This is a genomic window from Pseudochrobactrum sp. B5, from assembly GCF_001939785.1.
GTDB classification, from domain to species: Bacteria; Pseudomonadota; Alphaproteobacteria; order Rhizobiales; family Rhizobiaceae; genus Pseudochrobactrum; species Pseudochrobactrum saccharolyticum.
In genome coordinates this window covers 230,685-288,355 of record NZ_MOYL01000004.1, presented here as the reverse complement: position 1 = coordinate 288,355, position 57,671 = coordinate 230,685, and the positions used below count along the sequence as shown (strand labels likewise).

Below are 57,671 nucleotides of genomic sequence, written 5' to 3'. Positions count from 1 at the left end.
CTTTTATAAATATTTATCACGGCTCTTGCCAAAACATCCTTGTTCTCATCGGATGTAGGACACCGGCCAAGAATATTGCAAACCTCATCATAGGCTTGTTGCAGCATATGTAATTGCTCTGGTGTATAGGCACCAACGATATCAGCTTTTTTAAAAGGCATTTTCTTATCCCGCTTCTAGTCATCAAGATAGACTGATGGCAGCGGATGAAATTGTCATATCAAGATTTGTGAAGAGATATGACCAGCTGAAAAAAACCATAAAAAGCCAATAATTATAAAACCAAGCAAATTTACGTTTTGCATACGCTTATAAATTACTTAGCCTCTTTATTCTTTTTACGTGTTTGAGCTGCTTTTTTTGCCGTAGCGGATCGTTCGCTCGCACTCCTTGGTACGGCTACCTCACCACCCTTTTTGCCACCTTCTTTCGAGGCGGGGTGATCGGTTTTCTTGCCTCTTCCAGAGCCGCCGGGCATTTTACCGCCTCCATCATCTTTGTTTACGGTTGCCCATGCGCGGCTTTCGGCTTCATCTTCAGGGATACCTTTTTTCTCATAACTTTCAGCTATGTGTTGTGCTTTTCTTTTCTGTTTGTCTGTATACTTAGATTTGTCGCCACGGGGCATGATTTGCTCCTTTCTACAATTTGAGTGAATACCAGGTTCACACTGGTATGTTAGTCAACGGTATAGAATTGGAGATGTTCCATATTTAGGAATTTTGCCTCAACGAAATTTGAATAAATTCTCGAAGGGATCTGATTGTCCCTTTAATTTGGCGGAGATTATATCTGCTGCTATCTTGCTGAATGTTATGCCGTTGCCTCCATATCCCATAACTGCAAATACGTTTTTATGATCAGGCACTTCACCGATCATCGGTATACCAAGTTTGGTATCTCCAAAGGCAGCGGCCCAACGAAATGCCGGCGTCCCAATATTTATATTCAAAAGAGTGCTGATTTTTTCCGCAATAGTGTTTGTTTTCTCAGCTAATAATTGAGGATCTTTGTATGCTTCCGGGCTTTCCGTGTCCTCACCGCCAGCAATTAGGCGGCCGTCATAACCGGTGCGGAAATATAAGTATGGATCTGAACCTTCCCAGACTAAAAAATCATTCAGCCAATGCGGTAATCTGATATTTTTCCGGCTTGCTAAAGCCCAGGTCGAAATAATTTGATGATTTTTATTTTTTAGTGATTGTAAAAACTCGTACCCAGTACAAAAGATTACGAACTTTGCTGAATAAATTTCGCCTGCAGAAGTTGCCAGTATCACTTGGTCATTTAAAGATACAAAGTCAGTTATCTCAATATCTTGTATGATTTCTGCTCCGTGTTTTTGAACGAGCTTTAGTAAGCCAGCTGTCATTTGAGCCGGATTTGCGGATGCAGAGTATGTGCTTACAATTCCTGCAGTGCGGTTGATATTGAATTCGGTTTTTAGAGATTTTTGATCCAGATATCTGGCATCAATCTGGGCAGAGTTACGAGCTTTGGTCTCTGTCAGTAGGGCACGTTTTCCGTATTTATCACCCGCCAAATACAGCGCAGATTTGTGCTGCATCTGACAGTGAATTCCATGTTTTTTGATAAGTTTATGTAAATCGCTGACGGCATTTACAGAGCGTTGCCATATTGTTTCTGCCTGGAGTGTTCCGGTGTGCTGGACCATTTTGTGGAGAGGCAGATCAATTTCATGCTGCAACATAGCAGTACTGGCCATAGTACTCCCATGCACAGGTGTTCTTTTATCCATGATGGCAATTTTACGCTTATGACCGGTTAGTGCTTCGGCAACCAATGCACCGCTAATTCCCGCACCAACAATAATGATATCAAAGTTACGTGTTGAAGCTGTTTTTCTCGTTCTTACAGATATATGGGGTGTAGTCTGCCAGTAAGGCAGCGATACTCGGAGTTTTTTCTCAACTGTTACACCCGTCTTTTTCATATCCAGATCCTTTGTGAGTCAATCACAAGGCTAACTTTTCAAAAGTGAAATGGTTCAACATCACCTTAGGAGATTTGAACAAATGGAATACGCAGAACTGCCAATGCTCGGCATTCTGTGAGTGTTAAGGATATGCTGGCGATTTCACTCATCCTGATTATCGTTGAAGTTTTTGATCGACGATAAAGAAAAATATGGGTCAATAAAAAAGGCCAGACAAAATGTCTGACCTCTCGCGGTAATGTTTTCAACTGTGCCAGTACATCCGTGGTCAAAGTCGAGTTATACCAAATTATACAGCCTGAAGATTGGTGGCTGACATTTTGCCGGAACGGTTATCACGCTCTAAGTCGTAACCGATTTTCTGGCCTTCTGCGAGTTCACGCATGCCAGCACGCTCAACAGCTGAAATGTGAACGAACACATCTGCGCTGCCTTCATCAGGCTGAATGAAGCCGAAGCCTTTTGTAGAATTAAACCATTTAACTGTGCCAGTGGCCATAACGAACCCTTTCATAGCAATAATAGAAAACCACAGCGTATGAACGCCGTGAAAGTGATAGCGATTTTTTGAAGGAAGGTTCGTCAGAGGCGCATAGTGTGCGCTAAAAGCAAAGCTAAACAAGCAAATATCGATATCAAAAATATAGGTACTTAGCTGTCCTGTGTCAACCTTTGGTTTTTATTTTATAAAAATCTACTTTTGGTTGTTTGTTGATTTGGTAGTTGCTGGAACGATCATGTGCTAACGCCGCCGGTAAATCCCTCTTTATCAACTACTCCTAATCTTGTTTATTTTTATCGGTGAACTACTCTTATTTATTCCATTGGAGATAATGATATGAGTGGTTTGCTGGCGCTTTTAGATGATGTGGCTGCCATCGCGAAGGTAGCTGCAGCTTCTGTCGATGATATTGCTGCCAATGCAACGCGTGCCGGCACAAAAACCCTTGGTGTTATTATTGATGATGCTGCAGTAACGCCAAATTATGTTGTCGGAATAACTGCGGCTCGCGAACTTCCTATGATCGCCCGAATAGCTATGGGGAGTTTGCGAAATAAGGCCTTTCTCATACCAGGTTTATTAGCATTGGATTATTATTTTCCGGTTGCGGTGACTGGGCTTCTAATGATTGGCGGTGCGTATCTTTGCTACGAAGGCGCAGAAAAAATCTGGCATAAGCTAATTTCCTCAAATTCTCACGAAAGCGGTGAGACTGATGAAGCTCAGGATCCTACAGCGCTTGAAGAAAGTCGTGTCTCAGGCGCAGTGAAGACGGATTTCATATTATCTGCCGAGATTATGACGTTAGCTCTCTCAATGATTGAATCCCGATCTTTATGGATTGAGTTAGTAACATTATGCTTGGTTGGTCTTATGGTAACACTGCTTGTGTATGGAGTCGTCGCTGTAATCGTTAAACTTGATGACTTTGGTGTGCTTCTAGCCAAAAAAGGCAGATTGTCTTGGACGCGTGCTTTTGGTCATTGGACGGTTCGTTCTGTTCCCAAATTATTGTGGCTACTGACCGTAATCGGCACCGCAGCGATGCTTTGGGTCGGTGGGAATATCTTCATTCACGGAATGCATGAATTGGGGATGCATCAGCCGAATGGATTCATAGAGTATCTGGCGACATTAGCATCAAGCAAGGTTTCAGAAGCCTTTGCTGCTGTGGCTAACTGGTTAGTGACTGCATTTTCCGATGGTATATTCGGCTTTATACTTGGTTCACTTTTAATCCCTGTTGTCGGAAAAATATTCTTTCCGACTTGGAACTTAGTGATGAACAAAACAAATCAATGAGCATTTCCATAAATTTGTTTAAGATACAGGATTGAACCGTTGGTTCATTTCGGCATGTTTAATCCATCGTCCTTATGCTCGAAACAAAACCACTCTGTGCCGAAGCGACCTTTGAAGCCGTAGGCTCCCCAGTTCTTGCACCCTTTATGTAAGCAATAATGGATATAAATACCTTTGGATGTGCGGAATTTGATATCGTCGCTCATGCCAGCCCTCCGGTGAAGCCGGACATCTCATCCAGCCGAACCATGGCCATACGCATCTGACCTTTGCAGCCCCGTGCCTTGCATCGTGCGCGTTTCTCAATCTCATCCAGGTAGAGCTGTTCACGGCCTTTGGCTGTGCAGATTGTGGCCTTATTAATGTAAACAAGCCTGCTGCATTTCTTGCAGATCATTTCCAGCTTTTGAGTGTCAGATAAATCACTGACCCTGTAGTTTGTTTTCCAGTTGCCCATTAGTAGAAGTCCTCCGCAGAGGGGATGCGCACATAACTGATCTTACCGCCGACATGGCCACCCGCTGGCGGCTTCCATTCACCCATGTGAACAATCGTGCTGGAATATTTGGAATTGAGCGCATCCATAGCGCCATTGGCTCTTTCCCATTTCTGCCGGATTGCATCATCATTGTTGAAGATATCCAGCTGACGGGCATTGGCCTCGCTCAAATCCATCAGGGTGACGCCGACACGGAAAATGGTTGTGCGCCTTGGCAGCTCTCGCCGTGCGCATTCCCAAAGCGCTGTATGCGCCGTCATAATGGCTTGCTCATCATTCACGGTCGGCATTTTGATCGTGCGGAACCATGAACCGCCATCGATTGCCATCCAGAGCCATAAGCCGCTGGCATAGTATTCCTCACGCCGAAGCCGCCTGCCAGCCTTCACCAACAGCAGGCGCGCAATCTCATAGGCGCCATTAATGCTGCGGCTCTCCGGCGGCAATACGCGGGCATGACCATACATGCCGCGCTTCTGTGGCATGGCCTGAATGTCGTAGCCGTGCAGCGCCATCCACAGCCGCTCTCCGTTCACACTTCGCCAGATTTTACGCATATGCTTTGGCTGTAGGTTGTAGAGCTGCTCGGTTGTGATCACTTGACTATGAGCAAGCCGCATTTTCATGCTGTGGCCAACGCCCGGAACATCTTCCAACTTCACCTTAAACAGCGGCTCCGGCATCATATGCGGGTGCCAGATTGCTAAACCATTGCCATACTGACCAACATTCTTGCTGGCGTCCTTACCAGCTTTACAGGCCATCTTTGCCAGCTGCCGGTTGGCTGCGAAGCCGATTGAACTTGTGATGTATGGCCCGATATTCTGTCCAATTCTCTGCTTGATCTGAAGTGCCAAGCCTTCCGGATCTCGCCGTCCGCGCTCATCCAGAATGCATGTCAACTCATCAATGCTCTTAGCCGTATCAATCGGGATAACCGTTTCAATTTCACAGAGTAGGGCGTTGTGAGCGCGGCGATACAGGTCAGGTTTCTGCCCCACCAAAATCAGATCAGGGCAGAGTGCTTTCGCATCCTTAATCCGCATGACGTTTTTCACGCCATAGGCTTTCGCTTCTTTTGAACAGGCGATTACGGCCGTACGATCTGTGCCTTCGAATGGCACAACGCCAACAGGCCGACCACGCAGGCGCTTATCGCATTGCTGTTCTACACTTGCAAAAAAGCCGTCAAAGTCGAGGTAGAGACGTTCAATTGTTTCTGGCTTACGCATGGCACAACAAATCCGTGGCGCAAACGAGTGCGCAAAAGGTCGGTAAGTTTTTAAAAATTCAATTCTGTTCTACAAATGTTCTCAATCTTAAGAAGAGTCAAGACAGATTCTAAACAGCTAATAGACGTTGTGAATTACGGGAGTAACGTCTGTTTAAGCGTCCCATATTCGAATTGATAGGCGCCTTCTGTTGCATACATTCTGCGTGTCAAATAGCGTGTAACCATGGCTTTACGAAAACGAACATTACCATCCGGGAAGAACGCTTGGCTTGTCGAATACCGCGACGGTGAAGGCAAGCGGAGGTTTAAGCAATTCACTCGGAAAAAGGATGCCGATGACTTCCTTTTGACCGTTCGTGGTGAAGTTCGTCATGGTACGCACGTTGCTGAATCTGAAAGTGTTACTGTTCAGAAGGCTGGCGAATTATGGCTGTCTGCAGTTGATGCGCGCGGGCTTGAGCGCTCTACGGCTAATCAGTATGCGCAGCATGTAAATCTGCATATTTCTCCATTTATCGGCGCTACCAAACTTTCGAAATTAAATATTGCTGCGGTACGCGCATTCGAAGATAGATTGCGTGATGAGGGTCGTTCTCCTGCAATGGTTCGAAAGATATTGGTGAGCCTCGGCTCATTGTTGTCAGACGCACAGGATCGGGGTTTAGTTGCTCGCAATGTTGTGCGTGAAAAATCAAAAACTCGTAGTTCCGGTACGGATCGCCGTATTGAAAAACGAAAGAAAGGCAAGCTAAAGGTCGGGGTGGATATTCCAACCACAGAGGAGATCCGGTCAATCGTCATGGCACTTGAAGGCAGGTGGCGACCATTATTTTTAGTGGCAATTTTTGCAGGACTGCGTGCCTCTGAATTACGCGGCTTGCGGTGGAGTGATGTCAATCTGAAGAAGGGAGAGGTGCATGTCACTCAACGTGCAGATCGGTTCAATGAAATCGGAGCTCCAAAATCGGAGGCAGGCGAGCGTACCATTCCCGTGCCGCCAATTGTGGTTGATGCATTGAAGGCATGGAAAAAGGAATGTCCGCAAGGTGCACTGAATTTATGCTTTCCAACAGGAGCTGGAACCGTTGAAGGCTTAGCGAACATTCGTCGACGTGGTTGGGCGCCAACACAAATTAAAGCCGGCGTGACTATAAATACCGGCCAAACAGACGATGAAGGGCAGCCTGTAGTCGAAGCAAAATACTCAGGCCTGCATAGCACACGGCATTTTTTTGCTTCTTGGCTCATAAACCGCAAAGAAGATGGCGGCCTTGGGATGCCACTAAAAGTAGTCCAATCACGTATGGGACATGCTACAATTAATGTCACTGCTGACGTATATGGACACCTGTTCCCATCTGACAGTGCTTCAGATGAGTTGGCCATAGCGCAAAATGCATTGCTTGGAAGTGCAACATAGTGCAACAGAATTTATAAATTATCTATATATAACAATGGAATTAGGAAGATTGAAAATCCGCGTGTCGGCGGTTCAAATCCGTCTCCGGGCACCACTTTAATTCTTCACTACTTAGCTTTGAAATTTTTCAATTGCAGCTTTGCCGTTTGTTTTGGCTTTCTGTGAAAATCAGTGCGGTATTTTTCCGCTGAGTGCTGTGTAGCACGCAGTCAGCTCATGCATGGCCGCTTCCGGCTGTGCAGATGCAAAATAATAAGGGCCGATTTGCAGCTTTTTTGCTGTTGAGATCAGTTTGATCCAGTTCGCTTCCCCGCTCAGCTCAACCGTTAATGTACCGGCGAGGGGCATGGCTTCGGCTTCGATTTCGCGATCATTGATAAAAACCGGATAGCGGCCGATATTTTCCAGAAACTCCTGAGCAACTGACAGCATGGCGGATAACAGCGGCACCGTCTGGTCCGGTGTTGCTTTGACAACCACTATTGAAAACTCGCTCTGCTCTGTGCCTTTCAGAGAGATAAAGCAGGAGCATTGTGCGGTCTGCAACGTCCAAGCTTCTATCTGCTTTTCAGACAAAGCATGATCCCCGTCTTCTGCGCTGCACATTTCCGGTTCTGGCGGTTTGGGAACCGAGAAATATAATGTCCACAGAATGATGACGGAGAATGTTGAGAGCATCACTTATCCGAAAATATCCCGCTGATGTGTTTGAAGCGGCAGGAACACTTCAAGCCGTCAGCAGCAGCGTAATCATCGCAATTGCGGCCAGAGGAATAACCGCCCAATAATATTCTCTGCGCAATTTTCCTGTACTGACCGACAGGGCAATAAGCATCGCGGCAACAATCGGAATAACGATAAACACAATATCAGTCAGTGACATGAGATACTCTTCAAAGGATTTGCAATTGCCGGAGCAAGCCAATCCGTAACATAAAAAAATGACAAAGCCTTATGAAAATGAAGAGGGGGAGCAAATCTGCTCCCCCTCTTGTTGTTCTGCGGCTGCGTAATCAGGCGACTTCGGCAGCGAGGCGTTTTTTCTGGCGTGCCCTGCGGGCAAGTACCGCCGGAATAATTGCCACGGCTGCGGCCAGTATCCAGAGGATCAGCGAGATTTTACTCTGGAACAGGATGGAGATATCTCCGCCGCTGATGGCCAGTGCATTGCGCAGGTTCACCTCCATCATATTGCCGAGCACAAAGCCCAGAATAATCGGCGCCATATCGAAGCCCGCTTTACGCAACAGCCAGCCGACCATGCCGATGGCAAGCATCAGCAGCACTGCAAAGACAGATGCATGGCTGGAATAGACACCGATAATTGAGAGGATGAGGATACCCGGTACCAGAATCCAGTTCGGCAGAGTCAGAAGACGCGCAAATATATTGACGAGCGGCAGGTTGAGTAACAGCAGCAGAATATTACCGATGAACAGGGAGGCAATCAGACCGCCCACAATTTCAGGGCGTTCGGCAATCAGCATCGGGCCCGGCTGAATATTATAGAGCATCAACGCACCGAGCATAACGGCAGTGGTGCCTGATCCCGGTACACCCAGCGTCAGCATTGGCACAAAGGCACCGCAGGCTGTTGCATTATTCGCCGCTTCCGGTGCCGCAAGGCCGCGGACATCGCCTTTGCCGAAAGTACCCTCCGTGTCGGAGATACGTTTTTCAGTTGTATAGGAAACAGCACTGGAAACGGATGCGCCGGTGCCGGGCAAAACGCCGACGATGAAGCCGATGAAAGAACCGCGCAATGTTGCGCCGGTTGAGCGCACAACATCACTCCAGCGGGCAAACATACGTCCCATATTGCGGATAACAGTATGGCCTTTGGCCTGATTTTCCAGAATGAGTAATGCTTCCGAGATTGAGAAGAGGCCGATCACCAGCACAACAAATTCAATACCATCGCCGAGTTCCGGTTCATTGAAGGTGAAGCGATAGGCACCGGAGGTGGCGTCAAGGCCGACGGTTGCCAGCATCAGGCCGAGCACACAGCCGATCAGTGTTTTGGCAGGTTGTGAACCGACCATGGAGCCGAGTGTGGCAAAGGCAAACACCATCAGTACAAAATATTCGGCCGGACCAAAGCCGATCGCAATACCGGATAGCAGTGGTGCAAAAAGTGCTAGACCTGTTGCGCCGATCATACCGCCGACAAAGGAAGCCAGACCGGACAGCATCAGCGCTTCACCGGCACGTCCCTGACGCGCCATCGGATTTCCGTCCAGCGCTGTCATCACCGCACCGGCATCACCCGGTACATTGAGCAGGATTGAGGAAATACGACCACCATATTCGGCACCGCAATAAATGGCTGCCAGCAGGATCATCGTGCTTTCCGGCGGCAGACCCATTGTATAGGCAATCGGCAGCAGCAAAGCGATGCCGTTAATGGGGCCGATGGCGGGCAGGGCGCCGACCATGGTGCCGATAAAAGCGCCGATCAGGCCGATGAGAAGATTTTGAGTTGTCAGGGCAACGGCAAAACCGTTCCAGAGATAATCAAGATTCATGTGAGAAATTCCTTTCGGCGGAAAAATGGCCGGCTGAGATACGGCCAATCAGCCAAAAACAATGCCCTTGGGCAGATAGACTTCGAGCAAATAGGAAAACACAAACCACCAGAGCAGGGCTTGTACTGCGCCACCTGCCAGTGCGAATTTCAGTGGTGCGCCAAACAGGGCTGCAATTATGGTAACGATGAAGAAAACAGTCAGCAGAAATCCCGCGGTTTCAAGCATGAGCACGGCCACAACCAGTGTCAGAGGCACGGCCAGCACCCGCAACAATGTGGCTCCGCGCGGAAAATCTTCAGCCTCACCCGGATTTCTGAGATAAAAGAAACATAGCAACCCGAGAATGATTGCCAGCATCACCGGCACGACCCTCGGTCCGAGCGGATCTGAAGCAAAAGCATAGTCAATGCGACTGCCGCCGATGCCGTAAACCACGGCCAGCACCAGAAAACAGGCCGCATAAATCAGTCCTGTACGTTTTGAATTGACTGAGTTTTCGGACATAAATTGCCTCCTGCATCGCCGCCGGTAAGGCGGTTGCCGCATAATTTGTTCATGGCTTTGCGAAGATGCTGCTGCATATCCGGACACAGCCAGAGAAGTTTAGAAGTGAAACAGATTGGTCCTGCAATACCGGCAAAAGCTCAGGATGCGGGATCAGTCAGGGTGCGGAGCCGCTATGCAGGCGGCACGGAATGGAGGCCGCGCCACCCGCAAGGTTGCGTTTACATACCTGCTTCTTTGGCCAGTGTTTTAAAGCGTGCTACGTCAGCTTTAACCTGATCGTCAAAAGCCTGCCCGATCTGGGTATAGGCATAAAGGCCGCGGGCTTCACGCTCCTGAGCAAATTCCGGTGTTTCTGCCATTTTGGCAAAAGCATCGACCCACCATTTATAATCAGCATCGGAAACATCTTTGCCGACATAGTAACCGCGCCAGACCGGCCAGTCGATTTCAACGCCTTGTTCGCGGGCAGTTGCCACATCTTTGAGATCGCCCGGCAGACGCTCCGGTGCCATCACCGCAAGAATACGCACTTTGCCTGCGGCATGATGCTTTGACATTTCCGCAGCATCGCCGGCGCCGACTTTGACATGGCCGCCTTCCAGAGCAGTCAGAACTGCGCCGCCGCCCTCAAGCGCGACATAGCGCATTTGTTTCGGATCCTGACCGGCGTTTTTGGCCAGCAGCGAACCCTTCATCCAGTCCTGCGAGCCGACTGCGCCACCGCCGGCAATGGCGAAGTCAGAAGGGTTTTCCTTATAGGCTGCAATCAGCTCCTGAAGGTTTTTGTAAGGGGAATCTGCGGCCACAACCAGCACGCCGTAATCTGTGCCGAGAGCACCAAGCCAGCGGACGGCATTTTCATCATATTTACCGAATTTGCCCTGTGCGATCAGCAGCGCCGAGCCGGTGGAGGCTGCTGCGATCATATTATTATCGGCTGCGCGTTTGCCGATGACATGATTATAAGCAACTGCGCCGACGCCGCCTTCCATATAGGTGACAGCCATTGGTTTATTGATTGTTTTTGTCGCCAGCAGTGCATTTGCTGCCAGACGGCATGTCAGATCAAAACCGCCGCCTGGCTTCGCCCCCGCGAGACATTCCGGTTTTGACGGTTCGGCCTGAGCACTTGCTCCCGCAGTGAAAGCCACTCCGGCAACGGCCAATGCACCGATAAATAGATGTTTCATATGCGCTCCCTCTCATCCGCTCTGCTGGCGGTTCCTCGCAATATCTGAACGACAACCGGTAGTTTTACATCGCGGTGTGAAGACCGCAGTAACCGGCATCACAGACATTCCTCCCAGTCTGTGATCGGGCGAAACTTCCATATGAACCTGTCATGAGACTGTCACCGAAAATAGATTTTCATGTTCTTGTGCGCTGCGCTTTTCTCATGTTAACTCGGTATTATGCGCATTTTTTTGGTGGAAGACACAACTGATGTCGGGGAGGCAATCAGCCAGCGCCTGCAAAAAACCGGTCACCTGATTGACTGGCAAACAGACGGCGCTGTGGCTGCGGAAATTCTCGGCTTTACCGAATATGATCTGGTTATTCTCGACGTTATGCTACCCGGCATGAACGGTTTCGAGATACTGAAACATATCCGTAAGACCGGTAATATGACGCCGGTGCTGATTTTGACGGCGCGTTCCGAGGTTGAAGACCGTGTTGGTGCGCTGGATATCGGCGCGGATGATTATCTGGTGAAGCCTTTTGATTTTCGTGAGCTTGAAGCGCGTATCAGGGTGCTGTTACGCCGCAAAAACGGCGGCGCTACCAATCTTATCACCTGTGGTGACCTTATTCTTGACCGGCAAAGCCGCTCGGTCTCGGTCGGTACAAAAGAAATTCAGCTGAAAAGGCGTGAAATCGCAATATTGGAACTGCTGCTCTCAAGGCCGGGGCGGTTGTTCAGCAAGGGTGAGCTGATGGATCATCTCTACGGTTTTGATGAAGAGGTAAACAGCAATGCTGTTGAGCTTTATATCAGCCGTCTGAGAAAAAAGATCGAGGGCGCACGCGTCAGGATCATTACACAGCGCGGTATCGGCTACCAGATGGTTGCAGATAATGGCACGTGAGCATTCGCTTTTTGGCAGGCTGGTTCTGCGGGTCACGATCATTCTGACTATCGGCGCGGCCTTGCTCATCACCGCTGCATGGTATTACGGGCGCAGTGCTGCCAGCCAGACCTATGACCGGTTGTTGCTCGGTGCTGCTTTGCAAATGGCCGGAAGCCTGTCCATCGAGGATGGCAAGCTGAATGCCAGTCTGCCGGTTTCGGCCTTTGAATTGCTGGGATTCTCACAGGAAGACCGTATCTTTTACCGCCTGATTGATACGGAAGGGCAAACCCTGACAGGTTATCGCGATCTGGCCGGTTATATTGATTATACTGCGGCGCGGACGGGGCCGGTTTTTCTCAATGATGTTTATCGCGACACGCCTGTGCGTCTCGTGGTTGTTTCCCGTGTTTTGTCGGATCCGCCTTTATCCGGATGGGCATATGTGCTGGTGGCGCAAACAACCGAAGCCAGAAATGCGCTGACACAGGAGATTACCAGTCGTGCGATTTTGCTCGTTATTCTGATGAGTTTTCTGGCACTGATCGCCGGAATTCTGGCAATACGCTATTCGCTGCAACCCGTGGCGGCGCTTGGCAGCGCGCTGCATAAACGCGATCCGCAGGATCTGACCCCGCTTGATCTTGATATACCGACCGAGATGAAGCCGTTTATCGGTTCGATCAATCATTTTATGAACCGGCTCGACCAGAGGGTGATGCTGCTGCAGCGCTTTATTGCCGATGCGGCACATCAGATACGCACGCCGCTGACAGCTTTGGCCGCGCAGGCGGATATGCTGGAAACAGAAACGCTGCCTGCAAATGCACAACATTCCCTGCAACGTATGCGCGTTCGTATCACGGAATTATCAAGACTGACGGGGCAGTTGCTCAATCATGCCATGGTCATTCACAGGGCAGGGACAGTGCATCTGGAAAAAACAGATCTGGTTATTGTCGCCAGACAGGCTTTCCGCATGGCTGTGCCGGTGACAGTTAACCCTGATATTGTTGTGTCATTTGAGGCTGCGCAAAAGCAAGTGCCGGTAGCGGGGGATATTGTCAGTCTGCGCGAGGCAATTGCCAATATTATCGATAATGCCCTGCGCCATGGCAGTAAGACTGAACTTGCGGTCAGGGTTTCCGCAGAAAACAACCGTGCTCTGGTGGAGGTTTCTGATGACGGGGAGGGTATCCCGCCTGAAAAATGGCCACATGTTGTTGAGCGCTTCATGACATCGAAGCCGCATGAGGGTAATTCCGGTTTGGGTTTTGCCATCGCTTCGGAAGTTGCAACCGCCCATAGCGGTCTGATCCGCTTCAGGGAGAAAACTGCGCATAGCAATTTCTGTGTCATTCTGGATATTCCGCTGGGGCAGGACACATGATGAACAAAGATCAGGCTGTGAGATTATCTGTGCTGGCAGTTTGGTTTGTGACTGGTTTTGCATCTCCTGTCAGCGCTTCCGAGGGGACATTCAGTCTGTTTCCTGCCCTGAAACCAGAAACAGAGCGTCTGCAAATCAGCGGGGCGATGGATACAGCGGCGATTGCGCCTTTAATCAGGGACTTTCAAAAGCAAAGACCGGATATAGCTGTTGCCTATAATGATCGTGTAACCAATGATCTTTACGAGGATGCGGATGCGGCCTGTATGGCTAAAACATCTTTTGCTGATGTTATTTTATCATCCTCTGTCGATCATCTGGTCAAACTCGCCAATGACGGATGCGCCCGATCCTATCAGTCGCAATATACGGTCAATGTTCCTGAGTGGACGCAGTGGCGCAATGAAGTTTACGGCTTCACTTTTGAACCGGCCGTTCTGGTCTATAACAGCGATTATGTGGCACCGGATGAAATGGCCGCAACACATGGCGAACTGGCTGATCTGCTGCGCAGAAAAAATGCTTATTATTTCCGCCGTGTCGGAACCTATGATTTGCGGACATCCGGCATAGGCTATTTGCTTGCTTTTCTTGATGCGCAGCAGGCATCTGCGACTTACGGGCGGTTGCTGGAAAGCATGAGCCGAACAGAGAGCGCATTATATTGTTGCAATAATGATGTGCTTCGCAGGCTGGAAAGCGGCGAACTCTATATCGGTTATAATATTCTGGGCTCTTATGCTTATGCCGCGCAAAAGCGGAATCCCAAATTACGCATAACGATGATGCGGGATTATACGCATATTCTCAGCAGGGGTGTCTTGCTGCCGCGTTACGCAAAAAACTACCGCCTCGGGGAAAGTTTTCTGGATTACCTGCTTTCACCGCAAGGGAAGGCGGTTGCTTTGCAGGAAGGGATTTCATTTCCGTGGGATGGTGTGCCGCCGTCAGACATTAATGCGCCGGGATCTTTGCTGACATCGGGCATTGGCAGGCCGATACGGATCGGACCTTCCTTGCTGGCGGCGCAGGATCAGATGCGCAGACAGCGCTTTATCAGTGACTGGCAGGACGCAATGCTGCCAGCCTCGCTGGAGCCGTGAGGGTAGCAGAATAATAAATCTCCGGAATATTGATTGAGTATTCCGGAGATACTGTTTTAAGAACTGGGGGCTTAGAATTTATAGGCTATACCCAGCCGTATATTGTTGGTGGTGAGTTTTGCCTCCACCAGATCATTATCGTCGATGCCTTTTTTACCATAGTCGCTGTAGCGATATTCAGCACGCAGCAACAGATTATTGGTCAGGGCGTAATCAACACCCGCGCCGAGTGTGAAGCCGACATTGGTATTGGATGTTGTACCGAGATCGGTGTTTCCGGTTGTCAGATTATGTTTAATACCTGCAAAAGCCACACCACCGGCGACATAAGGCAGCCAGCGTTCATAATTGATACCAAAACGGACACGGAGCGCGCCTTCCCATTCAACGCGGCTGTTCCAGACATAATTACGTGTACCGATGAGAATATCGCTATCTTTGCTCAGATCAGAATAATTAATGTCGCCTTCAAGACCGAATAAATAAGCGTTTGAAAACTCCCAGTTATAACCGGCATAAAGACCGCCCATAAAGCCGTTTGAGTTTGCAGACAGATCGCTATTATAGCCGTATAGCTTTGTCTTCGCCCAATTATATCCGACCTGACCGCCGATATAGGCACCACCCCAGATTGAGGATTCATCATAGGCAGGTGCTTCAGGGCTATTGTAAACGACATCAGCCGCATGAGAAATATTTATACTTGAAATAAAAAACGCAGCAGTTAATAGTAAAAATTTATTTTTCACACAATGACTCCTTATTAAAGCATGAGTAATCAGTATATTTAAATTCAATCAAAATGATGTAGTAAAAATACAACTAGAATTAATGTTATTTCTTCTTATGTAAAACGAAAATTATTAAAGTATAAGTGTTTTTATAAGGCAATATAATTTTAAAATTATTTATAATTTATATAGTTTGTTTAAATTGTATTTTAATTAAAATTGTTAGTGTAATGATTTACGCTTGCACGTGTGGGGCAGGGGCGATACGCAAAGTCTTGCCCTTGTTATTTATACAAACGCAGTTTCATTTCCCAGCGGTCTAGACCGTCTGCAAAGCCGTTCGGGATTACTTTTACAGCTGTGAAACCAAAACCCTCATAAAATCTGCGGGTATGTTGACTAGTCTCTAATACTACCTCATCAATATTCGGTGTAACCCGCGCCAGAGCCAGTCTTGCCTCTGTTAGGCTGGTTCCTAATCCCTGCCCATGAAAATTTCTGTCTACCATACCCCAGGATAATCCGGTCTGACGTTTTGTTGTCTCAATCACTAGACCGCCGCAGGCAATGATGGAATCTTTGTGCGTCAGCACCAGATAGGGCTTGTCTGCATGATTGACGCACTCCAAATGTTGACAAAAATCTGCATATTCTTCTGGTGCAAATTAGAGTGGCACATTGCTGGTGAATACTGCCAGACATGCGGCAAAGTCACTGGATTGGTAAGGTCTGATAATGAGATCAATCATATTATGATTATAGCGGGATCAGCATTCGGTTACTATATGTGGTATCAAAGCAGCGTTAAGAATATATCCAAACACTGATTGCAACATCTAACATAATCAGTCGCGGGCAAGAGCTGCCACAGGGTCAAGCTTGGAGGCATTGCGCGCGGGCAGGAAGCCGAAACAAATCCCGATCAGGCTTGAGCAGATAAATGCGGCGATGATTGAGAATGGCGAATAGATCAGTTCAAATGGTGTATTGAATTGTCTGAACAGCCAGCCGAAGCCCATTGCCACCATAATACCGAGAAAGCCGCCGATCAGACAGACAAGCACGGCTTCGATCAAGAATTGCTGCAATATATCGCTGCGTCTTGCGCCGACAGCCATCCGCACACCGATTTCATTGATCCGCTCGGAAACGGAAACCAGCATAATATTCATCACGCCGATACCGCCGACCAGCAATGAAATCAGCGCAATGGCTGAGACCAGCAGGGTGAGTGCCTGCGTTGTGCTGGTGATGGTTTTGCGGATATCATCAGTGTTCAGGATGGTGAAATCCTGCTCACCATGCCGCTGGATCAGAAAAGCGGTGACAGCTTTTTCTGCCAGTTCAGGAGACGTATCATCACTGATGCGCAATGTGAGGCTGCGCAAAACGCGTGAACCGGTCATACGGGTCTGCACTGTGGTATAGGGCAGATAGATGGACAGGTTTTCACTGGAGCCGAACCCGCCCTGTTCCGGCTGCATGATGCCGACAATTCTGACCGGCACATTTTTGAGAATGATAATCTGGCCGACCGGACTGCCGTGGAAATTCGCGAACAGGGTTTTGCGCGTATTCTCGTCAATCACCGCATCCAGCGCGATATCCTGAACACTTTGCTCGTCAAAAAAGCGCCCTTCAGCAATCTTACTGCCACGGGTGACAAAATACTGGTCGCTGACACCATTAATCAGGGCATTTGCTTCCACGCCGCCAAAACGTGCTGTGGCCGGTGTGGAAACCGTCGGCGTTGCGGCCATAATATAGGGCTGTTTGGCGAGCTGATTGGCATCATCAATCGTCAAAGTGGTGATGCGGGCAGACATACGGTCGCCAAATCCGCGTCCGGGGAAAATCTCCAGCGTATTGGTGCCGAGACTGCTGATCTGGTCGAGCACCTGCTTTTGTGAGCCTTTGCCGAGTGCCACAACACAGACAACCGAAGCAATGCCGATAATAATACCGAGCATTGTCAGAAAAGTACGCAGCCGGTGCGCATTCATCGAGCGCAGCGCCATCAGAAAAGCTTCGCCGAAACGATCAGCCAATGTGCCCAGCGATGAGTGCCCGCCTTTGCCTGTTCCCGTTGTGGCGGCAATGTCGCTCTCAGGTGCCTGCGCTGTTGCAGCCTTCTCGTCGCGGGTGGTGTCGGAGATGATTTCCCCGTCGCTGATCTCAATGATCCGTTGCGCCCGCTCGGCAACATTGCGGTCATGGGTCACGATGATGATCGTTTTGCCTTCACGATGCAGTTCTTCAAGGATTTTCAGAACTTCCTCACCGCTATGGCTGTCCAGAGCACCGGTTGGCTCATCGGCCAGAATAACATCGGCATTATTGATCAGCGCACGGGCAATAGAAACACGTTGCTGCTGACCGCCGGAAAGCTGGCCGGGTCGGTGGTGAGTCCGGTCTCCCATGCCGAGACGGTCAAGTATGTGAATGGCCTGCTCCTGCCGGTCTTCACGGTTTTGACCGGCATAAATTGCGGGGATTTCAACATTGCCGACAGCACTCAGCTCATTGAGCAGATGATAGCGCTGAAAAATGAAACCGAAATGCTCGCGCCGCAACTGGGCGAGTTCATCGGCATCAAGATCGGAGGTTTCCCGTCCCGAGATGAAATATTTGCCCTCGGAAGGTCTGTCGAGACAGCCCAGAATATTCATCAGAGTGGATTTTCCGGAGCCGGAAGCACCGACAATCGCCACCATTTCACCGTGGCCGATCGTCAGATTGACGTCTTTCAGCACAGTGGTGAAACCGTCGCCCGAAGGGTAATGACGATAAAGATGCTCGAGGGTAATCAGCGGCTTATCCATCATCAGAACCTTATGGAACGGCCGCGGCGGCTACGCGGAACTGCCGGCCCGCCGGCACTGTCGCCGGTGACGATTTTTTCGCCTTCTTTCAGGCCGGAGACAATCTCAACCAGAACCTTGTCATTCAGGCCGGTTTCGACCGGTTTTTCGCTGATAGTCCCGTTCTGCTCCATCACCCGCACCGTGACTTTACCTTTTTCGTCAGGCTCAGACAGCGCGGTGGAAGGGATCAGCAAAACATTATCAGCCTGCCCCAAAATGATATGAATTTCAGCAGTCATATAGGTTTTCAGCACACCGTCAGGATTGGCAATGTCAAAAATACCCTTGTAGTAAATGGCTGAGGCTGTGCTGGTGCTGCTGCTCGCCGCACTGGTGCCGCCAAAACTCTTATCGCTGACGATGGATTGCGGCGCGGGTTCCAGAATCTGCAATTTGGCTGTGTAACGCTTGTTACTCTGGCCAGGGATTGTGAAATAAAGATCCTGCCCTTCTTTGACATTCACCACATCGGCTTCAGAAATATCGGCTTCAACAGTCATGGTGTCGAGCTGGCCGATAATGGCAATGGTCGGTGCCGATTGCACAGCGTTCACCGTCTGGCCTTCCTGTACAACAGTGGCCAGAATTGTGCCGTCAATCGGCGCACGGATTTGCGTATAGCCGAGATTGGCTTCAGCCGTTTCAACAGCGATTTTTGACACCACGATCTGGGCATCGCTCAATGCGATCTGCGCTTCGGCGGATTTAACGGCTTTAACGGCCTTGTCATAATCGGCGCGCGAAATGGCATTGCGCGATACCATCTGCTGCTGACGGGTCAGATCCTGTTTGGCCAGTTCCAGCTGGGCAATTTTATCTTCACGGTCTGCCTGATTGCGAACTTCTTCCGCTTTCGCCTTCCGCAGATCATTCTGCTGGGTGGTGGCGTCAATCTGGGCAATCAGATCGTCTTTTTTCACCAGCTGTCCGGCTTTAACATTGAGGCTCAGCACACGGCCGGAAGCCTGTGCTCCCACAGCTACCAGTCGTGCAGGTTTGAGAATGCCGGTGGCAAGGACTGTGGTTTCAATATCACCCTTGCGCACTGTATAAGTCATGATCTGCGGGGTTTCAGTTTTGAAATAATCCGCAGTGAAGTAATAGAGAACAGCAGCCAGTCCTGCGATTGCAATCAACCAGAAGAGCCATTTTTTAGCAAAACCGCGTTTCTTTTTGGAACTACCGTTCATCTATACCTCATCAGCCTGAAACTTCATTTCAGGGTATTCTTTTTTGGGTTACCAGATGCGGCCCTGTATAGCCGTCCTGAATTTCAGCTTTGTCTGTTATAATGGTACCGTCCCAGCCGCCACCCAGTGCCTTTTGCAGGTTGATATAATCCTGCAACAGGCTGACCCTGAGTTGAATCAGGCTGCCTTCATTCGAATAGAGTGAACGTTCGGATGTCAGAAGATCAAGGAAACTTGTTGATCCGCTCTCATAGAGCGCACGGGAAAGCTCCGTTGCCCGCCGGTAAGACTGCACAGCTTTTTGTGTCTTGGCATATTGAATACGCCGTTGATTAAGCGACACGCTGGCATTCTCAACTTCTTCCAAAGCGGTCAAAATAGCCTTGCGATAGCTGATAAAGGCCTGATCGCGGCTGGCTTTCGCAGCATCGACTGCGGCATTGAGCTGGCCGCCTTTAAACAGCGGAACGGTCAGGCTTGGGCCAAAACCCCAGCTGATTGTGGAGCCTTTTCCAAGATCGCCGATCCGCGCTCCCGCAGTGCTGATATTACCGGTGAGGCTGACACTCGGATAGAGAGCTGCCTGTCTCTGGCCGATGACTGCGGTGGAGCGTGCATAATTGCGCTCTGCAACACGCAAATCAGGACGGTTCAGCAATAAATCGGCGGGGATACCAGCCGTCACGATTGCCGGAACCGCAGGAACAGGCTTCGTTTTTTCAAGCGTAGCGGTCAGTGCCGTCGGCGCTTGACCGGTCAATACCGACAGGCGATGCAGGCTCTTCGCATAGGCGGTTTTCAGTTCCGGAATCTGCGCTTCCGTACTGCTGGTTTGCCCTTCTGCATTGGCCAGATCGACTTCGGAAATATCACCGGCATTAAACCGTGCACGGGTCAGTTCAGCGGTTTTACGTTGAGATTTTACGGTGCGTTCTGTCAGCGCTATGCGTGCCTGCAAGCCGCGCAATTCCGCATAATTGCTGGCAATGTCACCGATCATGGTCACCAGAACCGCATGCATATTTTCCTGCTCGGCATCCAGACCATAGCGCGCGGCTTCCACGGAGCGGAGATTTGCGCCGAAAAGATCAAGCTCCCAGCTGGTATTCAGACCGGCAGTGAGACCGGTGCTTTCACCGCTGTCGCCGCTCTTGGAACGTTTCGCACTGCCTGAGCCGTCAAGCACAGGATATAACGCGCCGCCTGCTTGTTGATAGGAGGCACGGGCTTCGCGGATTTTGGCTTTTGCCAGCGCAACATCATTATTGCCTTGAACGGCCTGCCCGATCAGATTGTCCAGCACCGGATCATTGAAACGTTTCCACCATTGTGCAAGCTGCGCCGGTTTGGCCGGTGCAGATTTTTGTCCGCTCCAGGAAGCGGGCAATAAAGTGGACGGAGTCTGATAGTCGGGGCCGACAGCGACACAGGACGCGAGAGCCGGAAGCGTTATGCTCAACGTTGCCAGACGCAAAAACAGCACAGTCATGAAATGGCAATATCCCTGAAATATAAATAACAGCCGGAGCATTGCCGCACCCGCCCGGTATTCTCACCGGATGCGCGCAACAATGCGATAAAATCAAGACACCGGAGAGATAAAACATACTCCTGACAAACACCGGCTGTCATGCCGTGTTTGCAGTCTTGTCACAGCTTGGCGATGAAAAAAAGCAAGAAAACTGTTTTTTTACCAAGCTTAACGATTTGTAATGATAAATCCGCTGACTGTGCATAACGGGCAAATGAATTGTCGGGATTTTGTCAGGGCAAACCGTTCAGCCTGAAAAAGATTGTGGATCAGCTGTCCGGACTGTGCAAGCGGATGCGGCTGATAATCAGATCGCTGGCTGTCAGAATGTCATGAGCGATTGCTGCTTCCGCAGCATCCGCATCGCGATTTTCAATCGCCTCCACGATTTTATAATGGTCATCAATCATTGCCCGCCCGCCATGTTTATAGGCATCGGCAATCAGTGGTCCCATTTGCAGCCATAGCCGGTTGATGATGGAATTGAGCACCGGCATGTCGGCTACTTCCACCAAGGCCGAATGAAAAATATGGTTCATCGCCAAGGCATCGCCCCAGAGCTGCTTTTTCATAGCCTTGTCATTATCTTCGACCAGTTTCCAGAGGCGGGCTATGTCTTTTTTACTGGCCTGTTGAGCCGCCTGTCTGGCTGCAAGTCCTTCAAGACGCACACGGATGGCGCGGATTTCTTCATATTTTTTCTGATCCAGCACCGGTACGCGAATATCCCGCGGTGTTTTCTGAATCAGCGCTTCGTCTTGAATAAGCCGCAGCAATGCATCGCGTACGGGCGTGACACTGGTACCCAGTGATGCCGCCAATTCACGGATTGTCAGCCTTGTGTCCGGCGCGAATTGTCCGCGCATCAGCGCCTGAGAGAGTTTGCGATAGACGATTTCGCCGAGATTATGGTGTTCAAGCGTCTGAAGTTCTGAAATGCCATTCATGCAAGATATGTCCCCCGCAGTGAGCGAACTGTTCTGTTTTTATGATCTCACTTCATATCCGGCCCTGTTTTGCCGGAAATGTTCCGAATAAAATGACTCATCATAACCATGAATAAAATCACGGCAATGTTATTGATTACGCTGTTTATCAAGCCTGTCGCAACAATAAATTGGGCTCTGCGATATGCTTGACAAACTATTATATAAAAAACATGATGCATCAAATGGGAGGCGGGATTTTATTTCAGATCATCGCTTCAGCGGAGAAATTTCAGAGCAGTTTTAAGCCAAAAGCGGAACCGGTTTTAGCTTAGAACTGCGCCGAGCAAAGCGATGAACGGTTTCCGGTTCGGAAAACAAAAACCGTTCTGAAATAAACCAGGTAGGGAACTATGGATAAGCAGCCGAATTCACCTGAAGCGCGTGATATTCAGTATCACCTTCATTCCTATACGAATGCGCGTCGTCATCAGGAAATCGGACCGATGATCCTTGAAAAAGGTGACGGGATCTATGTCGAGGACAATAACGGCAAGCGCTATATTGAAGGTCTGGCCGGTCTGTGGAGCGTGGGCGTAGGCTTCTCGGAACAGCGTCTCGTGGATGCTGCCACCAAACAGATGCAGAAACTGCCTTATTATCACAATTTCGGCCATAAATCCCACGGCCCTGTGATTGATCTGGCGGAGAAGCTGGTGACCATGGCGCCGGTGCCGATGAGCAAGGCGTTTTTCACCAATTCCGGCTCCGAGGCCAATGATACCGCGATTAAAATGCTGTGGTACCGTTCCAATGCACTCGGCCAGCCGCAGCGCAAAAAGATTATCAGCCGCAAGCGCGGTTACCATGGTGTGACCATTGCTGCTGCAAGCCTCACCGGCCTGCCTGCAAACCAGATGTCCTTTGATTTGCCGATTGCCAATATTCTGCACACATCCTGCCCGCATTATTGGCGCGAGGCACTGCCGGGTGAAACGGAAGAACAGTTCACCGACCGTATGGCTGCTGATCTTGAAGCAATGATTCTGGCAGAAGGTCCTGATACTATTGCTGCATTCATCGGCGAGCCGATCATGGGTGCCGGTGGTGTTGTGGTGCCGCCGGACAGCTATTGGGGTAAAATTCAGGCTGTTCTGAAGAAATACGACATTCTGCTGATTGCGGATGAAGTGATCTGCGGTTTCGGCCGTACCGGTAATATGTTCGGTTCCGAGACCTTCAAAATGCAGCCGGATATTATGGTCTTCTCCAAGCAGCTTTCATCCTCTTATCTGCCGATCTCGGCACTTGTAGTGAATGAAAAAGTCTTTGCACCGCTGGCTGACGAGAGCAATCGTATCGGTACTTTCGGCCATGGTTATACCGGTGGTGCGCATCCGGTTGCTGCAGCTGTTGCCAATGAAAATATCAAGATTATTGAAGAAAATAATCTGGTTGCTAATGCTCGCGAAGTCGGCGCGCATATGCAGAAGCGTCTGCGTGAACTGGCAGACCATCCGCTTGTGGGTGAAGTGCGCGGCAAGGGCCTGATTGCAGCGGTTGAACTCGTTGCTGACAAGCAGACCAAAGAACCGCTTGAAAAAGCCGGTAATCTTGGCCTGATGGCAAATGCTGCGCTGCTAAACAATGGCGTTATCTGCCGCAATATGCTGGACACTGTTGCATTCTGCCCGCCGCTGATCATCAATGAAAAACAGGTTGATGAAATGGTCGGCGCTTTTGCCAAGGCACTGGATACAGTGGCTGCTGAAGTGAAGAAATAATTTCTTCTGAAAATTGGAATGAAACGGCGCATGTGAGCAATCATATGCGCCGTTTTTATTTATACCCTTTCAAACGACTGCAATATGTGCTTAATCTCGCGCATCCACAGGGGGGCTCCGTAGTGCCGGGGCTGAGATGCTAGTGTCAAACTGGCGGACTCTAAAGCTGATCTGGGTAATACTAGCGGAGCGAGGCGGACCATGTTTTCTGGCGCACAAATTTCCCTTAATACTGTCACGGTAATTCCGGCGGGCTATTTCCGGCTGATCTGAAGAATTTCGCTGCAAGTTTTACCCGTATTCTTGTCACCGGAATTTTATCATGTCTGTTTATCGAGCTGCCGCTGCAGATTGCCCGCAATCTGCACGCAAATCGTCTGATTATATCGCTACATTTCTGCCCGCCATCTTGTCGGTCAGTGCGGTTTTTCTGTTTTGGGAGAGCTATGTCGCGCTGTCAGGCATCGCATCTTCCGTCTTGCCTGCACCAAGCCGGATTCTTCAGCAGATGTTTCTGCATCGTCAGGCTTTGTGGGACAATACGCTGCCGACAATCCGCGCAACGCTGATCGGCTTCAGCTGCTCGGTCATCACTGCCTGTCTGCTCTCCGTGCTGATTGACCGGTATATTCTGTTGCGGCGGGCGCTGTTTCCGGTTTTCATTATCAGTCAGACCCTGCCGCTGATAGCCATTGCACCTTTGATTGTGCTGTGGTTCGGCTTTGGTTTACTGCCGAAAATTCTGCTGGTCTCTCTGGTCACATTTTTCCCGATGCTTGTGGCACTGGTGCAGGGCTATGCTGCGACAGATAAAGAAATTGAGCATTTGCTGGCCTCAATGGGTGCAGGCAGATGGACGATTTTCCGCTTAGCGCGCATTCCTTCGGCTTTGCCTTACTTCTTCGCCGGCTTACGTATTTCGATTACCTATGCAGTTGTCGGTGCGATATTTGCTGAATATGCCGGTGCTTTGAAAGGGCTGGGCATCTATATTCTCAATGCCAAAAACAACTTCCGGCCTGATCTGGTGCTGGCTGCGGTGTTTATCAGTGCTACGCTGACTTTGAGCCTGTTTGGTCTGACATTGCTGGTGCAGAAATGGGTCGCCCCGTGGCTGAAAACAGAGCGGGGGGCGGGGCAATGACACGTCTGCAACTGCAATCTGTCGCCAAGTCCTTTGGCGCATTGGAAGTTCTGCGCAATATTTCCCTTCATGTGGCAGAAGGTGAGTTTGTCTCGGTTTTAGGGCCGTCCGGTGCCGGAAAATCGACGATTTTCAATTTGCTGACCGGTGCGGAACAGCTCTCGCAAGGGCGCATCATGTTTGACGGCGCACCATTGGCGCAGGCACGCGATGCTTTCGCTTTCATGCCGCAGCGCGATGCGCTGATGCCGTGGCGGCGGATGATAGATAATGCCACGCTGGGGCTTGAAGTGCAGGGCATGAGCCGCAAGGATGCCCGCCAATTAGCTGAGCCGCTGTTTGGGGAATTCGGTCTTGCCGGTTTTGAGCAGGCCTATCCGGCGGAATTATCTGGCGGCATGCGCCAGCGTGCGGCTTTGCTGCGCACAGTCGTCCAGCAACGCAAAATGCTGCTGCTGGACGAGCCTTTCGGTGCGCTGGATGCTCTGACCCGCGCTTCGATGCAGCACTGGCTGGAGAGCATGTGGCAGAGCCATCGCTGGACGGCACTGCTGATTACCCATGATGTGCGTGAAGCCGTTTATCTCTCAGACCGGATTTATGTGTTGTCGGCACGCCCGAGCAGGGTTGTGCATGAGGTGACTGTCGATCTTCCACGCCCGAGACGGGACTCTATGCACAAAACCGCATTGGAAAAAGCTGCTGCGCTGGAAGCCGAAATTCTAGATCTCCTGCTAAGAGCGGTTCCAGCTATGACTTAAATGTTGGAGCCGCTCTAACTATTTGTTTTTACGCATTATCCTGCGCAAAACCGGTTTCCATTTTTGCTGGAAATGCTGTATTTATAAGGAAATAATCATGGCAATTCTCAATCGCCGCCGCCTGTTATCCGCACTGGCTCTGTCCGGTGCAATGAGCCTGCTGCCGGTCACATCTTTCGCCAAAGAACCGGCGAAAGTGACTGTCGCCCTCGACTGGACAGTGAACACCAATCATATCGGCATGTTCATTGCCCGCGATCAGGGTTTTTATAAAGAAGCGGGGTTGGATGTAACGATCCTGCCTTATTCCGATACATCGGCGGGTGTGCTGGTCGCCAGTGGCGCGGCGGATTTCGGCATTGTCGGTTCTACCGGCCTGTTTGCACAGCGCACTGCGGGTGCTGACCTTGTCGGCACCTATGCCGTGGTGCAGCATGAAACCGGTCGTCTGGTCTTTATGGATGACCGGCAGGACATTCAGTCTCCGAAAGACCTCGACGGCAAAACCTATGCCGGTTTTGGTTCCAACTGGGAGCGCAGGATGATTGCCAGTATGATCCGCGCTGACGGTGGTAAAGGTGAGTTTGAAATTGTGACACTCGGCACCTCTGCCTATGAGGCATTGGCTAATGGCGCTGTGGATTTCACACTGGAAATCGTGACATGGGAAGGTGTGAAAAACGAACTTGAAGGCGTGAAACAGCGGGCATTCCGCTACTCCGATTATGGTGTGCCGGATCAGCATACGACATTGCTGGTCTCATCGGGCAAATATCTCAGTGAAAATTCTGATGCGGCAAAAGCCTTCCTGAGTGCGACGCAACGGGGCTATGCTTTCGCTGCCGATCATCCGGATGAAGCGGCGGATATTCTCATTCGCGGTAATCAGGATGTGCTGACCGATGACAAGCTGATCCGCGCCTCGCTGAAGGCTCTCAATGACGGGCATTTCCTGCGTGACAGTGATGGTACAATCGGCAAAATGCGCCCTGAAACAATGAATGCTATGGGTGAGTTTTTATTTAAAGCGCAGATTCTCTATGATAAAGAAGGGGCTGTTGTGCAGGAAAAACCGGATTTCTCCGCGTATTTTACCAATGATTTCCTGCCGTAAATAACGGAACAGTGAATGAGCAAGCAGGAACCGGTGCGTATTATTGTGATGGGCGTTTCCGGTTCCGGCAAATCTACTCTGGCCGGTGCTCTGGCGCAGACATTGGCACTGGTTTTTATTGAAGGCGATGATCTGCACCCGACTGAAAATATAGCGAAAATGCAGGCGGGTGAGCCGTTGGATGATGCTGATCGCCTGCCTTGGCTTCAGGCAATTTCTGAACAGATTTTAACACTACCTGAAGGTGCGGTGGCGAGTTGCTCAGCGCTTAAAAAATCCTATCGGGATTTGCTGCGTGAACAGATCGGCGAGCCTTTATATTTCATTTGCCTTACCTGCGACCCTGACATTATTGCTGCGAGAATGCAGGCGAGACACGGGCATTTCATGCCCGCATCTTTGCTCGCCTCGCAACTGGCAAGTTTTGAAAGCCCGCAAGGCGAACCGGCAACGCTGATGCTGTCCTGCGACCAGCCTGTGAGTACCATGATTGCGACCTGCAAAACATGGCTGGCTGATCAGACCGGATTAAGCGCAATCACAAAGACTGTGCCGCTGCCGGAAAGCTGAAGCTCTGCATTGCTGCATTGCTCACACCGCAGACAATCATTGACTTCAAGCTGTATCTCACCGGCCTGCACTGTACCGCTGCTGCAAAAGACCAGAACGGTTGCGCCGGAAAGGGACACTGCTGTCTCTGCTGAAATCTGATGACGGCTGACCTGATGCGTAAAGCGTCCGCGCCGTGTCATCACATTCAGATCAGTGATGGCAGAGCCGAGCAATTTCGCACTGGTCGGGCTGTCGGCAGGGAAGGAAAACGGCGGCGTTTCGCCCTTCAGCTCCTGATCGTCCAGCCCTTCAACAGACAGGATAATCCCGTCGCCTTCCAGTACGGACAGAGTGCGGTCGATGCCGGTAAAAACCGAAAACGGCCCGTCACTGGCCACAGTTGCGGTGCTGATACGCCAGTCGAAATTATCGACTGACGCATCGGCAGGGAAAACCGCGATTTCAACGGTTACACCGCCGCCGTTTTTCCACGGCATCCGGCGGTGCTGATGATTTTTGAGTAGTTGCATTTACTGTAACCAGCCGTTTGAAACTGCCCAGAGCGCCACCGGCGCTGTCAGCAGAATGCTGAGTGCCGTGCGGATATACCAGATCACAATCAGATCACGGAATTTGAGCGGGATTGAAGTTGCAAGAACGCAAGGGATGGAGGCCGAGAGAAACAATACCTGCGATACGGAAACCACTGCAGCTACGAATTTCAGCGTCACATCGGCATCTTTCAGCAGGATGGCAGGCAGGAACATTTCAGCCAGACCTGAAGCCATGGATTTTGCCGCCAGCATTGGTTCTGACAATTGGGCAATCCATGTAAACGGGTAGAGCGCGAGACCCAGCACATCAAAGACCGGTGTATATTTGGAGGCCAGCAGGCCGAGCAGGCCAACAGCCATAATGCTTGGCAGGATCATCGAGGCCATACGCAAGCCGTCAAGGAAAGTCGCACGCAGCATCGGCAGAATGTGAGGCGCTTTCTCTGCCTGTTCCAGACCGGCATCAATCGCGGTTGCGATGCGGGATTTACCTTCCGGCAGCGGTGTGTCGCGGGTGGCCGGATGATCCATTTTGGCCAGCGGCCACAGGCGCGCGACAATCGCCGAAACGATGAAAGTCACGAAGAAAGTTGTCCAGAAATACAGGTTCCATACATCCATCAGATTAAGTGTCTTGGCGACAATAATCATGAAAGTTGCTGAAACAGTCGAGAAGCCGGTGGCAACAATTGCAGCTTCACGCGCGGTATATTTGCCCTCGCGGTAAACGCGGTCGGTAATCAGCAAAGCCAGCGAATAACTGCCGACAAAAGAGGCCACCGCATCAATCGCTGACCAGCCTGGTGTGCGCCAGATCGGGCGCATTACCGGCTGCACAATCACGCCGGTAAATTCCAGCAATCCGTAGCCGATCAGAAATGCCAGTGCCAAGGCACCAATCGGCACAATCAGGCCGACGGAGAGGACAAGCTTGTCAAAAAGAAACGGCAGCATATCCGGCGTGAACAGCAATGCCGGTCCGACACCGGCGAGATACATGATTGTGAGCACCAGACCCAGCACACGCAAAACGGAGAAGATCGTCTCGGTCAGGTTTTTGTTCCATGTCCCGCGGACAAACGGACTGAGCGCGCCATAGGCAATCAGCAGGCAGACAAAAGTCAGCGCTGCAGGTCGTAATTGTGTGGCGATAGCGGTCGCTGCATGGTCGAGCAGAATGGTGGACTTGCCGCCGATCGTCACCGGTACAAAGAAAAAGAAGATGCCGATAAAACTGAAGAAGATGAGTTTGAGAGCAGCCCCGCCGCGTGAGCCGCCGCTGCTGCCGATTGTTGTATCTGTCATGATTACCCCTGATTATTGTTATTCATGCAGAAGGAGATTCCGTGATCCTAAATGCTTTTTTGTCCTTGTGTGATACGGCCTCTCCCAAAGCCGGAACTAGAAATTTGAAAGGCAGCCCCCTCAAAGGCTGCCTTTCATTCAGTGTTTAGTTGCCGAGAATACCCGGCAGGCGCAGGCCCTGTTCTTTGGCGCAGTCGACTGCAATGTCATAACCGGCATCGGCATGACGCATCACGCCAGTGGCAGGGTCATTCCACAGCACGCGCTCAAGGCGGCGGGCGGCATCTTCAGTACCGTCAGCGCAGATCACCATGCCCGCATGCTGGCTGAAGCCCATGCCAACGCCGCCACCGTGATGCAGCGATACCCATGTGGCACCGGATGCGGTGTTGAGCAGGGCATTGAGCAGCGGCCAGTCGGACACGGCATCAGAGCCATCTTTCATCGCTTCGGTTTCGCGGTTTGGCGAAGCCACCGAGCCGGAATCCAGATGGTCACGGCCGATCACAACCGGTGCTTTCAGCTCGCCGTTCTTGACCATTTCGTTGAAGGCAAGACCGAGACGATGGCGGTCACCCAGACCAACCCAGCAAATACGGGCCGGCAGACCCTGAAACTCAATGCGCTCACGCGCCATATCCAGCCAGTTATGCAGGTGCTTATTATCCGGCAGCAGTTCCTTGACCTTGGCATCAGTCTTGTAAATATCTTCAGGATCACCGGAGAGTGCTGCCCAGCGGAACGGGCCGATACCACGGCAGAACAGCGGACGGATATAGGCAGGCACAAAGCCTGGAAAGGCAAATGCGTCTTCCAGACCTTCTTCCAGCGCCATCTGGCGGATATTATTGCCGTAATCGAGGGTCGGAATGCCCATATTCCAGAAATCAACCATCGCGGCGACCTGAACTTTCATTGAGGCGCGCGCTGCCTTTGCAACGCCTTTCGGGTCGCTTTCCTGTTTTGCACGCCATTCGGCAACGCTCCAGCCGATCGGCAGATAGCCGTGTACCGGATCATGCGCAGAAGTCTGGTCGGTGACGATATCCGGCTTGACGCCGCGCTTCACCAGTTCAGGGAAAATGTCTGCCGCATTGCCGATCAGCGCAATCGACTTGGCTTCACCGGCTTTTGTCCATGCATCAATACGTGCCAACGCTTCATCAAGACTGTGGGTTTTTTTATCGACATAGCGGGTACGCAGGCGGAAATCCGCGCGGGTTTCATCGCATTCAACTGCAAGGCAGCAGGCACCGGCCATCACTGCAGCCAGCGGCTGTGCGCCGCCCATACCGCCTAAGCCCCCGGTGAGAATCCATTTGCCTTTGAGATTGCCGCCGAAATGCTGTCGGCCGGCTTCGACAAAGGTTTCATAGGTGCCCTGCACGATGCCCTGTGCACCGATATAAATCCACGAACCGGCGGTCATCTGGCCATACATAGCCAGTCCCTTTTTATCCAGTTCGTTGAAATGATCCCAGTTTGCCCAATGCGGCACCAGATTGGAATTGGCGATCAGAACGCGCGGCGCATCTTTATGGGTGCGGAAAATACCGACCGGCTTGCCGGACTGTACCAGCAATGTTTCATTGCCTTCCAGATCTTTCAGGCTGGCAACAATCTTGTCAAAATCTGCCCATGTACGGGCAGCACGGCCGATACCGCCATAGACCACCAGTTCATGCGGACGCTCGGCAACATCGGGATGCAGATTATTCATCAGCATGCGCATCGGCGCTTCGGTGAGCCAGCTTTTGGCGGTGATTTCCGTGCCGGTTGCAGGACGGATTTCACGTTCATTGTGACGCGGATTATTCATCGAATGTTCCCTTATTTAGATTTGAGATTGGCAGCGGCGGCTTCAAGCTGCTGCAAAATGTTTTTGAGATGGCTGCGCAATTTAGCTGCCTTAGCCTCGTCATAGGCAAATGGCACGGCTTCAGTTGCCAGATGTGTCGATTGCGCGAGTTCCATCTGAATGGCGTGCACACCCGTTTCCGGCTGGCCGTAATGGCGCGTTGTCCAGCCGCCTTTGAAACGGCCGTTGAGGATGGACGTGTAACCTTCAGCCTGTTTCGCTACACCGAAGACTGCTGCTTCTATGACCGGCGCGCAGGTCTTGCCATTATCCGTTCCGATGTTGAACTCCGGCAGAGTGCCTTCAAACAGAAACGGAATATGGGAGCGGATCGAGTGGCAGTCATAGAGAATGGCAATGCCGTGAATGGCCTTCACACGCTCGATTTCAGCCGCCAGCGCTTCATGATAAGGCTTGTGAAAACGGCTGATGCGATCTGCAATATCAGCCTCAGCCGGTTGCTCACCGTCCTTCCAGATTGCCAGACCATCAAAATCTGTTTCCGGTATCAGCGTTGTTGTGTGCTGCCCCGGATAGAGGCTCACACCCGCCGGATCACGATTGGCATCGATGCAATAGCGGTGGAAAGTGGCGCGCACTGTCGTTACATTATCCAGCAGCCCGTCATAGAGCTTGTGGATATGCCAGTCCGTATCGGCAAGAATGCGGCCATTCTCATTGAGGCGCGCCCAGATATCCTCCGGCACATCTGTGCCGGTATGGGGCAGGCCGAGAATGACCGGCGAGGTTCCCTGATGAACTTCAAATGCGCTCATTTAGGCCTCCAGACTCGAGCATTTCCCGCAAAAGTGGGAACCGGTTTTGCGTAAGGACAATGCGGCTAAAAAAACTGAAGTATTTCTAAAACTAGTCATCATGACGGGAATACTTCAGGGAGGATACCACTCGTGATCGCTGCATTCAGCGAGCCGTCAGCCACGATTTCCGCAGCGGCAGCCAGATCATCAGCCATATAGCGGTCAACTTCGAGCGTCGACACTTTGGTGCGCAGCACGGCGATTGCCGCTTTCAGCTCAGGGCTGGTTTCCAGCGGGCCGCGCAGTTCCACGCCGAGGGCACCGGTCAGGGCTTCAATGCCGATAATAGCATTGAGATTGTCGGTCATCTGCAACAGACGGCGGGCGCCGTGGCAGGCCATCGACACATGATCTTCCTGATTAGCGGAAGTCGGGGTTGAATCGACTGAGGCCGGATGGGACATTTGTTTGTTTTCCGACATCAGCGCGGCGGAAGTGACTTCGGCAATCATCAGGCCGGAATTGAGACCCGGCTTTTTCGCCAAAAACGCAGGCAGACCGAAGGAGAGGGCAGGGTCAACCAGCAGTGCAATACGACGCTGGGCAATGGCACCGATTTCACAAATTGCCAGCGCAATCTGGTCGGCGGCAAAAGCCACCGGTTCGGCATGGAAGTTACCGCCGGAGACCACTGTATCATCGGAAAGCACCAGTGGATTATCGGTGACCGCATTGGCTTCAATTTCAAGCGTAACCGCAACCTGACGCAGCAGATCAAGACAGGCTCCATCGACCTGTGGTTGGCAGCGGATGCAATACGGATCCTGCACGCGCTGATCGCCTTCCAGATGGCTGTCGCGGATCACAGAGCCTTCGAGCAATTTGCGCAGGGCTGCGCCGGTATCGATCTGGCCTTTATGGCCGCGCAGCGTGTGGATGTCTGAGTGGAACGGTGCGGTGGAGCCCATGGCAGCATCGGTCGACAGAGCGCCGGTAATCAGAGCTGCCTGCAACGCGCGATGAGCGCGGAACAGACCGGCCAGTGCCAGAGCGGTAGAGGTCTGCGTGCCGTTGATCAGGGCGAGACCTTCTTTGGCGGCCAGAACAACCGGTGTCAGGCCAGCTTTACTCAGGGCGGCAGCGGCGGAAATCCGTGCACCCTGATAGAAAACCTCACCTTCGCCGATCATGGCCGCAGCCATATGTGCCAGCGGTGCCAGATCGCCGGACGCACCGACGGAACCTTTTTCCGGAATAACCGGAATGACACTTTTTTCAAGCATGGCTTCGATGAGCGCGATGATCTCAGGACGTACGCCGGATGCACCACGACCAAGCGAAATCAGCTTGAGTGACATGATGAGACGCACAATATTTTCAGCCAGAGGCGCGCCTACACCGCAGCAATGGGACAGGATCAGATTGCGCTGGAGTGTTGCCACATCTTCCGGTGCAATGCGGATGGAAGCCAGTTTGCCGAAACCGGTATTGATGCCGTAGACCGGCGCATCGCCTGCGGCGATTTCCGCAATGCGGGCGGCGGATTTGGCAATGCCCGCATGGAATGACGGATCGAGACGGGCAACTGTGCCGTTGCGATAAATATCTTCAAGCGTTGCGAGTGATACAGAACCTGGTTTCAGAATAATGCTCATGGCGGGTACTTTCTTCAAAGCGCATTCATCACATGCGCAGATATTCGGATCTTTTAGTTGCCGCGGAAAACCCGCTTCCAGAGCGGGTTAAAGCCGATGCGATAGACAAGCTCTGCAGGGCGCTGCACATCCCAGATTGCCAGATCGGCATATTTGCCGGTCTCGATTGTGCCGGTTTCAGCCAGAATGCCGAGCGCACGGGCGGCCTCGCGGGTCACACCGGCAATGCATTCATCGACGGTGAGACGGAACAGGGTTGCACCCATATTCATGGTCAAAAGCAGGGAGGTCAGCGGGGATGTACCCGGATTATTATCGGTCGCCAGCGCCATTTTTGTGCCTGCCTGACGGAAGGCTTCAACCGGCGGTTTTTGTGTTTCGCGGATGAAATAATAGGCACCGGGCAGCAGCACAGCGACAGTACCGGCCTTGGCCATGGCCTGTGCGCCTTCACTGTCGGTATATTCCACATGGTCGGCGGACAGCGCATTATAGGAGGCGGCTAATTTGGCACCATGCAGGTTGGACAGCTGATCTGCATGGAGTTTGACCGGCAGGTCATGCGCCTTTGCAGCATCAAAAACACGGGCAATTTCATCAGGCAGGAAGGCGATCCCTTCACAGAAACCATCAACCGCATCGGCAAGGCCATCTGCCGCAATGGCAGGCAGCATCTCATTGATAATCACATCAATATAGGCTGACTTGTCGCCGTTCATTTCCGGCGGCAGTGCATGGGCACCGAGGAAAGTGGTGCGGATTGCGATATCGCGCTCTTGCGTCAGACGTTTGGCTGCTTTCAGCGATTTGATTTCATTTTCCGTATCGAGACCGTAACCGGATTTGACTTCAATGGTTGTTACGCCCTCAGCAATCAGGGCATCGAGACGTGGCAGGCTTTCGCGTATCAGATCATTTTCACTGGCTGCACGCAGGGCTTTGACGGAAGACACAATGCCGCCGCCAGCCTTGGCCACTTCCTCATAGGAAGCGCCTTCGAGGCGCAGTTCAAATTCATGGGCGCGATTGCCCGCGTGAATCAGATGTGTGTGGCAGTCGATCAGACCGGGGGTAATCAGCCGGTTTTCACAATTGGTTGCGGGATAATCTGCATAGAGCGCAGGCATTTCAGCCTGCGGGCCGACATAGGCGATTCTGCCCTGTTCAACCACGATTGCCGCATCTTCAATCAAGCCGAGACCATCTGCATTTTCAATCAGCGTCGCAACACGCGCATGGGTGAAAATATAGCCTTTGTCGTTCAGCGTATCTTTTGTCATGAATGTTTTCCCGCTTCCCCTCTCCGGCTATAATGTATATACATATTAAAAAATGGCAAAGGAAATTTTTAGCCGGATATTTCAGGAGGAGAGAACCGTGCTTCAGCAAAAACATGTCATCCATGCGCAACAGGCTTTATTGGAAAGCGGCTGGGCTGAGAATGTCCGCCTGACGGTTGAAGCGGGAACAATCACGGCGATTGAAAGCGGTGCAGACGCACAATCCGGCGATGAGCGCTATGAGGTTATCATTGCGGGGATGCCCAATCTGCACAGCCATGCGTTCCAATATGGCATGGCGGGTCTGGCAGAAAAGCGCGGACCTTCGGCCGATAGTTTCTGGAGCTGGCGCGATGTGATGTATCGTTTTGCCCTGACCATGTCGCCGGAGCAGGCGGAAGCCGTAGCTCTGCGGCTCTATGTGGATATGCTGGAAAATGGCTTCACCCGCGTAGGTGAGTTCCATTATTTGCATCATGACCGTGACGGTGCGCCTTATGCGGATGTGGCCGAGATGGGCAAACGTATTGCATCAGCGGCCAATAAAAGCGGCATCGGCCTCACACTGTTGCCGGTCTTCTATGCTCATTCGACTTTTGGCGGTGCAGTTCCAAATGAAGGCCAGCGCCGCTTTATCAATAGTATAGACCAATATCAGCGCTTGCTGGACGGCTGCGGCACTGCACTGAAAAATATGGACGGCGCGGTGCTGGGTGTTGCCCCGCATAGTCTGCGGGCTGTGACGCCGGATGAGCTGAAAATTGTTACACAAATGCTGCCGGAGACACCGGTACATATTCATGTGGCCGAGCAGGTCAAGGAAGTAGAAGACTGCATTACATGGTCCGGTAAGCGTCCGGTTGAATGGCTGCTGGATAATGCAGCGTTGAGTGATCGTTGGTGCTTGATCCACGCCACCCATATGACGGATGACGAGACAACAGGCATGGCAAAAGCCGGTGCGATCGCCGGTCTTTGTCCGGTGACTGAGGCCAATCTCGGCGATGGTACGTTCAATGCCGGTATTTTCACACAGGCAGGCGGCAAGTTTGGTGTCGGCTCGGACTCCAATGTGCTGATCGGTTTGGGTGATGAATTGCGCCAGCTCGAATATTCGCAGCGTTTGCAACATCGCGCCCGTAATGTGATGGCGGTTGCGGAGGGTTCAACCGGTCGTGCGCTGTTTGATGGTGCGCTTGAAGGTGGCAATATCGCTATGGGTGTGCGCGGGCAGGGGCTTAAAATCGGCGCATCGGCAGATTTCGTGGCACTGGATGTCAGCCGTATCCCCCATGCGAAAGGCGATATGGTGCTGGACGGCATGATCTTTGCCAACCGCGCCAAACCGGCGCATGTCTGGGTGCGCGGTGTAAAACAGGTTGAAAACGGCCGTCATCACCTGCATGAACAGGCAGAGACCGGTTTCCGTAAAGTTTTACATGAACTTCTGGAAAGCTGAGCCAGTCAATATTGACGAAAAGCGGGTAAAACTGAGTATGCAGGATATTTCTTCCGGAGACAGTGAACAGGCTTCATCCCTGCATCAGCGGATTCTGGATGATATTGAGAGCCGCATTCTCTCCGGTGAATGGCAGCCCGGCTATCGTATTCCTTTTGAACATGAGCTGACCGAGCAATATTCCTGCTCCCGCATGACTGTGAATAAGGCGCTGACGCAACTGGCCAAGGCCGGAATGATTGAGCGGAAACGCCGCTCCGGCAGTTTTGTTTCCAAGCCGCAATCACAGGCGGCAATATTGGAAATTCACGATATACGCGATGAGGTGGAGCAGTTAGGTCTGCCTTATCGCTATGAGTTGCAAAAATCGATTAATCGGAAAAGCACAGCAGCAGACGGAAAGAAGCTCGAGATCGAGCGCAATACGCCGCTGATAGAGCTGACCTGCCGTCATTATGCCGGAAAACGGGTTTTCGCGCTGGAAGAGCGTATCATCAATCTGCGTGCGGTTCCTGATGCTGCGCAGACGGATTTCTCCAAACAATCGCCCAGTCCGTGGCTGGTTGCCTATGTGCCGTGGAGCAATGCGCAACATGCTATCCGTGCGGTAGCAGCGGATGAGAATGTAGCCGCTATTCTTGGTATTCCGGCAGGCGCGGCTTGTCTGGTAATTGAGCGCCAGACCTGGAATGCCGGACTGCCGGTGACCTATGTACGCCTGACCTATAGCGGTGACAGCCATGCACTGGTTGCCCGTTTTGCACCATCACAGGGCTAAACTGTCACAATAAAACGGCGGGCTTTCGCCCGCCGTCTGCCTTGAAATGACTGGAAGTCAGAGTGTCATTGTAATAACGCAGTCCTTCTACGTTATAAAAGGCAGTTCATCTAAGCACTCTTATGAATACCCTGCAATATGCTGAAATATACCGGCAATATATTGCAGGGCTTATAAGATTTATCAGAAACTGCGCTGGAAACGGATCATACCCTGAACTGCATCTTTGCCGTTCTGGATGGATTTTTCATCCTTCCATTTGGTGTAAGAGAGCTCCGGTGTGACCGCAAAGCCCGGCACCAGTTCGTAAGACACGTTTGCTGTTGCGGCAAAGGTCTTGGATGCATCATAGGCAAGCTGGGCATTCAAAACGGCCTGTGGTGTCAGCTTATAGGCTGCACCACCCCATACAGCCCAATCACCGCCCCATGTGCCGTAGAAACTGCTGACAGCGCGGATCTGGCCGATGACCTGATTATTATCATTCAGGACATTGATATAATTATCCTTGTTGGATTTATAGCCACCCATCGCCCATACGGAGAACTGGTCGGTAACATTGAGATCGCCACGGACTTTCCCTGCCCATTCTTTATTGCGGGCATCATAGGCGGCAACTGCGGTGAGCGAACCCCAGCCTTGTGCGTAGCGCAGGCCACCAACGACATGCGGCGTGTAGTTTTGGATCGTGGCACCCCATTTTTTACCGGTCCAGTCAGATGGAACGTCATCAATGTCACCGTTACCGCCCTGTTCCACGGACAGGATGGCTGACAGGCCGTTGTCACCCGCATAAGTATAGCTGATCAGGCCGGTACGATAACCACCGGCAAGGATTACATCATCATTTATGACATTGCCGAGATAGCCGGGGAAGGTGACGAACGCGGATTCATCAAGACCGACACGCAAACCGCCAAGCTCCATATAACCAAAGCGCAATGTACCTGAGGACTTGTCGTCTTTGCCGTCTTTCCACTGAAAGCGCAGATCTGCATAGGTTTTCAATGTGCCCAGCTCGGTTTCAGATGCGGTGCTGAATTTCAGGCTGAAACGAGCCATGCCTTCATAGGTGTCACGTTTATTGCTTTTGGCATAGAGTTTGCTGTCACGGCTTTCAAAACCATGACCATAAACATCATCGCCACTGGTTATGTCATAGCGGACATAACCGTGAATACGCAGACAGGTTTCAGTGCCAGGAATGTAGAAATAGCCTGCGCCATAAGCATCGCAGACGCGGACATATTCAACGGCTTCAGGTTCCGGTGCAATAATCGGATCAGCAGCAAATGCTGCTGCGCTTGTGAAAAGAGTTGCAGCGGAACTGAGTAAAATTAATTTTGTTTTCATTTTTATCTCCAGAATTAGACCTGAAGATATTCATCGAAACCGCCCCTGTTCCCAACGCAAAAATAGGGAGATTAGTCTATAAAAATCAATATGTTGTATAATTGTATCAAGGCAATTTATTGCCGGATATTTCGGGTTCAAAACTTTGTAAAGGAGCAGAAAGTCAACGTTTTCAATTATGCCTGTATACAGGAATAAAAAGAGCCTGATACAGATTTCACTATATCAGGTTCTTTTGAGTGAGCTTTAGTTAAGCGTGCTTTTTACAATTACCACTTCATCTTAAAGCCGACAGTGCCTTTGACAATATAGTTGTCTGCAAAGTGGTTGAGGGAGGTATTGACCGAGCCTTCACCATAGACCGCATAGGCATTATCGCCCCAGGCATAGGTACCGCCGGCACCAAGGCCTGCCCATGTTCTGTCTTCATCATTGGCAAGCTTCACATCCGCAACATTGATTTTGCTGCTGCCGGAGAGTTCCTGATAGAGATTGGCAATGCCATAGAACTGCGTGTTGACAGTGCGTCCGTCATTGCCTTTCCAGTCATTGCGGTAGTTCGCAGCAAGACCGAGGCGTGCAGTCAGATTGTCGCCATCGTTTTTTTCGACCTGTGTGTCATAGCTGTCGCTGAAGCTGTTAAAGTCGAGCGAAGACCACATCAGCTGTGCCTGCGGTGTCAGCGACCAGTTGTTATTTACGGCATAGTTCTGGCCGGCTTCAACACTCAGTGCATAACCGAAAGCATTATGACCGTTGGTAAGACTGTTGGCATTGTCAATTTTCAGGTCACTGTCATACCAGTTAGCCTGTGCCTGTCCGTCAACATAGAAACCGCTATTGCCATACCATGTGAGCGTGCCGCCCAGACCCCAGCTCTGTGTTTTGATCGTACCGTCACCGGCAAAAGCTGTGATATTGTTCTGTGCATTGCCATATTGACCGGTGATGCCGCCGATCAGCTTGCCATTGTCACTTTCATAGAACTGACCATCAACGCCGCTTTGCATGACATATGTATTGATATCCTGCTGCAGGCGACCTGATGAGCTGTTGTTTTTGAGATGGCTGTGAGCGCCTTCAATACGACCCCAGATAGCACGGTTTTCGCCACTGTTCTGGCCTTGGGCTGCATTTGATGAACCATCCTGATAACGCTCGCCGACACGCTGCTGCAAAGTCGGCAGTTTATTCAGCGATTGCAGGGTGCTCATATAGCCCTGATAGACGGGAACAGCGGCGCTGTAACGCGGTGTGGTTTCGTTGCCACCAGTATTATTGCCGTTGCCGCTGTCGACAGGGTCGGTCTTGTAAATCTCGCTGACCAGATACCAGTCGCCATCGGCAGGGTCGTTTTTGGCATTCTTAAGTAGCTCATAGGCATAGGCGCCGCCGATGACGACCTTTTTGCCGTCTTTCGACGTATAATCGCTGACGAGCGAGAAAGTACCGTCGGATTGACCGCCGATCTCAATGATTTTGATGCCTTTGTCTGTCTGTGCACCAAGACCGTTGCGGTTGATAACTTTTACATCAGTGTCACCGGAACTGTTGCCGGTAATAACAAGCTTGTCGGTCGCAGATGTATCGTCGCCAAGTACCGTTTCAATTTCAAGCAAGCCGCCTTGACCAGTGTAATCGCCGTCAATTGTCAGCGTGCCGAGAGATGCATTACCCGCTGCAATCACGCCACCTTTGGACAGAACAGTATTACCGATTGTGCCGATACCCTGCAAACGCCCGCCGGAAACATCCATCGTGCCGCCGAGGGTGTGATCCACAGCAAGAATACCCGATTTTACAAGAGTTTTACCGGTGAAAGCTGTCTGATCTGTTGTCAGTGTGGTTTTACCGGAGCCGATCTGGCTGATGGTGCCATTGCCTTCCAGCGCTGTACTGAAGTCATAGCTGCTGTCTGTATGATTGAAGTTGAGTGCACCATTGCCTGCACCGAATTTGATGGTGCCAGCTTCAATCGTGCCTGCTTGCGTTGCTGCCTGACCGGTTTCGCCGCCAATATTGATTGTGCCAGTACTGCCTACAGTGGTTGCGACATTGATTATGCCTGCGCCGGATGCAGCACTCACTTTACCTTGGTTAGCAACTGTGAGTGTTCCGTTTTTTACACCACTCCCGTTGCCGCCACCGACAATAAACGAATTAGCTGTGGTTTGTGTTGTATTGAGTGCCGAGCCCGCGCCAGAAACCAGAATAGTGCCGATAGCATCATTGGTGACAGCGCGATCATATGATCCGACACGCATCCCGCCTGCTGTCACCACGCCACCGTTCAGAATGCTCAGCGAGCCGCGCGTTAGCAGAAACGGATTGGTAACGGTCATGACCGATCCCACATCTGAAACCAGAATGTCGGCCGATCCACCTAACTCTTGTAAGCCATTGGCTGCAGCATTTGTGGATGCATATACACCAACCTGCATGACACCCGCAGATAACGAGCCGCCATCTGTCACATTAATCGTAGCGTGACCACGCGCTATCCGAAAAGTGTTGGTTTCATATGCGGAATTTGCACCTGTAACATTGATCGTGCCCTTGGTTCCGGCAGTAAAAACCATAGTTGTGCTGAGAGTGGAAACGAACTTTCCGCCATTCTCGACATTCAAGGTTACGCCGTCAGCACCTTCAATGAAGACGCCGTCTTTTTCTGTGACGACGGTTCCGGTTCCGGTAACTGTGACGGTTCGACCACCATCAAACAATAAGGTGTTCAGTGCGCCCACACCAGAGCCCTTTGACGTATCATAGGTGAATTGCGCACCATCTTTAAAAATCAGATCACCTTCAGTCGTTTTCAGCGACCAAAAAATGTTGCTGGGGCCACCTGTTATGCTGAGTGTCCCGCCGCCATTTTTGATAATCGCACCACTAAAGCCATTCACACCGTTGGTGGTTATAGATCCATTAATCGTGAGTGCTGAGCCGGTTGCGACATTGAGTGCCAGATTGCCGGCCGAAGAGGTAAGCGTATTGCCTGCGGTATCAATACGCAGATTTGTAGTCACTTGTGGCAAAGAAGTTGGGGAAATTGTGAAGCTGCCGACCATAGTGATGGTTGAACTCGCATCCCCGCTGGCATTGGCCTGATTGATCGCCGCCACCAGCTCAGCCTCGTTCGATGCAGTGAAATTCGCTGCATTCGCGGTGCCGGTCAGGCCGAGAGCAAGAGCCGCGCCTGCCAAAGCCAGAGTGCGGTAAGAGACACTGGATCGGAAATGACCCGACCATGTGCAAAGCGATGCGCGAGACAGATTTGAGAACACAGAACCTCCTTCCGGCGCTTCATAAAAACGCCGGTTCCTGACCATTAAGAATGAGCTTCGCAATTGAGATGAATGGCAGCGTGACGCTGCTGATTTCCCCGTTTTTGAATTGTCTAAATTTATAATATTATGAGATTAAAAATATCAACTTAAATTATTGATTTAACAGCATGTTTCAAAAAAATTTCATGTTATTATTACGAATATCATTAATATAAATGTACGAATTACATTTGCTTTTAGATCAAAGGGATTTTTGTGCTTGATGAGCCGATTGAAAGCTCCAAAAAACAAACAGCAATGAATGCCGCCGTCGGAGTTTATGCCAGCCGGTTTGGATAAATAAATTGAGGATGGCTCAACGCGCAGAAGCGGAGAAAATGGTCATCAGCTTGTATGACGAAGCCAGCAAAAAAATCGTTTTTGAAATATTCCGGAGAAGCAAAATGAGTTTGGCTTCTCCGGAGCAGAATTTTAAAACGCTTCTTTCGACAGGGTCACTGTCTCAAGGAAATCATAGTCCAGAGTAACGCCGATACCTGCACCGTTTGACGGAACCGGCATAATGCCGTTTTCAGTTTCCAGCTTCTCACAGACAATATCCCGCTCGAAATAACGCGAGGAAGAGGATGTATCGCCCGGGCGCTTGAATTGTTCCAGCGTTGAGAGATGAATATTATGAGCGCGGCCAATGCCGGATTCCAGCATGCCGCCGCACCAGACCGGAACATCATGCGCCTGACAAATATCATGAATTTGGCGCGCATAGGCATGACCGCCGACACGACCGACCTTAATATTGATCACGCGGCCTGCATCAATGGCCAATGCTTTGCGGCAAAGTTCCGGTGTGCGGATACATTCATCCAGACAAATGGCTGTACGCATCATGGATTGCAGTTTTGCGTGATCCTGCAGGTCATCCCATGCTAAAGGTTGCTCAATATAATCCAGACCGAAATCATCGAACTGACGCAGCAGAGCGAGATCGGCCAGCGTATAGGCGCAGTTCGCATCAACGGTCAGGTGAATATCAGGGAAACGATTGCGCACTTTTTCCAGCAGCTTCAGATCATGACCCGGCATGACTTTCAGCTTAATGCGGCGATAGCCCTGCTGTACATGACGTTCAACATCCAGCAAGGATTCCGGAATTTCCTTAATGCCGAGAGAAACACCGACTTCAACTTCTTTGCGGGTGCCGCCAAGTGCATGGGACAGTGACAGGCCGAGCGATTTCGACCACAAATCCCAATAGGCCATTTCCACGCAGGCTTTTGCCATCTGGTGATCGCGCCAATGGCGCATCATCTGGCTCAGTTCATAAGGCGTTGAGAATTCCTTGCCGATAATCTGCGGAAGAAAAACGTCCCGCATCATCATCATGGATGACACCGTGGTTTCCGGCAGATAATCAGGCAGGGTGTCGCATACACCTTCCGCATAGCCTTCAATATTGCCGCTGCGCAGGATGAGCAGCGGGAAAGTCTTTTTCGTAGCCACGCCAGTAGAAATGCGAAACGGGTTGAGGAGTTTCAGCTCTACAAGACGTAATTCTGCGCTATCAATCCGGAGTTTCGGACGGAGTTGCGACGGGGCTTGGAACAACATGATTGATCTCTGTAATTTCTGTATGCGGGAAAACGGAAAGTGCCGGTGAGGCCGCAGCACAGACTGCGACCTCATAAAGATTAATTCCAGCTCATGTCGTAGAAACGCACGAACTCATCCGGTGTCGGTGTAAAGTTCAGGTCTTTTGCCATCACATAATTGGTTGTGTAGGTCCAGAGCGGTACCCAATAGGCCTGATCGGCGATCTGGCGCAGAGCCTTGCTGTAAAATTCTTTGCGCTTTTCCGGATCGGTGGTTGTGTCAGCCTGTTTGAGCGTTGCTGTCAGGTCGGCATTCTTGACATCATCAATGTCTGAACCGTCAAAGAATTTGGATGTCGAGGCAGAGGCATCAGCCACCGAGCCGGAGCCCCATGTGACAAAGCCCATCGGGATTTCACCCTTGAGCTGTTTATCTGCAAGCGCTGCATATTTCAGCATTTGCAGATCAACTTTTACGCCGACATTGCCCAACATCTGCGCCATAGCTTCGGTGGCTGCTTTATCACGATAGAAATACATCGTGGTGGTAAAGCCGTTTTCATAGCCTGCTTCTTTCAGCAGTTCTTTGGCCTTGGCCGGGTCAAAGTTGTAGGATGTCACATCCTGTTCGCAACCAAATTGCAGCGGGCTGCAGATGGAATTGATGATTTGCGAGGAGGGGGCGAAGAAAGCATCACGCACGGCTTTACGGTCAATCGCATGATTGATTGCCTGACGCACACGCAGATCTTTCAGCGGAGTGTCGGCGCTGGAGCGACCGGACACATCCATAGAAATGTAGCCGAAGCGTAGCGTTTCACCCTGAACAACGTTGAAACTGTCGCGTGTTTTGAGCTTCTGTGTGAGATCTTCAGGCACCTGCCAGATGAAATCCACGGAACCGGACATCATTTCCGCGATCTGTGTATTGGTATCCGGAATGCTGCGCACTTCCACATTTTTGATCTGCGGTTTCTGACGCGGACCGCCATCGTGATAGTCAGGGAAAGCTTTCAGCGTATAGCCGCTGCCCGGCTCGATTTTGTCCACCATGTAAGGGCCGGTGCCGACCGGATTTTTGGAGAAGCCTGCATCGCCGACTTCCTGATAATATTTTGCCGGATAAATCTGAATGGCGCTTTCAAGGAAATCGAGCGCGGCAGGGAATGGTGCTTTCAGATGTACGAGAACGGTCTGGTCATCAATCTTCTCGGCATTTTTGATCCATGCCACGGTGTTGGGCATAGCAACCGGAGTTTTCGGATCGGAGAAATGGTTCAGCGTGAACACAACATCATCCGCACCGAAAGCATCGCCGTTATGGAACTTTACGCCCTGACGCAGCTTGAATTCAAGGGTCAGATCATCAACCCATTTGAAGCTCTCAGCCAGATTGCCGACCCATTCACGGGTTTTCGGGTCGCGCTCAACCAGTGTGTCCCACACGGCATAACCGAAAATGGTGCTTTCGCGGGCTGAACTGAAATAGGTGTTCGGATTGTCCAGCTCTTTGGCAAAGGCAATATTGACGGTGTCATCTGACTTATCGGCCAATGCCGCACCGGATACGCCTAAACACAGGCTGGCGGTAACGGTGGCCAGAATTGCAAAATTTTTACGAAAGCTCATGTGTCGCTCCACTTCGACGCAAGGTTAAAAAGGGTCAGGCAGTTTTCTTTGTTGTTATCGGGTTGAAGGCTGCGGGCTTTTGCCCTCAGCAATATCGGCAAATATCCCTGCCATGCAGCGCAAGGCATCACGGCAAGTGCTTTTCAGCACATGTTCATCCGGCGCATGCTGTGAACAGGCGCGGTAGGAATGCGGCACCCAGACGGTTGGCAGGCCAAGTGTCTCCGAGAAACACTCATTAGGCAGCGAGCCGCCGAGATTAGGCAGAATATGCGGCGGACTGCCGGAGGTATCTGTCAGTGATTGCGCGACAAAGCGTGCCCACGGATGATCAGGATCAAGGCGTGTTGCGGTAAAATCATCATCCTCGCGGCGGGTGATTTTAACATCCGCATAACCGTGCTGATCGAGATGACGGCGCAGTGCCGGTATAATGTCGTGCGCATCAGTGCCGACAACATAACGCAGCTGGCAGGTTGCCCGTGCCTTGCCGGAGATGGCGTTAACCGGTGCCTCAGGCACGCCTGATGTCATGGCGAGAATGGCAAAGCTGTTCCAGCCATAGACGCGCTCGGCGGGGGTCAGATTGGCTTCGCCCCAGTCTTTATCGACGCTCGGGCCGGTTTCCATATTCACCGGCAGATCACGGAGTGCCGCGCGGATATTATCGGTCAGGCTGGTTGGCCGCCATTCCGGAATGCGGATCTGGCCGCGTTCATCGGTGATTGTCGCAAGCGCCTGTACGAGCCGCATCGCCGGATCGATAAGCAAGCCGCCCCAGTTGCCGGAATGATGCGCGCCATCGCGTTTTTCTACAATCAGATCAACAGTGACGGCGCCGCGTGCGCCCATGAAAACCGTGGCTCTGTCCGGTTGCAGTCGCGGGCCGTCGGAGGCAATCAGCACATCGGCAGCGAGTTCCTGTTTGTGTGATGCGCAGAAGGCTTGCAAACCCGGAGAGCCGTTTTCCTCAGCCATTTCCAGCAGAATAGTGGCGTTAAAGCCGAGCTTGCCATGCACGGCAATCAGGGCTTCAAGTGCAGCAATATTGATCAGATGCTGCACTTTATTATCGGCTGTACCGCGCCCGTACCAACGATCACCTTCTTCGGTCAAAACGAAGGGTGACAGGCCTTCGCGCCATTGCTCGGTCTGCGCATGGATGACATCGCCATGGCCATAGATCAGCACTGTAGGCAGCGCGGCGTCTTCTATGCGGCGAGCAATCATCAGTGGGCCGTCTTCCGCCACCGGATTGTCGTAAATTTTGATCTCAAATCCTGCGGCCTGCAAACGCGGCGTAATGGCCGTGTTCAGATAATCTGCCAGCACCGGTTTTCTCTCCGGTACCTGACTTTCTGTCGGATAACTCACCAAAGCAGCCAGTTCAGATTTCATCGTGCCACTGTCAAAATAGGTTTCGATCCGGCTGATGACAGTCTCACGCAAAGTCATGACTGTCCTCCTCGGTCACCGCATCACCCCATGGCGACATAATCTCGGTGCAGCCGGAGTTCAGATCACCTTCACGCATCACACCGGCAGGGCAGGCAAAGGCAAAAGGCCAGACGGTGCGGCGTGTGGTGACGGTTCTGGCGACTTTGTTCAGTTCCGCAATTGTATCCGCTGGCAGGCTGTCATCGGCGATAATGACATCGGCGGCAGACATATCGAGACGCGGCTGATGGAAAGCACCTTCAATATCCATGCCGGAATCGACGATGAAAGAGGAAAGCTGGGCAACGGCAGAGACAATCTTACGCCCGCCCGATGCACCAATGGCGAAGCGGCGCTCGCCTTGCTCACCAAGGGCAGGGCAGACATTCATCAGGCACTGCCGTCCCGGTTGCAGGGAGTTTGGTTTGCCCTGCACAGGGTCAAACCACATAATGCCGTTATTGAGCAAAAAGCCGGTGGAGGGCGAGACGACTTTTGAGCCGAACAATGACAGCAAAGTCTGTGTCATCGAGACCATATTTCCGTGGCGATCCACTACGGAAAAATGGGTTGTGCAGCCCGGTGCTTTTGGCACTTCACCGTCATCACCCATATTCTCCAGCCGCTGCTGATAGGCATGACGCAGCGCTTTGGCGTAGCCGGTATAGGCATGAGTGTCCGGCTGGCCTTTGCCGATTTCCGGCAGGGCTTCAAAGGCTTGTCTCATGGTCGGGCCGGCGGTCAGATGCGGTGTGACATAGAATGTCGCATCGCCGCGCTTAAAGCTGAGCGGGTCGGCAATGGTTGCTCGGTAATCACGCAGATCCTGCATGGATAATGAGCCGCCTTTTGCGCGGACATCTTTGACCAGTGCCTGTGCCAGATCGCCTTCATAGAATGTGCGATAGCCCTGTTCTGCCAGCTCGGTCAGGGAAGGTGCATAGCCGGACATATCAACGCGTTTGTCGGACAGGCTCGTCCAGCCATTGATCATCGGCCATTGGCCATCTTCCAAAAACAGTGCTGCGGCATCCGGATCTTTGGCCAGTTCGCGGGTTGCGCCTGCGATAACAAGCGCTGCGTACCAATCGACCGGCAGACCTTCTTTTGCGAGTTTAATTGCCGGAGCCAGCAGTTCCGCCCAAGGCATGGTGCCCCAACGTGCATGCGCCTGACCGATACCGTCAACCACACCCGGTACTGCAACGGCGGTTGCGCCCATGATATTGCGGTCATCGACCACAGCTTCCCACGGGAAAAGATCGGAGTTTTTACCGGCACCGGAGAGCGGATAATCGGCAGGGTTCAGCTCCACAGGTGCACGCATTGCATAGGTCACGGCATGGGCTTTGCCGGAAGCTGCATCCCAAACCATCATCGCGCCGCCACCGGCAGGGCCTGACATCCACGGCTCAAGCACACCAATGGCGAAAGAAACGGCCGTTGCGGCATCCATCGCATTGCCGCCTGCTGCAAGCACTGCCGCGCCGATTTGCGCTGCGCGGCTGTTTTGTGCTGCTACAACACCACCTTTAGTGCGGATGACATTCTTGCGAGTAACTTGTGTACGGGAAAGACTGGTTTGCATTTCAGTTCCTTAATCAGTTCAGGCAGGCAATGCAGTGGCATTGGTATAAAGGTGGCAGGCGACACAACCGCTGCCGCTTTCCTGCAAGACAGGGCGGGACTGATCGCAGGGGGTAAAGCGGTCAGGGCAGCGCGGATGGAAGGCGCAACCTGCAGGCGGATTGATCGGATTGGGATATTCTGTGCCGAGCTGTGTGTCCGGCACGCCGAGTTCCGGTTCCGGTGTCAGAACAGAATCCAGCAAAGCCCGTGAATAAGGATGGCGGGCATTGCGGAAAATGTCTTCAGTTTCGCGCTCTTCAACAATGCGTCCGAGATACATCACCGCAACCCGTGTCGCGAGATATTCAACAACCGCCAGATTGTGGCTGATGAACAGATAGGTCAGACCAAGCTCACGCTGCAGATCGCCCAACAAATTAAGGATTTGGCTCTGCACGGAAACATCGAGTGCCGATGTCGGTTCGTCACAAATGACAATTTCCGGCTTCATAATCAGCGCACGGGCAATAGCGACACGCTGGCGCTGGCCGCCGGACATCTGGTTCGGATAGGCGTTGAGCATACGCGAAGGCAGCCCGACGACATCCATGATTTCCTTTACCTTCTTTTCGCGCGATGCCTGATCGCCGACACTATGCACCACGAGCGGCGCCATAATGATCTGGCGGATAGTTTTGCGCGGATTGAGCGAGGAATAAGGGTCCTGAAAAATCGGCTGAATACGGCGCGACAATTCAAAACGATTTTGCTTGGTGATATCTTCGCCGTTAATTTCGACACGTCCACTGGTCGGCTTTTCCAATCCGAGCAGGATTTTAGCCAGCGTTGATTTTCCGCAACCGGATTCACCGACAAGGCCAAGAACCGAGCCGCGCTCTACCGTCAGCGAAACATCACTGACCGCTGCCAGCGGTTTTTTGCCGGAGAAAAAGCCCTGCCGCACCTGATAGACTTTGGACACATTGTGGAGTTGTAAAACTGGCTGGCTCATAGCAAAGCCTCCGCAGGCTGACGCATGCCGTTTGCATGGATGCACTGTAATTTATGATGAGCGGAGAGATCACGCTGCGGGATGGTGCCGGTGCAGGCTTCAATCGCCTCAGGGCAGCGGTCGCGGAAGATGCAGCCGGTATGACGACCGACCAGATTTGGCACAATACCCGGAATTGTTCCCAGCCGTTCTCCGCGTTTAATGCGCCCCGGTATTGGAATGCAATCCAGAAGCCCACGCGTATAAGGATGCGCAGGATTGCGGAAGATTTCGCTGACAGAACCTGCCTCAACCAGCTCACCGGCATACATCACAGCAACTTTGTCGGCGATGCGCGCAACGACGCCGAGATCATGGGTAATCAGGATCATCGCCATGCCCATTTTCTGCTGCAGGTCTTTGAGAAGACGTAAAATCTGAGCCTGAATGGTCACGTCCAGAGCGGTTGTCGGTTCATCAGCGATCAGCAATTCCGGCTCGCACATCAGCGCCATTGCAATCATGATACGCTGACGCAAACCACCGGAAAGCTGATGCGGATATTGGTTGAGACGGCTTTCTGCGGCGGTAATCCCGACCAGACGTAGCAAGTCGGCGGCGCGTTTCAGTGCTTCAGCTTTGTTGACAGATTTATGCAGACGCAATGCTTCTGCCAGCTGACTGCCGATCGTATAGGCAGGATTCAGGCTGGTCATCGGCTCCTGAAAAATCATCGCCATGCGGTTGCCGCGCAGCGCACGCATTTCCCGTGCTGTGGCTTTTTGCAGGTCAATGCCGTCAAAGCTCATTTCGGTCGCATTGCGCTGAATGCCCGGTGACAAAAGCCCCATAACAGCAAGCGAGGTCAGCGATTTACCGGAGCCACTTTCACCGACGATACAGAGCGTTTCACCCGGTTTAACCTCGAGATTGATATTGCGCACGGCATGAAGGGTGCCCGCGGCAGTGGGGATGTCCAGTGTCAGGCCCTGAACTTTAAGAATAGGAGCAGTCATTGGTTTTCCCCTCAGTTCCGTCCGCCCGGCGCGGTAATGTCGCGCAGGCCGTCGCCCATGAGATTGATCGCCAGTACGAGCACAAACAGCGCAACACCGGGGATCATCACAAGCCATGGCTCGAACAGCATCATGTCTTTGCCCTCGGAGATCATCAGACCCCAGCTGGCTGTCGGCGGCTGCACGCCAAGACCTAAGAAGGACAAGGCGGCTTCCAGCAAAATGGCATGCGCCATTTCCAGCGTGGCAACGACAATCAGATTGTTCATCAGATTAGGCAGGATTTCGGAGATCAGAATGCGCGGCGTGGATGTGCCGATGGCATAGGATGCCGCTACATATTCCCGTCGCGCGATCTGTAATGTTGATGCGCGCATGACGACCGCATAGCGGTCCCACAGTAACAGGCCGAGAACAGTGGCAACAACGGTCAGCGATCCGCCAAACAAGGCGACAACAGCCAGCGCGACCAGAACAACCGGCATTGCGAGGCGCACATTAATCAGGAATGTCACCACAGCATCAACACGGCCACCAAAATAACCGGCCGCAACGCCCATAGCTGTGCCGATAATGCCAGAGATCAGAGCTGCCGACAGGCCAATAAATAATGAAACGCGTGCACCGTGCAGCAAACGGGCGAGATAATCGCGACCAAGCTGGTCAGTTCCCAGAACGTGATCGGATTTACCACCTAAGAATTCCGGCGGCACCATACGGTTCAGCAGATCCTGCGTATAGGGATCATATTTGAGCAGCATCGGAGCAAAGATTGCAACCAGTGCAATCACTGCCACGATGATCGTGCCGATCATGAAACCGCTATGACCGAAAATACGGCGGCGCAGAATGGCAGACGGGGACGGTTCCAGAATTTGTTCTGCGGTCGGTATAGAAGAAAAAGTGGTCATGAGGTCCTCATGCGTGGATCAAGCCAGGCATTCATAATGTCGGCGAGCAGTGTGAAGACGATGTAAAACATGGAGAAAAGCAGGATCAGCGCCTGAACGGTCGGCAGATCATTACGGGTGATCGACTCCCATGCGAGCAGTCCGGCCCCTGGTAGAGCAAAGACGGATTCAACTACAATTGAACCGCCGAGCATGAAGCCCATCTGCACGGCTGACAGCGAGACAACAGGGATAATCGCATTGCGCAGCGCATGGGTGAACAGCACCCGCCATTCGGATGAGCCTTTGGCACGGGCGGTACGGATATAATCGGATGAGAGAACTTCCAGCATACCGGCGCGGGTGAGGCGCATAATTGCAGGCATGGCATAATAGCCGAGTACAATGGTTGGCAGAATAAAATGCTGCCATGTCTTGGCACCTGAAGCAGGCAGCCAGCCGAGATCAATGGAGAAAACCGAGATCAGTACAAGAGCAAACCAGAAACTCGGCATTGCCTGTCCGGCGACAGAAATAAACAGCGCCAGCTTGTCGGTCAGTGAGTTGGGACGTTTGGCAGCAAGCACGCCAAGGGGTACGGCTACGAGCAGCGCAAATACAATGGCGGTCAGGCCAAGGCGCATTGTCACGCCAAGCCGGCTGGAAATGAGATCTGCAACCGGAAGTTTGAAATAATAACTCTGGCCGAAATTGAAATGCGCGGCATTCCACAGCCAGTCCGCATATTGCAGCAGCATCGGGCGGTCAAAGCCGTAAAATTCGCGGATTGTCTGAATGTCCTGCGCACTCGCGCCTTCTCCGGCGATGGCAGTCGCAGGGTCGCCGCTCAGGTAAAGCAGACAGAAACTGATAAAAGACACGGTCAGCGCAACCAGTAAGGCAAGGCCGAGCCGCTTGAGGATGAAACCAAGCAAGTTTTGCTCCGTCAAAATCGTTTTAGGATATGAGGGGGGTGGCCGGAGGTGACAGTGCAGAACGCATCAGCTGGGTACTGCCGGATTTCACCTGTTAACGGATTGCCGGCTTACGCGTCATCAAAGCGGAATGATGCAGACGCGATACCGTGCAAACCGGAAATATTCTTCAGCCGTTTACTGCCAAAGCTGAATTAAAAAATATCGGCTACCGGCTTATTTGGCGTGCTGAAAACCACGGCAAAGATTTTTTGATTTTTCATTGGCATTCCCCTTTTGTATTGTATTGCAATACTTGTGATCGCATGTTAATATCGAACCATAGTTTTCCCTTCTGCGTCAAGAGTTTTTTGCGACTGGAGTGTGCCCCATTGAGTGAAAGCGAAAGAAATCCCTTAATTATCAGTTCACTAATAAAAGCGATGACCCTGTTGAAAGCCTTCGGGGAGGGAAATGCTGTTTTGGGTATTTCTGATCTTGTGCGCATAACGGGCATTGAGAAAAGCAGCGTACAGCGCATCCTCGCCACGCTCTATGCGGAAGGCATGCTGAACCGTGATAATCATAGCCGCCGTTACCGGCTATCAAATCAATGGCTGCATATGGCCTATGCCCATTACATCGCAGAGCCGCTGACATCGCAGGTTATGCCGCGTCTTTTCGCCTTGCAGCAGCAAATCGGGCAGTCGTTCAATCTGGCAGAAATATGTGACACATCAATTATTTACTCGGTGCGCCTTCCGGTGCAGCGCACCAATTTTGAAGGTACATTGGTCGGGCGTACCCATCCGGCGCTGAACACTTCTGGTGGCCGTGCCATTCTCTCCACATGGGATGCGGCTGCACGTCAAGATGCTGTAAAAAACTGGCCGATGACGGAATATACACCGCGCACAACAGTTGACCGCGGGGAAATTTCAGAGCTTGTTGAACAGGCGCGACAGGATGGTTTTGCTGTCTCTGTTGAGGAAATCCTGCTCAATGAAATCGGTATCGCGGCACCGATTAAGTCGTCCAGCGGTAAAGCGCGTGCAGCCATTCACTGTTCTGTTTCGATGGCTGACTGGTCGGTTGATCGTGTCCGCAAAGAAATCGCGCCATTACTGGTCGATACAGCACGAACATTTTTTGACCCGCGGGCAGAAGAATAGTCTGCCGCATATTTGAGCTGCATAGCTATATGATGCATATGAAAACGGGGCCGTCAGACCCCGCTTTCTTATTCAGGAAGGACATCTTCCAGCCCTTTGGTCAGTTCCAGTGCCTGCCGTTCAAACAACCGGCGGTAAATGCCGCCCGGTTTGCGGATAAGCGCATCATGATCGCCTTCCTCAAGGACCTTGCCCTTGTCAAAGACCAGCAATCTGTCCAGTGCACGCACCGTTGAAAGCCGGTGTGCAATGACCAGTGTTGTACGGCCAATCATCAACCGTTCCATTGCCTGCTGGATCAGCACTTCCGATTCTGAGTCGAGGCTGGAGGTTGCCTCATCCAGAATAAGGATCGGTGCATTGGCCAGAAACGCACGGGCAATCGCCACACGTTGACGCTCACCGCCGGAGAGTTTCACACCACGCTCACCAACAAGGGTCGCATAGCCTTTTGGCAGACGGCTGATGAAGTCATGGGCGCTTGCAAGACGTGCTGCTTCCTCAACTTCCGCCTGTGTCGCACCGGGGCGGGCATAGGCGATATTCTCGGCCAGTGTCCGGTGAAACAGGATTGGTTCCTGCTGCACAATGGCGATCTGCGAACGCAGCGATGCCTGCGTGACATGAGCAATATTCTGCCCATCAATCTTAATGGCACCGCCGCTGACATCATAGAGACGCTGGATCAGCTTGACGAAAGTCGTCTTACCTGAGCCGGAATGGCCAACCAGACCAACCCGTTCACCGGCTTCAATCTTCACCGAGAAATCGCGGTAGAGTGCTGCTTCATGATTGCCGTAATGAAACGTCACCTTGTCAAAGCGGATTTCACCATTGCTGATCTGAATGGCCGGTGCATTCGGCTTGTCGGCAATGCCGTAAGGCTCTGCCTCAATCTGCACCAGCTCCTCCATATCATTCACCGAGCGTTGCAGATTGCGGATATGCATGCCGACATCACGCAAATAACCCTGCAGCATGAAGAATGCTGTCAGAACAAAGGTGATATCACCGGCCGTTGCTTTGCCCTGACTCCACAAGTAAAGCGCAAAAGCAATGACAACACCACGCATAATCAGCAGATTAGCCCCCTGAATGAAACCGTTCAGAGTTCCGATCAGCCATGTGCGGCGTGTACGGCTGCGCCATTTGGTGACAACTTTTGCAAGTCGTGCATCCTCACGCTTTTCAGCACCAAAGGCTTTCACAACAGCATTGCACGAAATGGCATCGGCCAGCGCGCCGCCCATGCGTGTATCCCAGCTATTAGCCAGTGTTGCCGCAGGCGCGACAAAACCGAGCGAAATCACGATCGTGCAAACAATGAACAGCACTGAGCCGATTGCAACCAGTACACCCATGAGCGGCCAGTACCAGGCCAACAGTGCGACCGAACCGACCAGCATCAGCAGTGATGGCAGCAATGCAATAATCAGCGTATCGTTCAGCAGATCCATTGCCCACATTGCACGCGAGACTTTGCGCACAGTTGATCCGGCAAAGGCATTGGCATGCCAGTCGGTGGAGAAGCGCTGCAATTTACGGAACGAACTGGCCGCCATGTCGCTCATGATTTTCAGCGTGAAATCGGTGATGACATAGAAGGTCAGCTGACGTGTAATCAGTGCCAGTGCGCCAAGCGCCAGCAGAACGATGAGTGCCTCAACTGCGGCAGACCATGCGCTGTCGCCGCTCAGCGAAAGCGCGTCAACCAGCCGACCGGAATAGAGTGGCGTCAGAACATCTGCGGCTGTTGCAAGCAGCATACCGATTATCATCAGTGTCAGCCGCAGAGGCTGACTTCGCCAGTGGCCGAAAGTGTAGCCGAGGACATTGCGGAAGGCAGGCCCACGGAAATTTATGCGAAACCGGGTCATATGAATCATACCAGCCCGCGCAGAGTCGGATTCTGGTCCTTTAAAAACATTTTCAGCAAAAGTGCGAAGCGGCTTTGCAGGGAAATCAGTTCACCGGATTGATTTCTGACCCTGCTTCGATGCATCGGACAATGCTTGAAAACGAAGACAAAACAAACAACAGCTGAGTGTTGCGGCAAAAAAAGAAGAGTTTTAGAAAAACGCCCTTTCAGGGAGGGCGGACAGGCCTTGGCCTGTAGCACGGGCCAAAGACTTAAAGTCTGGGAGCACCCGCGCGAACACCGGGCACCGACGGAAATGGATAGACACGCATCTCATACCTCTTGCCAGTGTTTCAGATATTGGCACAATAAATGAGCAATCGGTTTTGCCAAGTGCAAAAATGTAAAATTTGTTTCACAAAGTCCTGAGTGTGGCAAAAAAGTTCTTTTTTAAATTTCAGCAGATTTTGCCACACACAGGGTCTAAATATTTTCAGAATGCCGGAAATAACCGGTCAGGTTGTAATAAAACTGTCAGGGCTGGCTGAGAAGCATGGAGATGCCCTGACCGACACCCACACACATGGTTGCCAGAGCGTGCTTTGTACCTCGTGCGTGCAGTTCAATAGCAGAAGTTAAAGCCAGCCTTGCACCGGACATGCCCAGCGGATGACCAAGCGCGATTGCCCCGCCATTCGGATTGACATGCGCTGCATCATCATCCAGCCCGAGCTGGCGCATACAGGCCAGAGCCTGTGCGGCAAAAGCCTCATTCAGCTCAACCAAACCGATATCGGCCATGTTCAGGCCGTGCCGATACAGCAGTTTTTGCGTGGCAGGCACAGGGCCGATGCCCATAATGCGTGGTGCAACACCGGCGGTCGCCATGCCGCTGATCCGTGCCAGCGGTGTCAGGTCGTAGCGCTCAACCGCTTGCTTGGAGGCGATAATAAGTGCTGCGGCACCGTCATTTACGCTTGAGGCATTGCCTGCGGTGATCGTGCCGCCACGGCGAAACGGCGTATCAAGCGCGGCCAGTTTTTCCAGGGAAGTTTCACGCGGCTGCTCATCCTGAGCAACAATCGTGCTGGTGCCTTTGCGCCCTGCAATTGTGTAAGGTGCAATTTCCTGTGCCAGACGCCCGCTTTGCATGGCTGCTGCCGCACGTTGCTGGCTGCGCAATGCGAATGCATCCTGATCTGCGCGACTGATATTATAATCAGCGCTGAGGTTTTCTGCGGTTTCCGGCATGGATTCACTGCCGTAATTTTTGTCGAGCTGCGGATTGATAAAACGCCAGCCGATAGTCGTGTCATAGACCGCATTCTGCCGTTGAAACGCGGCATCGGCCTTGGGCATTACGAATGGCGCACGCGACATGCTCTCAACACCACCGGCGATGATAATTTCGACCTCGCCGAGTTTAACGGCGCGCGCCGCATAGCCCACGGCATCAAGACCGGAGCCGCAAAGACGGTTAATCGTTGTTGCAGGTACCGTTTCACCAAGACCGGACAGCAAGACTGCCATCCGTGCGACATTGCGGTTGTCCTCACCAGCCTGATTGGCGCAGCCGAATACCACTTCATCAATCATCTCTGCGCTCAAAGACGGGTAACGCGCGAGCGCCTCACGGATAGTATGCGCTGCCATATCGTCAGGCCGCACCGATGAGAGTGCACCGCCATAACGGCCGATTGGCGTGCGCACACCGCCGATAATATAGGCTTCGCTCATATTAGTGTTCCTTATGGTTTTGTGCAGCAAACATCGGCCCGCCTTTATGCGCGGGAAAGCCATAACCGTTAATCAGCACCAGATCGATATCGCTGCTGCGCGCTGCAATACCCTCGCGCAACAGTTGTTCACCTTCATTGGCCATTGCCTTTAAAAGTTGACGGATGATTTCATCCGGCGTGAAGGAGCGCGGCGTAATGTTTTTCTCAAGCCGTGCCGCTTCGATAATCGCGGTCACATCCGGATCGGTCTGTCGCTTGCCGTCGGCATACATATACCAGCCTTTACCGCTTTTTTGTCCGAAACGGCCTGCCTCGCAAAGACGGTCGGGAATGTTACAGTAGGGCTCATCAGGGTTGCGCGTTGCCGCCTGACGCTTGCGTTTTGCCCAGGCAATCTCCAGTCCCGCCATATCGCAGACCGCAAACAGCCCCATGGGAAAGCCGTAATGCTCCAGCGCCGCATCAATCTCATGCGACCATGCGCCTTGCTCGAGTATGAACTCGGCCTCGCGGCGATAGGCAGAGAAAATCCGGTTGCCGATAAAGCCTTCACAAACGCCGCAGACAATGGCCAGCTTGTTCAGTTTTTTGGCAAGTTCAAGCGTGGTTGTCAGGACATCGGGCGCTGTTTCTGCACAATTGACCACTTCCAGCAGCCGCATAATATGCGCCGGTGAGAAGAAATGCATGCCGATAACCCGTGACGGATTGCTGATCTTAAGTGCTAATTCATCGGGATTGAGATAGCTGGTATTGGTGGCAACAATAGCATCGTCACGCAAAACGCCGGACAAACGGCGAAACAACTCTGATTTAACATCAAAATCATCAAACACCGCTTCAATCACCAGATCAGCACCGGCAAGCGCGCTGAGATCAGCACTGACTGTGCAATTGGCACGCTGCTGTTCCAGCGCCTGTTCACTGAGGCGACCGGACTGAAACTGCTTGTCCAGCAGTGCTGTGATGCGGGCAAGACCGGCATCTGCCGCTTCCTGTGTCGGCTCATAGCCGATAATTTGATAGCCAGCGGCAAGGGCCGCAACCGCAATTGCCGAGCCCATCATACCGGTGCCGGCGATGCCGATTGTAGCAACCGGCCGTGGCACTGTACCGGCAGGCAGATCATGCTTTCCGGCTTCGCGTTCGGCGAAAAACACATGCCGCAAGGCTTTAGCTTCATCGCTTTCACGAAGGCGCAGAAATGTGGCGCGTTCTTCAGCCAAAGCCTGCTGGACAGGCAATGTTGCCGCCAGTGATACCAGACGCACCGCCTCGGAAGGGGCGAGACGCCCGCGCGCTTTGGCAAGAATTTTTACCGTTGTCTGTTCAGTGTTTGCAGGTTGAACAGACAAGGCCAATGTACGGCGGGGTTCTTTGCCCGTATGGTGCTGCGCTGCCTTTTGTGCGGCGGCAGTCAGGTTCTCAGCTGTTGTGATTTCATCAATCAGGCCATTCTGCAGTGCTTCCTG

Annotated in this window: 49 protein-coding genes, 1 pseudogene and 1 riboswitch (2 of these 51 cut by a window edge); of the genes and pseudogenes, 13 read left to right on the top strand and 37 right to left on the bottom strand. The window is 51.8% G+C overall.

From position 1 onward, the window contains the following. The 4 genes from BKD14_RS13565 to BKD14_RS13550 form a co-directional block, all read right to left on the bottom strand. Positions 1-161, bottom strand: partial view of a hypothetical protein gene (locus BKD14_RS13565; protein WP_075656819.1) — the 5' portion only. The gene continues 64 nt to the left of window position 1, outside the view; only the first 161 of its 225 coding nucleotides appear in the window; its start codon is at positions 159-161; its stop codon lies beyond the left edge, outside the window. Positions 162-316: 155 nt separating this feature from the next. Next, positions 317-628 (bottom strand): plasmid stabilization protein, encoded by a 312-nt coding sequence (locus BKD14_RS13560; RefSeq protein ID WP_075656818.1) that lies wholly within the window; start codon positions 626-628, stop codon positions 317-319. Positions 629-727: 99 nt separating this feature from the next. Next, on the bottom strand, positions 728-1,954 hold the full coding sequence (locus tag BKD14_RS13555) for an FAD-dependent oxidoreductase (protein ID WP_075656817.1): 1,227 nt from the start codon (positions 1,952-1,954) through the stop codon (positions 728-730). A gap of 292 nt (positions 1,955-2,246) precedes the next feature. Further along, positions 2,247-2,471, bottom strand: a complete 225-nt coding sequence (locus tag BKD14_RS13550) for a cold-shock protein (protein WP_075656816.1) — start codon at positions 2,469-2,471, stop codon at positions 2,247-2,249. 324 nt (positions 2,472-2,795) lie between these two features. Between BKD14_RS13550 and BKD14_RS13545 the strand changes: the two genes are divergently transcribed. Further along, positions 2,796-3,761 carry a DUF808 domain-containing protein gene (locus BKD14_RS13545; protein ID WP_075656815.1) on the top strand — a complete coding sequence of 322 codons (966 nt, stop codon included), beginning with the start codon at positions 2,796-2,798 and terminating at the stop codon, positions 3,759-3,761. A 44-nt stretch (positions 3,762-3,805) separates the two neighbouring features. On the opposite strand, the gene BKD14_RS19345 is transcribed toward BKD14_RS13545, so the two are convergent. Genes BKD14_RS19345 through BKD14_RS13535 form a run of 3 tightly spaced genes read right to left on the bottom strand, consistent with a single transcriptional unit; the run spans position 3,806 to position 5,492 of the window. Beyond that, positions 3,806-3,967 carry a hypothetical protein gene (locus tag BKD14_RS19345; RefSeq protein ID WP_175576107.1) on the bottom strand — a complete coding sequence of 54 codons (162 nt, stop codon included), beginning with the start codon at positions 3,965-3,967 and terminating at the stop codon, positions 3,806-3,808. Next, a complete protein-coding gene (locus BKD14_RS13540) occupies positions 3,964-4,218 on the bottom strand; it encodes a hypothetical protein (RefSeq protein ID WP_075656814.1) in 255 nt (84 codons plus the stop codon). Before BKD14_RS13540 ends, BKD14_RS19345 begins: the two co-directional genes overlap by 4 nt. Further along, a complete protein-coding gene (locus tag BKD14_RS13535) occupies positions 4,218-5,492 on the bottom strand; it encodes a type VI secretion protein ImpB (protein WP_075656812.1) in 1,275 nt (424 codons plus the stop codon). The genes BKD14_RS13540 and BKD14_RS13535 overlap by 1 nt, the downstream gene beginning before the upstream one ends. Positions 5,493-5,717: 225 nt before the next feature. Between BKD14_RS13535 and BKD14_RS13530 the strand changes: the two genes are divergently transcribed. Further along, positions 5,718-6,914 (top strand): site-specific integrase, encoded by a 1,197-nt coding sequence (locus BKD14_RS13530; RefSeq protein WP_075656810.1) that lies wholly within the window; start codon positions 5,718-5,720, stop codon positions 6,912-6,914. A 168-nt stretch (positions 6,915-7,082) separates the two neighbouring features. Here the strand turns inward: BKD14_RS13530 and BKD14_RS13525 are convergent, their stop codons facing one another. The 5 genes from BKD14_RS13525 to BKD14_RS13510 all read right to left on the bottom strand — a co-directional run bounded on the left by BKD14_RS13525 (position 7,083) and on the right by BKD14_RS13510 (position 11,139). Further along, complete coding sequence (locus BKD14_RS13525) at positions 7,083-7,592, bottom strand: hypothetical protein (protein WP_075656808.1); 510 nt, start codon at positions 7,590-7,592, stop codon at positions 7,083-7,085. Between the two features lie 49 nt (positions 7,593-7,641). Continuing rightward, positions 7,642-7,797 carry a hypothetical protein gene (locus BKD14_RS19340; protein ID WP_175576106.1) on the bottom strand — a complete coding sequence of 52 codons (156 nt, stop codon included), beginning with the start codon at positions 7,795-7,797 and terminating at the stop codon, positions 7,642-7,644. Positions 7,798-7,927: 130 nt separating this feature from the next. Then, positions 7,928-9,439: a tripartite tricarboxylate transporter permease gene (locus tag BKD14_RS13520; protein WP_022709607.1), complete on the bottom strand. Its 1,512-nt coding sequence runs from the start codon at positions 9,437-9,439 to the stop codon at positions 7,928-7,930. A 48-nt stretch (positions 9,440-9,487) separates the two neighbouring features. Then, positions 9,488-9,946: a tripartite tricarboxylate transporter TctB family protein gene (locus BKD14_RS13515; RefSeq protein ID WP_075656806.1), complete on the bottom strand. Its 459-nt coding sequence runs from the start codon at positions 9,944-9,946 to the stop codon at positions 9,488-9,490. Positions 9,947-10,167: 221 nt separating this feature from the next. Then, the gene (locus BKD14_RS13510) at positions 10,168-11,139 is read right to left on the bottom strand and encodes a tripartite tricarboxylate transporter substrate-binding protein (protein WP_075656803.1); all 972 of its coding nucleotides are present in this window, start codon (positions 11,137-11,139) and stop codon (positions 10,168-10,170) included. Positions 11,140-11,361: 222 nt separating this feature from the next. On the opposite strand from BKD14_RS13510, the gene BKD14_RS13505 reads away from it, so the two are divergent. From BKD14_RS13505 to BKD14_RS13495, 3 genes are read left to right on the top strand one after another with little or no spacing between them, the layout of a single operon-like run. Continuing rightward, positions 11,362-12,036 (top strand): response regulator transcription factor, encoded by a 675-nt coding sequence (locus tag BKD14_RS13505; RefSeq protein ID WP_075656801.1) that lies wholly within the window; start codon positions 11,362-11,364, stop codon positions 12,034-12,036. Further along, positions 12,026-13,408, top strand: coding sequence for a sensor histidine kinase (locus tag BKD14_RS13500; RefSeq protein WP_075656799.1), 1,383 nt, complete (start codon positions 12,026-12,028; stop codon positions 13,406-13,408). Before BKD14_RS13505 ends, BKD14_RS13500 begins: the two co-directional genes overlap by 11 nt. After that, complete coding sequence (locus BKD14_RS13495; RefSeq protein WP_075656797.1) at positions 13,408-14,511, top strand: ABC transporter substrate-binding protein; 1,104 nt, start codon at positions 13,408-13,410, stop codon at positions 14,509-14,511. The genes BKD14_RS13500 and BKD14_RS13495 overlap by 1 nt, the downstream gene beginning before the upstream one ends. A 71-nt stretch (positions 14,512-14,582) precedes the next feature. Here BKD14_RS13495 and BKD14_RS13490 read toward each other — a convergent pair whose 3' ends face one another. The 6 genes and pseudogenes from BKD14_RS13490 to BKD14_RS13465 all read right to left on the bottom strand — a co-directional run bounded on the left by BKD14_RS13490 (position 14,583) and on the right by BKD14_RS13465 (position 21,765). Further along, complete coding sequence (locus BKD14_RS13490) at positions 14,583-15,260, bottom strand: outer membrane protein (protein ID WP_075656795.1); 678 nt, start codon at positions 15,258-15,260, stop codon at positions 14,583-14,585. Between the two features lie 266 nt (positions 15,261-15,526). Further along, positions 15,527-15,877: pseudogene (locus BKD14_RS13485) on the bottom strand (GNAT family N-acetyltransferase); the annotation flags it as partial. A gap of 210 nt (positions 15,878-16,087) precedes the next feature. Beyond that, positions 16,088-18,064, bottom strand: a complete 1,977-nt coding sequence (locus BKD14_RS13480) for a MacB family efflux pump subunit (protein ID WP_175576116.1) — start codon at positions 18,062-18,064, stop codon at positions 16,088-16,090. A 2-nt stretch (positions 18,065-18,066) separates the two neighbouring features. Further along, complete coding sequence (locus BKD14_RS13475) at positions 18,067-19,296, bottom strand: efflux RND transporter periplasmic adaptor subunit (protein WP_075656791.1); 1,230 nt, start codon at positions 19,294-19,296, stop codon at positions 18,067-18,069. Positions 19,297-19,324: 28 nt separating this feature from the next. Further along, entirely contained in the window at positions 19,325-20,785 is a 1,461-nt protein-coding gene (locus BKD14_RS13470) for an efflux transporter outer membrane subunit (RefSeq protein ID WP_075656789.1), read from the bottom strand. A gap of 311 nt (positions 20,786-21,096) precedes the next feature. Next, positions 21,097-21,765 (bottom strand): GntR family transcriptional regulator, encoded by a 669-nt coding sequence (locus BKD14_RS13465; RefSeq protein WP_028233297.1) that lies wholly within the window; start codon positions 21,763-21,765, stop codon positions 21,097-21,099. A gap of 401 nt (positions 21,766-22,166) precedes the next feature. Here BKD14_RS13465 and BKD14_RS13460 point away from each other — a divergent pair, with 401 nt between their 5' ends. From BKD14_RS13460 to BKD14_RS13440, 5 genes are all read left to right on the top strand, one after another. After that, complete coding sequence (locus tag BKD14_RS13460) at positions 22,167-23,537, top strand: aspartate aminotransferase family protein (protein WP_022709596.1); 1,371 nt, start codon at positions 22,167-22,169, stop codon at positions 23,535-23,537. Positions 23,538-23,635: 98 nt separating this feature from the next. Next, positions 23,636-23,748, top strand: a riboswitch (TPP riboswitch). Between the two features lie 111 nt (positions 23,749-23,859). After that, the gene (locus tag BKD14_RS13455; protein WP_075656787.1) at positions 23,860-24,681 is read left to right on the top strand and encodes an ABC transporter permease; all 822 of its coding nucleotides are present in this window, start codon (positions 23,860-23,862) and stop codon (positions 24,679-24,681) included. Then, positions 24,678-25,442, top strand: a complete 765-nt coding sequence (locus BKD14_RS13450) for an ABC transporter ATP-binding protein (RefSeq protein ID WP_075656785.1) — start codon at positions 24,678-24,680, stop codon at positions 25,440-25,442. The genes BKD14_RS13455 and BKD14_RS13450 overlap by 4 nt, the downstream gene beginning before the upstream one ends. 97 nt (positions 25,443-25,539) lie before the next feature. Beyond that, a complete protein-coding gene (locus BKD14_RS13445; protein ID WP_075656783.1) occupies positions 25,540-26,556 on the top strand; it encodes an ABC transporter substrate-binding protein in 1,017 nt (338 codons plus the stop codon). 15 nt (positions 26,557-26,571) lie between these two features. Beyond that, positions 26,572-27,126 carry a gluconokinase gene (locus BKD14_RS13440; protein WP_075656781.1) on the top strand — a complete coding sequence of 185 codons (555 nt, stop codon included), beginning with the start codon at positions 26,572-26,574 and terminating at the stop codon, positions 27,124-27,126. Here the strand turns inward: BKD14_RS13440 and BKD14_RS13435 are convergent. The 6 genes from BKD14_RS13435 to hutI all read right to left on the bottom strand — a co-directional run bounded on the left by BKD14_RS13435 (position 27,075) and on the right by hutI (position 34,518). Next, positions 27,075-27,638, bottom strand: coding sequence for a HutD family protein (locus BKD14_RS13435; protein WP_075656779.1), 564 nt, complete (start codon positions 27,636-27,638; stop codon positions 27,075-27,077). The two genes, BKD14_RS13440 and BKD14_RS13435, sit on opposite strands and share 52 nt — an antisense overlap. Then, positions 27,639-28,967 carry a YjiH family protein gene (locus BKD14_RS13430; protein WP_075656777.1) on the bottom strand — a complete coding sequence of 443 codons (1,329 nt, stop codon included), beginning with the start codon at positions 28,965-28,967 and terminating at the stop codon, positions 27,639-27,641. A gap of 145 nt (positions 28,968-29,112) precedes the next feature. Then, a complete protein-coding gene (gene hutU / locus BKD14_RS13425; RefSeq protein WP_075656775.1) occupies positions 29,113-30,786 on the bottom strand; it encodes a urocanate hydratase in 1,674 nt (557 codons plus the stop codon). 11 nt (positions 30,787-30,797) lie between these two features. Next, a complete protein-coding gene (hutG, locus tag BKD14_RS13420) occupies positions 30,798-31,601 on the bottom strand; it encodes an N-formylglutamate deformylase (RefSeq protein ID WP_075656773.1) in 804 nt (267 codons plus the stop codon). A 98-nt stretch (positions 31,602-31,699) separates the two neighbouring features. Then, positions 31,700-33,238, bottom strand: a complete 1,539-nt coding sequence (gene hutH, locus BKD14_RS13415) for a histidine ammonia-lyase (RefSeq protein ID WP_075656771.1) — start codon at positions 33,236-33,238, stop codon at positions 31,700-31,702. A gap of 53 nt (positions 33,239-33,291) precedes the next feature. Then, positions 33,292-34,518 carry an imidazolonepropionase gene (gene hutI, locus BKD14_RS13410; RefSeq protein WP_075656769.1) on the bottom strand — a complete coding sequence of 409 codons (1,227 nt, stop codon included), beginning with the start codon at positions 34,516-34,518 and terminating at the stop codon, positions 33,292-33,294. Positions 34,519-34,615: 97 nt separating this feature from the next. Here hutI and BKD14_RS13405 point away from each other — a divergent pair, with 97 nt between their 5' ends. Then, a complete protein-coding gene (locus BKD14_RS13405) occupies positions 34,616-35,977 on the top strand; it encodes a formimidoylglutamate deiminase (RefSeq protein ID WP_245293645.1) in 1,362 nt (453 codons plus the stop codon). A gap of 37 nt (positions 35,978-36,014) precedes the next feature. Next, a complete protein-coding gene (gene hutC / locus BKD14_RS13400) occupies positions 36,015-36,755 on the top strand; it encodes a histidine utilization repressor (RefSeq protein ID WP_075656940.1) in 741 nt (246 codons plus the stop codon). A 183-nt stretch (positions 36,756-36,938) separates the two neighbouring features. On the opposite strand, the gene BKD14_RS13395 is transcribed toward hutC, so the two are convergent. From BKD14_RS13395 to BKD14_RS13350, 10 genes are all read right to left on the bottom strand, one after another. Then, positions 36,939-38,108, bottom strand: a complete 1,170-nt coding sequence (locus tag BKD14_RS13395; protein WP_075656765.1) for a porin — start codon at positions 38,106-38,108, stop codon at positions 36,939-36,941. 269 nt (positions 38,109-38,377) lie between these two features. Beyond that, the gene (locus BKD14_RS13390; RefSeq protein WP_175576105.1) at positions 38,378-41,392 is read right to left on the bottom strand and encodes an autotransporter outer membrane beta-barrel domain-containing protein; all 3,015 of its coding nucleotides are present in this window, start codon (positions 41,390-41,392) and stop codon (positions 38,378-38,380) included. 474 nt (positions 41,393-41,866) lie between these two features. Beyond that, positions 41,867-43,003 (bottom strand): o-succinylbenzoate synthase, encoded by a 1,137-nt coding sequence (gene menC, locus BKD14_RS13385; protein WP_075656761.1) that lies wholly within the window; start codon positions 43,001-43,003, stop codon positions 41,867-41,869. A gap of 80 nt (positions 43,004-43,083) precedes the next feature. After that, complete coding sequence (locus BKD14_RS13380; protein WP_075656759.1) at positions 43,084-44,613, bottom strand: ABC transporter substrate-binding protein; 1,530 nt, start codon at positions 44,611-44,613, stop codon at positions 43,084-43,086. 54 nt (positions 44,614-44,667) lie between these two features. Then, complete coding sequence (locus tag BKD14_RS13375) at positions 44,668-46,068, bottom strand: M20 family metallopeptidase (protein WP_075656757.1); 1,401 nt, start codon at positions 46,066-46,068, stop codon at positions 44,668-44,670. Further along, entirely contained in the window at positions 46,055-47,638 is a 1,584-nt protein-coding gene (locus BKD14_RS13370) for a gamma-glutamyltransferase (RefSeq protein WP_075656755.1), read from the bottom strand. The genes BKD14_RS13375 and BKD14_RS13370 overlap by 14 nt, the downstream gene beginning before the upstream one ends. An 18-nt stretch (positions 47,639-47,656) precedes the next feature. Beyond that, positions 47,657-48,631 carry an oligopeptide/dipeptide ABC transporter ATP-binding protein gene (locus BKD14_RS13365; RefSeq protein WP_075656753.1) on the bottom strand — a complete coding sequence of 325 codons (975 nt, stop codon included), beginning with the start codon at positions 48,629-48,631 and terminating at the stop codon, positions 47,657-47,659. Continuing rightward, entirely contained in the window at positions 48,628-49,626 is a 999-nt protein-coding gene (locus tag BKD14_RS13360; RefSeq protein WP_075656751.1) for an ABC transporter ATP-binding protein, read from the bottom strand. Before BKD14_RS13360 ends, BKD14_RS13365 begins: the two co-directional genes overlap by 4 nt. An 11-nt stretch (positions 49,627-49,637) precedes the next feature. Beyond that, the gene (locus BKD14_RS13355) at positions 49,638-50,537 is read right to left on the bottom strand and encodes an ABC transporter permease (protein WP_022709576.1); all 900 of its coding nucleotides are present in this window, start codon (positions 50,535-50,537) and stop codon (positions 49,638-49,640) included. Beyond that, entirely contained in the window at positions 50,534-51,451 is a 918-nt protein-coding gene (locus BKD14_RS13350) for an ABC transporter permease (protein ID WP_075656749.1), read from the bottom strand. Before BKD14_RS13350 ends, BKD14_RS13355 begins: the two co-directional genes overlap by 4 nt. A 305-nt stretch (positions 51,452-51,756) precedes the next feature. Here BKD14_RS13350 and BKD14_RS13345 point away from each other — a divergent pair, with 305 nt between their 5' ends. Beyond that, complete coding sequence (locus tag BKD14_RS13345) at positions 51,757-52,602, top strand: IclR family transcriptional regulator C-terminal domain-containing protein (protein WP_139316421.1); 846 nt, start codon at positions 51,757-51,759, stop codon at positions 52,600-52,602. A gap of 68 nt (positions 52,603-52,670) precedes the next feature. On the opposite strand, the gene BKD14_RS13340 is transcribed toward BKD14_RS13345, so the two are convergent. From BKD14_RS13340 to BKD14_RS13330, 3 genes are all read right to left on the bottom strand, one after another. After that, entirely contained in the window at positions 52,671-54,479 is a 1,809-nt protein-coding gene (locus BKD14_RS13340; protein WP_028233289.1) for an ABC transporter ATP-binding protein, read from the bottom strand. A gap of 515 nt (positions 54,480-54,994) precedes the next feature. Further along, entirely contained in the window at positions 54,995-56,197 is a 1,203-nt protein-coding gene (gene pcaF, locus BKD14_RS13335) for a 3-oxoadipyl-CoA thiolase (RefSeq protein ID WP_075656746.1), read from the bottom strand. Position 56,198: 1 nt separating this feature from the next. Further along, positions 56,199-57,671, bottom strand: the 3' portion of a protein-coding gene (locus tag BKD14_RS13330; RefSeq protein WP_245293643.1) for a 3-hydroxyacyl-CoA dehydrogenase NAD-binding domain-containing protein. The gene runs 522 nt beyond the window's last position; only the last 1,473 of its 1,995 coding nucleotides appear in the window; its start codon lies beyond the right edge, outside the window; its stop codon occupies positions 56,199-56,201.

Coding starts and splice junctions, on each gene's coding strand:
- BKD14_RS13375 (WP_075656757.1), bottom strand. CDS start 46,068: ATGACTTTGCGTGAGACTGTCATCAGCCGGATCGAAACCTATTTTGAC.
- BKD14_RS13460 (WP_022709596.1), top strand. CDS start 22,167: ATGGATAAGCAGCCGAATTCACCTGAAGCGCGTGATATTCAGTATCAC.
- pcaF (WP_075656746.1), bottom strand. CDS start 56,197: ATGAGCGAAGCCTATATTATCGGCGGTGTGCGCACGCCAATCGGCCGT.
- BKD14_RS13545 (WP_075656815.1), top strand. CDS start 2,796: ATGAGTGGTTTGCTGGCGCTTTTAGATGATGTGGCTGCCATCGCGAAG.
- BKD14_RS13505 (WP_075656801.1), top strand. CDS start 11,362: ATGCGCATTTTTTTGGTGGAAGACACAACTGATGTCGGGGAGGCAATC.
- BKD14_RS13510 (WP_075656803.1), bottom strand. CDS start 11,139: ATGAAACATCTATTTATCGGTGCATTGGCCGTTGCCGGAGTGGCTTTC.
- menC (WP_075656761.1), bottom strand. CDS start 43,003: ATGTTGTTCCAAGCCCCGTCGCAACTCCGTCCGAAACTCCGGATTGAT.
- BKD14_RS13535 (WP_075656812.1), bottom strand. CDS start 5,492: ATGCGTAAGCCAGAAACAATTGAACGTCTCTACCTCGACTTTGACGGC.
- BKD14_RS19340 (WP_175576106.1), bottom strand. CDS start 7,797: ATGTCACTGACTGATATTGTGTTTATCGTTATTCCGATTGTTGCCGCG.
- BKD14_RS13450 (WP_075656785.1), top strand. CDS start 24,678: ATGACACGTCTGCAACTGCAATCTGTCGCCAAGTCCTTTGGCGCATTG.
- hutH (WP_075656771.1), bottom strand. CDS start 33,238: ATGAGCATTATTCTGAAACCAGGTTCTGTATCACTCGCAACGCTTGAA.
- BKD14_RS13440 (WP_075656781.1), top strand. CDS start 26,572: ATGAGCAAGCAGGAACCGGTGCGTATTATTGTGATGGGCGTTTCCGGT.
- BKD14_RS13395 (WP_075656765.1), bottom strand. CDS start 38,108: ATGAAAACAAAATTAATTTTACTCAGTTCCGCTGCAACTCTTTTCACA.
- hutI (WP_075656769.1), bottom strand. CDS start 34,518: ATGACAAAAGATACGCTGAACGACAAAGGCTATATTTTCACCCATGCG.
- BKD14_RS13525 (WP_075656808.1), bottom strand. CDS start 7,592: ATGCTCTCAACATTCTCCGTCATCATTCTGTGGACATTATATTTCTCG.
- BKD14_RS13555 (WP_075656817.1), bottom strand. CDS start 1,954: ATGAAAAAGACGGGTGTAACAGTTGAGAAAAAACTCCGAGTATCGCTG.
- BKD14_RS13470 (WP_075656789.1), bottom strand. CDS start 20,785: ATGACTGTGCTGTTTTTGCGTCTGGCAACGTTGAGCATAACGCTTCCG.
- BKD14_RS13370 (WP_075656755.1), bottom strand. CDS start 47,638: ATGCAAACCAGTCTTTCCCGTACACAAGTTACTCGCAAGAATGTCATC.
- BKD14_RS13445 (WP_075656783.1), top strand. CDS start 25,540: ATGGCAATTCTCAATCGCCGCCGCCTGTTATCCGCACTGGCTCTGTCC.
- BKD14_RS13365 (WP_075656753.1), bottom strand. CDS start 48,631: ATGAGCCAGCCAGTTTTACAACTCCACAATGTGTCCAAAGTCTATCAG.
- BKD14_RS13455 (WP_075656787.1), top strand. CDS start 23,860: ATGTCTGTTTATCGAGCTGCCGCTGCAGATTGCCCGCAATCTGCACGC.
- BKD14_RS19345 (WP_175576107.1), bottom strand. CDS start 3,967: ATGAGCGACGATATCAAATTCCGCACATCCAAAGGTATTTATATCCAT.
- BKD14_RS13550 (WP_075656816.1), bottom strand. CDS start 2,471: ATGAAAGGGTTCGTTATGGCCACTGGCACAGTTAAATGGTTTAATTCT.
- BKD14_RS13340 (WP_028233289.1), bottom strand. CDS start 54,479: ATGACCCGGTTTCGCATAAATTTCCGTGGGCCTGCCTTCCGCAATGTC.
- BKD14_RS13480 (WP_175576116.1), bottom strand. CDS start 18,064: ATGGATAAGCCGCTGATTACCCTCGAGCATCTTTATCGTCATTACCCT.
- BKD14_RS13435 (WP_075656779.1), bottom strand. CDS start 27,638: ATGCAACTACTCAAAAATCATCAGCACCGCCGGATGCCGTGGAAAAAC.
- BKD14_RS13430 (WP_075656777.1), bottom strand. CDS start 28,967: ATGACAGATACAACAATCGGCAGCAGCGGCGGCTCACGCGGCGGGGCT.
- BKD14_RS13540 (WP_075656814.1), bottom strand. CDS start 4,218: ATGGGCAACTGGAAAACAAACTACAGGGTCAGTGATTTATCTGACACT.
- hutG (WP_075656773.1), bottom strand. CDS start 31,601: ATGAGCGCATTTGAAGTTCATCAGGGAACCTCGCCGGTCATTCTCGGC.
- BKD14_RS13355 (WP_022709576.1), bottom strand. CDS start 50,537: ATGACCACTTTTTCTTCTATACCGACCGCAGAACAAATTCTGGAACCG.
- BKD14_RS13520 (WP_022709607.1), bottom strand. CDS start 9,439: ATGAATCTTGATTATCTCTGGAACGGTTTTGCCGTTGCCCTGACAACT.
- BKD14_RS13360 (WP_075656751.1), bottom strand. CDS start 49,626: ATGACTGCTCCTATTCTTAAAGTTCAGGGCCTGACACTGGACATCCCC.
- BKD14_RS13495 (WP_075656797.1), top strand. CDS start 13,408: ATGAACAAAGATCAGGCTGTGAGATTATCTGTGCTGGCAGTTTGGTTT.
- BKD14_RS13530 (WP_075656810.1), top strand. CDS start 5,718: ATGGCTTTACGAAAACGAACATTACCATCCGGGAAGAACGCTTGGCTT.
- hutU (WP_075656775.1), bottom strand. CDS start 30,786: ATGAATAATCCGCGTCACAATGAACGTGAAATCCGTCCTGCAACCGGC.
- BKD14_RS13500 (WP_075656799.1), top strand. CDS start 12,026: ATGGCACGTGAGCATTCGCTTTTTGGCAGGCTGGTTCTGCGGGTCACG.
- BKD14_RS13475 (WP_075656791.1), bottom strand. CDS start 19,296: ATGAACGGTAGTTCCAAAAAGAAACGCGGTTTTGCTAAAAAATGGCTC.
- BKD14_RS13345 (WP_139316421.1), top strand. CDS start 51,757: ATGTTAATATCGAACCATAGTTTTCCCTTCTGCGTCAAGAGTTTTTTG.
- BKD14_RS13515 (WP_075656806.1), bottom strand. CDS start 9,946: ATGTCCGAAAACTCAGTCAATTCAAAACGTACAGGACTGATTTATGCG.
- BKD14_RS13560 (WP_075656818.1), bottom strand. CDS start 628: ATGCCCCGTGGCGACAAATCTAAGTATACAGACAAACAGAAAAGAAAA.
- hutC (WP_075656940.1), top strand. CDS start 36,015: ATGCAGGATATTTCTTCCGGAGACAGTGAACAGGCTTCATCCCTGCAT.
- BKD14_RS13380 (WP_075656759.1), bottom strand. CDS start 44,613: ATGAGCTTTCGTAAAAATTTTGCAATTCTGGCCACCGTTACCGCCAGC.